Origin of the sequence: Neptuniibacter sp. 2_MG-2023 (assembly GCF_030547495.1) — a bacterium.
Lineage (GTDB): Bacteria > Pseudomonadota > Gammaproteobacteria > Pseudomonadales > Balneatricaceae > Neptuniibacter.
In genome coordinates this window covers 230,686-288,356 of the sequence record NZ_JAUOQC010000001.1, presented here as the reverse complement: position 1 = coordinate 288,356, position 57,671 = coordinate 230,686, and the positions used below count along the sequence as shown (strand labels likewise).

General features: G+C 42.6%; 51 protein-coding genes and 1 tRNA gene (2 of these 52 only partly in view). 40 read left to right on the top strand and 12 right to left on the bottom strand.

The window, feature by feature from the left end:
* From rsxC to Q4486_RS01290, 8 genes are all read left to right on the top strand, one after another.
* A protein-coding gene (gene rsxC / locus Q4486_RS01325) for an electron transport complex subunit RsxC (protein WP_303517780.1) crosses the window boundary here: on the top strand, positions 1 to 744 show its end. The gene continues 2,199 nt to the left of window position 1, outside the view; the window shows 744 of its 2,943 coding nt (coding positions 2,200-2,943); the start codon falls outside the window, past its left edge; it ends in the stop codon at positions 742 to 744.
* Between the two features lie 14 nt (positions 745 to 758).
* Entirely contained in the window at positions 759 to 1,820 is a 1,062-nt protein-coding gene (rsxD, locus tag Q4486_RS01320) for an electron transport complex subunit RsxD (RefSeq protein ID WP_303517779.1), read from the top strand.
* A complete protein-coding gene (gene rsxG, locus Q4486_RS01315; RefSeq protein WP_303517778.1) occupies positions 1,820 to 2,467 on the top strand; it encodes an electron transport complex subunit RsxG in 648 nt (215 codons plus the stop codon). The genes rsxD and rsxG overlap by 1 nt, the downstream gene beginning before the upstream one ends.
* Positions 2,467 to 3,168 carry an electron transport complex subunit E gene (locus tag Q4486_RS01310; protein ID WP_067862261.1) on the top strand — a complete coding sequence of 234 codons (702 nt, stop codon included), beginning with the start codon at positions 2,467 to 2,469 and terminating at the stop codon, positions 3,166 to 3,168. Before rsxG ends, Q4486_RS01310 begins: the two co-directional genes overlap by 1 nt.
* A gap of 129 nt (positions 3,169 to 3,297) precedes the next feature.
* Entirely contained in the window at positions 3,298 to 4,278 is a 981-nt protein-coding gene (locus tag Q4486_RS01305) for a response regulator (RefSeq protein ID WP_303517777.1), read from the top strand.
* A complete protein-coding gene (locus Q4486_RS01300) occupies positions 4,275 to 5,237 on the top strand; it encodes a diguanylate cyclase (RefSeq protein ID WP_303517776.1) in 963 nt (320 codons plus the stop codon). The genes Q4486_RS01305 and Q4486_RS01300 overlap by 4 nt, the downstream gene beginning before the upstream one ends.
* Before the next feature lie 25 nt (positions 5,238 to 5,262).
* Positions 5,263 to 5,898: an endonuclease III gene (nth, locus tag Q4486_RS01295; protein WP_067862255.1), complete on the top strand. Its 636-nt coding sequence runs from the start codon at positions 5,263 to 5,265 to the stop codon at positions 5,896 to 5,898.
* A 691-nt stretch (positions 5,899 to 6,589) separates the two neighbouring features.
* Positions 6,590 to 6,856: a GIY-YIG nuclease family protein gene (locus Q4486_RS01290; protein WP_067862253.1), complete on the top strand. Its 267-nt coding sequence runs from the start codon at positions 6,590 to 6,592 to the stop codon at positions 6,854 to 6,856.
* 98 nt (positions 6,857 to 6,954) lie between these two features.
* Here the strand turns inward: Q4486_RS01290 and ccoG are convergent, their stop codons facing one another.
* Positions 6,955 to 8,361 carry a cytochrome c oxidase accessory protein CcoG gene (gene ccoG / locus Q4486_RS01285; protein WP_303416031.1) on the bottom strand — a complete coding sequence of 469 codons (1,407 nt, stop codon included), beginning with the start codon at positions 8,359 to 8,361 and terminating at the stop codon, positions 6,955 to 6,957.
* A 107-nt stretch (positions 8,362 to 8,468) separates the two neighbouring features.
* On the opposite strand from ccoG, the gene Q4486_RS01280 reads away from it, so the two are divergent.
* The 6 genes from Q4486_RS01280 (at position 8,469) to Q4486_RS01255 (ending at position 14,364) form a co-directional block, all read left to right on the top strand.
* On the top strand, positions 8,469 to 9,914 hold the full coding sequence (locus Q4486_RS01280) for a PLP-dependent aminotransferase family protein (protein WP_303517774.1): 1,446 nt from the start codon (positions 8,469 to 8,471) through the stop codon (positions 9,912 to 9,914).
* Positions 9,915 to 10,057: 143 nt separating this feature from the next.
* Positions 10,058 to 10,786, top strand: coding sequence for a DUF2796 domain-containing protein (locus Q4486_RS01275; protein ID WP_303517772.1), 729 nt, complete (start codon positions 10,058 to 10,060; stop codon positions 10,784 to 10,786).
* 27 nt (positions 10,787 to 10,813) lie between these two features.
* Positions 10,814 to 11,518, top strand: a complete 705-nt coding sequence (locus Q4486_RS01270; RefSeq protein ID WP_303517771.1) for an ABC transporter ATP-binding protein — start codon at positions 10,814 to 10,816, stop codon at positions 11,516 to 11,518.
* On the top strand, positions 11,515 to 12,774 hold the full coding sequence (locus tag Q4486_RS01265; protein WP_303416037.1) for an ABC transporter permease: 1,260 nt from the start codon (positions 11,515 to 11,517) through the stop codon (positions 12,772 to 12,774). The genes Q4486_RS01270 and Q4486_RS01265 overlap by 4 nt, the downstream gene beginning before the upstream one ends.
* Before the next feature lie 13 nt (positions 12,775 to 12,787).
* Positions 12,788 to 13,324 carry a DUF3299 domain-containing protein gene (locus Q4486_RS01260; protein WP_303416038.1) on the top strand — a complete coding sequence of 179 codons (537 nt, stop codon included), beginning with the start codon at positions 12,788 to 12,790 and terminating at the stop codon, positions 13,322 to 13,324.
* Positions 13,325 to 13,425: 101 nt separating this feature from the next.
* Positions 13,426 to 14,364, top strand: a complete 939-nt coding sequence (locus Q4486_RS01255) for a nucleoside recognition domain-containing protein (RefSeq protein ID WP_303517770.1) — start codon at positions 13,426 to 13,428, stop codon at positions 14,362 to 14,364.
* Here Q4486_RS01255 and Q4486_RS01250 read toward each other — a convergent pair.
* Both Q4486_RS01250 and purT read right to left on the bottom strand, forming a co-directional pair.
* Positions 14,361 to 14,561 (bottom strand): transcriptional regulator, encoded by a 201-nt coding sequence (locus tag Q4486_RS01250; protein WP_067862236.1) that lies wholly within the window; start codon positions 14,559 to 14,561, stop codon positions 14,361 to 14,363. The genes Q4486_RS01255 and Q4486_RS01250 overlap by 4 nt on opposite strands.
* Before the next feature lie 119 nt (positions 14,562 to 14,680).
* Positions 14,681 to 15,862 carry a formate-dependent phosphoribosylglycinamide formyltransferase gene (gene purT, locus Q4486_RS01245; protein WP_067862234.1) on the bottom strand — a complete coding sequence of 394 codons (1,182 nt, stop codon included), beginning with the start codon at positions 15,860 to 15,862 and terminating at the stop codon, positions 14,681 to 14,683.
* 611 nt (positions 15,863 to 16,473) lie between these two features.
* Here purT and Q4486_RS01240 point away from each other — a divergent pair.
* Positions 16,474 to 16,878 (top strand): phnA protein, encoded by a 405-nt coding sequence (locus tag Q4486_RS01240; protein ID WP_303517768.1) that lies wholly within the window; start codon positions 16,474 to 16,476, stop codon positions 16,876 to 16,878.
* A 9-nt stretch (positions 16,879 to 16,887) separates the two neighbouring features.
* Here Q4486_RS01240 and Q4486_RS01235 read toward each other — a convergent pair whose 3' ends face one another.
* The 3 genes from Q4486_RS01235 to Q4486_RS01225 all read right to left on the bottom strand — a co-directional run bounded on the left by Q4486_RS01235 (position 16,888) and on the right by Q4486_RS01225 (position 22,092).
* On the bottom strand, positions 16,888 to 17,901 hold the full coding sequence (locus tag Q4486_RS01235; protein ID WP_303517766.1) for a type I asparaginase: 1,014 nt from the start codon (positions 17,899 to 17,901) through the stop codon (positions 16,888 to 16,890).
* Positions 17,902 to 17,978: 77 nt separating this feature from the next.
* The gene (locus tag Q4486_RS01230; protein ID WP_303517764.1) at positions 17,979 to 20,429 is read right to left on the bottom strand and encodes an EAL domain-containing protein; all 2,451 of its coding nucleotides are present in this window, start codon (positions 20,427 to 20,429) and stop codon (positions 17,979 to 17,981) included.
* Positions 20,430 to 20,442: 13 nt separating this feature from the next.
* Positions 20,443 to 22,092, bottom strand: coding sequence for a FecR domain-containing protein (locus Q4486_RS01225; protein ID WP_303517762.1), 1,650 nt, complete (start codon positions 22,090 to 22,092; stop codon positions 20,443 to 20,445).
* A 271-nt stretch (positions 22,093 to 22,363) separates the two neighbouring features.
* Here Q4486_RS01225 and Q4486_RS01220 point away from each other — a divergent pair, with 271 nt between their 5' ends.
* The 6 genes from Q4486_RS01220 to Q4486_RS01195 all read left to right on the top strand — a co-directional run bounded on the left by Q4486_RS01220 (position 22,364) and on the right by Q4486_RS01195 (position 32,349).
* Positions 22,364 to 23,197, top strand: coding sequence for a hypothetical protein (locus tag Q4486_RS01220; RefSeq protein WP_303416044.1), 834 nt, complete (start codon positions 22,364 to 22,366; stop codon positions 23,195 to 23,197).
* 225 nt (positions 23,198 to 23,422) lie between these two features.
* Positions 23,423 to 25,861: a bifunctional diguanylate cyclase/phosphodiesterase gene (locus tag Q4486_RS01215; protein WP_303517760.1), complete on the top strand. Its 2,439-nt coding sequence runs from the start codon at positions 23,423 to 23,425 to the stop codon at positions 25,859 to 25,861.
* An 84-nt stretch (positions 25,862 to 25,945) separates the two neighbouring features.
* Complete coding sequence (locus Q4486_RS01210) at positions 25,946 to 26,374, top strand: hypothetical protein (RefSeq protein WP_303416046.1); 429 nt, start codon at positions 25,946 to 25,948, stop codon at positions 26,372 to 26,374.
* 70 nt (positions 26,375 to 26,444) lie between these two features.
* Positions 26,445 to 27,752: a TolC family protein gene (locus Q4486_RS01205; protein WP_303517758.1), complete on the top strand. Its 1,308-nt coding sequence runs from the start codon at positions 26,445 to 26,447 to the stop codon at positions 27,750 to 27,752.
* The gene (locus tag Q4486_RS01200; protein WP_303517756.1) at positions 27,752 to 29,239 is read left to right on the top strand and encodes an efflux RND transporter periplasmic adaptor subunit; all 1,488 of its coding nucleotides are present in this window, start codon (positions 27,752 to 27,754) and stop codon (positions 29,237 to 29,239) included. Before Q4486_RS01205 ends, Q4486_RS01200 begins: the two co-directional genes overlap by 1 nt.
* A complete protein-coding gene (locus Q4486_RS01195) occupies positions 29,236 to 32,349 on the top strand; it encodes an efflux RND transporter permease subunit (protein ID WP_303517754.1) in 3,114 nt (1,037 codons plus the stop codon). Before Q4486_RS01200 ends, Q4486_RS01195 begins: the two co-directional genes overlap by 4 nt.
* Before the next feature lie 130 nt (positions 32,350 to 32,479).
* Here Q4486_RS01195 and Q4486_RS01190 read toward each other — a convergent pair whose 3' ends face one another.
* Positions 32,480 to 33,376 (bottom strand): LysR family transcriptional regulator, encoded by an 897-nt coding sequence (locus tag Q4486_RS01190; RefSeq protein WP_067862213.1) that lies wholly within the window; start codon positions 33,374 to 33,376, stop codon positions 32,480 to 32,482.
* A gap of 160 nt (positions 33,377 to 33,536) precedes the next feature.
* Between Q4486_RS01190 and Q4486_RS01185 the strand changes: the two genes are divergently transcribed.
* From Q4486_RS01185 to Q4486_RS01175, 3 genes are read left to right on the top strand one after another with little or no spacing between them, the layout of a single operon-like run.
* Positions 33,537 to 34,133, top strand: a complete 597-nt coding sequence (locus Q4486_RS01185; RefSeq protein ID WP_067862211.1) for an FMN-dependent NADH-azoreductase — start codon at positions 33,537 to 33,539, stop codon at positions 34,131 to 34,133.
* Positions 34,134 to 34,159: 26 nt separating this feature from the next.
* Positions 34,160 to 35,122 carry a glutathione S-transferase family protein gene (locus tag Q4486_RS01180; protein ID WP_303517749.1) on the top strand — a complete coding sequence of 321 codons (963 nt, stop codon included), beginning with the start codon at positions 34,160 to 34,162 and terminating at the stop codon, positions 35,120 to 35,122.
* A complete protein-coding gene (locus Q4486_RS01175) occupies positions 35,119 to 35,994 on the top strand; it encodes a pirin family protein (RefSeq protein WP_303517747.1) in 876 nt (291 codons plus the stop codon). Before Q4486_RS01180 ends, Q4486_RS01175 begins: the two co-directional genes overlap by 4 nt.
* On the opposite strand, the gene Q4486_RS01170 is transcribed toward Q4486_RS01175, so the two are convergent.
* The 3 genes from Q4486_RS01170 to Q4486_RS01160 are packed head-to-tail and all read right to left on the bottom strand — an operon-like array spanning position 35,936 to position 38,145.
* The gene (locus Q4486_RS01170; protein WP_303517744.1) at positions 35,936 to 36,712 is read right to left on the bottom strand and encodes a glycerophosphoryl diester phosphodiesterase; all 777 of its coding nucleotides are present in this window, start codon (positions 36,710 to 36,712) and stop codon (positions 35,936 to 35,938) included. The two genes, Q4486_RS01175 and Q4486_RS01170, sit on opposite strands and share 59 nt — an antisense overlap.
* The gene (locus tag Q4486_RS01165; protein ID WP_303517743.1) at positions 36,709 to 37,326 is read right to left on the bottom strand and encodes a glutathione S-transferase family protein; all 618 of its coding nucleotides are present in this window, start codon (positions 37,324 to 37,326) and stop codon (positions 36,709 to 36,711) included. Before Q4486_RS01165 ends, Q4486_RS01170 begins: the two co-directional genes overlap by 4 nt.
* Before the next feature lie 9 nt (positions 37,327 to 37,335).
* Positions 37,336 to 38,145 (bottom strand): hypothetical protein, encoded by an 810-nt coding sequence (locus Q4486_RS01160; RefSeq protein WP_303416056.1) that lies wholly within the window; start codon positions 38,143 to 38,145, stop codon positions 37,336 to 37,338.
* Between the two features lie 221 nt (positions 38,146 to 38,366).
* Here Q4486_RS01160 and Q4486_RS01155 point away from each other — a divergent pair, with 221 nt between their 5' ends.
* Positions 38,367 to 39,125, top strand: coding sequence for an EAL domain-containing protein (locus Q4486_RS01155; RefSeq protein WP_303416057.1), 759 nt, complete (start codon positions 38,367 to 38,369; stop codon positions 39,123 to 39,125).
* Between the two features lie 96 nt (positions 39,126 to 39,221).
* Complete coding sequence (locus Q4486_RS01150) at positions 39,222 to 39,827, top strand: DUF924 family protein (protein ID WP_303517741.1); 606 nt, start codon at positions 39,222 to 39,224, stop codon at positions 39,825 to 39,827.
* Positions 39,828 to 39,836: 9 nt separating this feature from the next.
* Here the strand turns inward: Q4486_RS01150 and Q4486_RS01145 are convergent, their stop codons facing one another.
* Positions 39,837 to 40,697, bottom strand: coding sequence for a DUF72 domain-containing protein (locus Q4486_RS01145; RefSeq protein WP_303416059.1), 861 nt, complete (start codon positions 40,695 to 40,697; stop codon positions 39,837 to 39,839).
* Between the two features lie 119 nt (positions 40,698 to 40,816).
* On the opposite strand from Q4486_RS01145, the gene Q4486_RS01140 reads away from it, so the two are divergent.
* The 13 genes from Q4486_RS01140 to rlmB all read left to right on the top strand — a co-directional run bounded on the left by Q4486_RS01140 (position 40,817) and on the right by rlmB (position 55,666).
* The gene (locus Q4486_RS01140; RefSeq protein ID WP_303517739.1) at positions 40,817 to 41,599 is read left to right on the top strand and encodes a motility protein A; all 783 of its coding nucleotides are present in this window, start codon (positions 40,817 to 40,819) and stop codon (positions 41,597 to 41,599) included.
* Positions 41,600 to 41,612: 13 nt separating this feature from the next.
* Positions 41,613 to 42,395, top strand: a complete 783-nt coding sequence (locus Q4486_RS01135) for an OmpA family protein (RefSeq protein WP_303416061.1) — start codon at positions 41,613 to 41,615, stop codon at positions 42,393 to 42,395.
* Positions 42,392 to 42,778, top strand: coding sequence for a PilZ domain-containing protein (locus Q4486_RS01130; RefSeq protein WP_303416062.1), 387 nt, complete (start codon positions 42,392 to 42,394; stop codon positions 42,776 to 42,778). The genes Q4486_RS01135 and Q4486_RS01130 overlap by 4 nt, the downstream gene beginning before the upstream one ends.
* Before the next feature lie 75 nt (positions 42,779 to 42,853).
* A tRNA-Met gene (locus Q4486_RS01125) sits at positions 42,854 to 42,930 on the top strand.
* A gap of 1,119 nt (positions 42,931 to 44,049) precedes the next feature.
* The gene (locus tag Q4486_RS01120) at positions 44,050 to 45,264 is read left to right on the top strand and encodes a bifunctional alpha/beta hydrolase/OsmC family protein (protein WP_303517737.1); all 1,215 of its coding nucleotides are present in this window, start codon (positions 44,050 to 44,052) and stop codon (positions 45,262 to 45,264) included.
* A 148-nt stretch (positions 45,265 to 45,412) separates the two neighbouring features.
* Positions 45,413 to 46,306: a cysteine synthase CysM gene (cysM, locus tag Q4486_RS01115; protein WP_303517735.1), complete on the top strand. Its 894-nt coding sequence runs from the start codon at positions 45,413 to 45,415 to the stop codon at positions 46,304 to 46,306.
* A gap of 270 nt (positions 46,307 to 46,576) precedes the next feature.
* Positions 46,577 to 48,841, top strand: a complete 2,265-nt coding sequence (gene relA / locus Q4486_RS01110) for a GTP diphosphokinase (protein ID WP_303416393.1) — start codon at positions 46,577 to 46,579, stop codon at positions 48,839 to 48,841.
* A 36-nt stretch (positions 48,842 to 48,877) separates the two neighbouring features.
* On the top strand, positions 48,878 to 49,699 hold the full coding sequence (gene mazG / locus Q4486_RS01105; RefSeq protein WP_303517732.1) for a nucleoside triphosphate pyrophosphohydrolase: 822 nt from the start codon (positions 48,878 to 48,880) through the stop codon (positions 49,697 to 49,699).
* 3 nt (positions 49,700 to 49,702) lie between these two features.
* Positions 49,703 to 50,083 (top strand): hypothetical protein, encoded by a 381-nt coding sequence (locus Q4486_RS01100; RefSeq protein ID WP_303416395.1) that lies wholly within the window; start codon positions 49,703 to 49,705, stop codon positions 50,081 to 50,083.
* A 144-nt stretch (positions 50,084 to 50,227) separates the two neighbouring features.
* Complete coding sequence (ppc, locus tag Q4486_RS01095) at positions 50,228 to 52,840, top strand: phosphoenolpyruvate carboxylase (protein ID WP_303517731.1); 2,613 nt, start codon at positions 50,228 to 50,230, stop codon at positions 52,838 to 52,840.
* 280 nt (positions 52,841 to 53,120) lie between these two features.
* Entirely contained in the window at positions 53,121 to 53,780 is a 660-nt protein-coding gene (adk, locus tag Q4486_RS01090; RefSeq protein WP_303416397.1) for an adenylate kinase, read from the top strand.
* 133 nt (positions 53,781 to 53,913) lie between these two features.
* Entirely contained in the window at positions 53,914 to 54,924 is a 1,011-nt protein-coding gene (hemH, locus tag Q4486_RS01085) for a ferrochelatase (protein ID WP_303416398.1), read from the top strand.
* 1 nt (position 54,925) lies between these two features.
* Positions 54,926 to 55,666, top strand: coding sequence for a 23S rRNA (guanosine(2251)-2'-O)-methyltransferase RlmB (rlmB, locus tag Q4486_RS01080; protein ID WP_303416399.1), 741 nt, complete (start codon positions 54,926 to 54,928; stop codon positions 55,664 to 55,666).
* 244 nt (positions 55,667 to 55,910) lie between these two features.
* On the opposite strand, the gene Q4486_RS01075 is transcribed toward rlmB, so the two are convergent.
* Positions 55,911 to 57,071, bottom strand: a complete 1,161-nt coding sequence (locus tag Q4486_RS01075; RefSeq protein WP_303517729.1) for an MFS transporter — start codon at positions 57,069 to 57,071, stop codon at positions 55,911 to 55,913.
* A 113-nt stretch (positions 57,072 to 57,184) separates the two neighbouring features.
* On the opposite strand from Q4486_RS01075, the gene Q4486_RS01070 reads away from it, so the two are divergent.
* Positions 57,185 to 57,671, top strand: partial view of a LysR family transcriptional regulator gene (locus Q4486_RS01070; RefSeq protein WP_303517727.1) — the 5' portion only. The gene runs 425 nt beyond the window's last position; the window shows 487 of its 912 coding nt (coding positions 1-487); its start codon is at positions 57,185 to 57,187; its stop codon lies off the right edge, out of view.

The window sequence follows — 57,671 nt, the reverse complement described above, 5'->3', positions numbered from 1 at the left end:
AAAGCTCAAACAGCCTTAGATCAAGCAGTAGCATCTTCTAGTCCAACGGCAGACAAAATGAAAGCTGGAGTGGAAAAACTACAAGCTAAGTATGAAGAAGCTCAAGCCTGTTATGAACAAGCGCTAGCTCCTTCTACTGGGAGTAATACTTCCCAGTTAGACGAGCTAAAGGCAGAGATAGAAACACTCTCCACTAAAGTCGAGAAGGCTAAAAGTGCATTAGTTAATGCACAGGCGTCAAATAGTCCTGCAGCAGAAAAAATGCAGGCAGGTGTTGAAAAGCTTCAGTCAAAGTTGGATCAGTTAACGCAGGCGTTTGTACAGGCTGGTGGTGTGCCTGTTGAGCCAGAACCTATTGATCCTAAAGTGTTAAAACAGCAAGTCTCTATTATGAGAACTAAACTGAAGAAAGCACAAACTGCTTTAGATGAAGCGGAAGATGATAATCAGTCTGAACTTAAAGCTGAAGTAGAGCGTCTTACTCTTGCGCATGAAGAGGCGAAAGTTAAGTTGGATGAATATGAGAAGATCCAGCTCGATAAAGCCGCTGCAGAAGGGGTTGATCTCAAACAGTTGAAAGTCGATGCCGCTATGGCGCGAGCAGCGGTGACTAAAGCTGAAAGAGCCGCAGAGAAAGCGCGAGAAGAACAAACGGATGATCTGACAGATATAGAGCAGCAGTTAATCGTTGCACAACAGAAATCTGAACAATTGAACCAGACACTAAGTCGTTTTACTGATTGAGGAAGATTTAACCAATGGCGCTGATACGTACCAGCTCACCTCATCTTCATAAAGCTGTTAACGCTACAGATGTGATGCGTTTAGTTGTGCTTGCTACTTTGCCAGGCTTGGCCGCAATGACCTTCTTTTTTGGCTGGGGCACCTTAATTAACGTCATTTGGGCTTGTTTGTTAGCGGTCGTATTTGAAGCTATTGTGGTTAAAATGCGTAAGCGCCCATTGGGTTTCTATCTTAAAGATTACAGTGCTGTAGTCACTGCGTTATTGCTAGGACTTGCTTTACCTCCTTTCCTGCCGTGGTGGGTGACGATGGTCGGGGTGTTTGTTGCTATTGTGATTGCTAAGCATTTGTATGGAGGGTTAGGGCAAAACCCTTTTAACCCCGCTATGGTTGCTTATGCGCTATTACTTATTTCCTTTCCTGTCTCTATGACAAGCTGGACTATGCCATTTTTGATGGTTGAGGATGGTCAAAGCTGGCATGTTATGGGATTTGTTGACACGTTTAAGCTTATCTTCTCAGGTATTGAACCCGCCATGATCGATAGTTATTCAGGGGCAACGCCTTTGGATGCCATGCGTCATCGAGGTGGACAAACTACAGAAGAGGTATGGGCGAATGCGCCTGTGTTAGCGCAAGGTATGGGCGCTTGGCATGCGGTTAGTGCGGCTTACTTTATGGGTGGGGTATTTTTGATATACCGTAAAGTATTAACGATTCATACACCTTTAGCTATTCTTGCGACCTTAGGGGTTATAGCGGCAGTATTTTATGCTATCGATCCCTATCAATTTGCTGATCCATTTTTTCACCTTACCGCAGGCGCAACAATGCTAGGGGCTTTCTTTATTGCCACTGATCCTGTGACATCCGCTACAAGTAACAAAGGTAAGGTTGTCTACGGTATAGGCATAGGTCTTTTGATTTTTGTTATTCGTGATTGGGGAGGCTATCCAGATGCGGTTGCTTTTGCCGTATTGTTGATGAATCTTTCAGCGCCATTTATTGATCAATACACTCAGCCTCGTTCTTATGGGCATGCAAAAGCTAAACGCGGCATGAAAGGAGGTGCCTAATGCAGATGTTAAGCGCTCTCCGTACTAGCACTATTGCGATTAGTTTGTTTGCTGTCGTTTGTGCTGCTGTTATAGCAACGACACAAGTAACAACCGTTGACCGTATTGCTCAAAATGAGAGAGAGCAGAAGGCAAAAGCACTATATGAAATAGTGCCTCGCTCATCTATAGATAATGATCTACTTGAAGATACTGTTGAAATAGTCGCACCAACTTTGCAGGGCCACTCAGATCCTGTAACTGTTTATCGAGCGCGTAAAAATGGTGTAGTTACCTCGGTTATTTTACCTTTAGTTGCCCCTGATGGTTATAGTGGAATCATTACGTTGATCGCAGGCATTAATGCAGATGGCTCTGTGGCGGGGGTTCGTGTATTAACCCATAAAGAAACACCCGGGTTAGGTGATAAAGTTGATACTAAAAAATCTGATTGGGTGTATAGCTTTAACGGATTGTCGAAACAAGGTAGCAGTGACTCGCGTTGGGCCGTTAAGAAAGATGGTGGCGAATTTGATCAGTTTACGGGTGCAACGATTACACCGAGAGCGATTGTTGGCGCGGTATCGCGCGCACTTGATTATTTTGCCGAACACCGCACAGAGTTATTAGATCTAACTGAAGACAGAATTACAGAGGTCGCTCGCTAATGGCTACTGATTATAGAAAAATCACTCATGATGGATTGTGGGGCAATAACCCTGCACTGGTTCAGTTACTTGGTCTATGTCCGCTTTTAGCTGTAACCGGCTCTGTTGTTAATGCTATAGGTCTAGGGGTAGCAAGTACCTTGGTTTTGATGGGATCTAATCTGACGGTTTCTGCTTTCCGTAAATTTGTTCCGGATTCTGTTCGCTTGCCTATTTTTGTGATGATAATTGCTTCGTTTGTAACGGCGATTGAATTACTAATGAAGGCCTTTACTTATGAGCTCTATCTTATCTTAGGGATTTTTATTCCCCTGATTGTGACTAACTGCGCAATCATGGGGCGTGCGGATGCTTTTGCTTGTAAAAATCCAGTTAAGGCCTCACTGCTTGATGGCTTAATGATGGGGTTGGGGTTTACCGCAGTATTAGTACTACTGGGTGCAATGAGGGAAGCATTAGGCTTAGGAATGATTTTTAGTGACATGCATCTTCTTTTTGGCCCTATAGCTGAAAATTGGAAAATAATTTTAGTTGAAGACTATCCCGGTTTTCTTTTTGCTATTTTACCGCCCGGTGCTTTTGTTGGTATGGGGCTGATTATAGCGCTAAAAAATATTATCGATGCGCGCATACAAGCACGTAAAGCTGAACGGGAAACTGGTCCAAGCCCGCGCCGTGAGCGGGTGCGTGTGACTGGATAATGTAATAAGTTATATATGCTATAATGATTGAGCGTTCAGTAATTATACGTAGAGTTAATTGTGTTCTTTTAGGCTATCCTTTAGGCTTACCTACTAAAGCATTTTCTTAAGTTGTATCTAAGGTGTAATGTGAGCCAGCCTGTTCCGGTTGTAATTTGTGATGATTCGAGCTTAGCACGTAAGCAAATGGCTTCTGTCCTGAGTGGATGGAATGTTGAGGTGACGTTTGCTGAACATGGTTTGGCAGGGCTTGAAGCCGTTCGGGCAGGAAAAGGCGATATTCTATTTCTTGATTTAACTATGCCGCTTATGGATGGTTATCAGGTTTTAGAGCGCATCCGTAAAGATGACTTACCCACCATGGTTATCGTTATTTCTGGTGATGTCCAATCAGAAGCCAGAGAGCGTGTGCTGGCATTAGGTGCCCTTGAATTCATCAGTAAGCCAACAACCCCAGAGAAGATTGCTGAAGTTTTAAATCGTTTTGGGCTTCTGACTGAGTTAGAGCAGACAGCTGAGAGCTCCTCTGAAGAACCGTCTGAGATCGGACTACCTGAATATTATAAAGAGATAGCCAATATAGCGATGGGGCAAGCCGGAGAGATGCTTGCTAGGCTACTGAATACATTCGTCCATCTTCCAATTCCCGTTGTAGCTATGGTTGACCCGCAAAGCTTACAGAGCAGGCTTGTCACTGCTCAAGATAATGAGTATGAGCTGATTAGCCAAGGTTTTATCGGTGGCGGGGTTGCAGGAGAGGCGTTTTTATTAATTGAAAAAAGTAATTTTGATAAAGTTGCTACACTTATGGATCTCCAAGATTCAGGGACGTTCCGAACGTCTGAGCTTCTTATGTCATTATCAAATGCCTTGATCGGTGCTTTCCTAACCAGTTTTGCAAAGCAGCTCGATATTGAATTTAGTAAAGCAACTCCTTATATCCTACGTGACTTTCTTGGGTTCGATGAGCAAGCAGAGAATTGGGATCAAAGCTTGATGATCACAATCGATTATCAGATGGATGAGCATGATACCCGCTGTGAGCTTATGTTAGTGTTTACACAGGACTCACTCGTTAAACTACAAACTATAGCGAGTTACTTCTCATGAATGGGACCGCCTTAAATGAGATTGACGATCTGCACTGGACTTTAGGTTTAATCCAGAATTTGGAGGTAGGTTTAGTTGTTATTGATCGTCAAGCCTGCATTAAATTGTGGAATGGCTTTATGGCAAACCATTCAGGTATCCCAGCTCAAAATGTTGCAGGTGAAAACCTTTTCAAAAGGTTTCCAGAATTGCCAGCGAATTGGTTAAATCAGAAACTCGAGTCAGTTTTTTTATTAAGAAATCCCGCTTATATTTCGTGGGAGCAGCGTCCTTATCTTTTTCATTTTAAGAATAACCGTCCTATTACAGGTTATTCTAAATTTATGTATCAAAATATTACCTTGATTCCGCTAACCTCTCCAACAGGCGATGTTGATCATATAGGTATTTTGATCTACGACGTAACAGATACCGCAACAGGGCAAATTGCATTAGAAGACGCTAACAAAAAGCTGAAAAAATTAAGCCGCGAAGACCGGCTAACCGGTTTATATAACCGTGGGTACTGGGAAGAGTGTTTAAACCAAGAGTATGCGCGTTATAGCCGAACAGAGTCTGTTAGCTCACTCGTTATGTTTGATATTGATCACTTTAAGAAAGTGAATGATACTTATGGCCATCAGGCGGGTGATGAGGTTATTCGCGTAATATCTCAGGCCTTACAGGCGCAGGCACGTAAGACTGATATTGCCGGACGTTATGGTGGTGAGGAATTTGGGGCTATCCTCACTGGTACTAACGGTATCAATGCGATGATCTTTGCTGAAAGGTTACGTGAAAATGTTGCGTCACTCAGCGTGCAATATGGTGAGCATCAGATTAACTGCTCTATTAGTTTAGGTGTGTCTGAAATTGATCTAGAAGTTCAGAGTGCTACTGCTTGGTTAGAGCAAGCAGATAAGGCCTTATATAAATCCAAACAAAATGGACGCAATAAGGTTACCCTTTTTGACTCATAAAATTTTTAATGCCTAATTACAAATAATGAACCAACAAAAGCGATACGAAATATTTTCTCGTTGGCGAGACGAGAACCCTCATCCCACCACTGAGCTAGAGTATAGCTCCCCTTTTGAATTGCTGATTGCTGTTATTTTGTCTGCCCAATCCACCGATGTTGGGGTCAATAAAGCGACTCGAAAGTTGTATCCCGTTGCCAATACTCCCGAAGCAATCTATGCCTTAGGTGTTGATGGCTTAAAGGAATATATAAAAACCATTGGCTTATTTAATACCAAAGCTGAAAATGTAATCAAAACCTGCAAAATGCTGGTGGAGCTACATGATTCAGTTGTACCTGATACGCGTGAAGCCTTAGAAGCCTTGCCAGGTGTGGGGCGTAAAACCGCCAATGTCGTTTTAAATACTGCTTTTGGGCAGCCTGCGATGGCTGTTGATACGCATATCTTCCGGGTATCTAACCGCACTAAAATTGCACCGGGAAAAAATGTTAATGAAGTTGAGCAGAAGCTTATGCGTTTTATTCCTAAGGAGTTCCTGATTGATGCCCACCACTGGCTAATTCTTCATGGACGTTATATTTGTGTGGCTAGAAAACCCAAATGCGGTGCCTGCCTTATTGAAGACCTCTGTGAGTATAAAGATAAAACCGATATCTAAGTCGGTATTTATTTTCAATAGATTTTCACCTTTAGCTCCGTACTCGTTTCTGTTTAGCTAACTCACTATTTAGTTGTTATAACCTCTTGATTTCATGGGAATGTAATAGTGCAGCTAAGTGGGTGTTAAAGTTACTCAGTTTATCTGTGTATAAGTTGTTGGATAAGTTTTGGGTAGATTGCTGGAAGCCTTGTTTTATAAGGCATTGAGCTTTTTGGTGTTTATCTGATCTTTTTAGAAAGTTTATTTTAATCAATAGGTTATAGTTTTTGCCGTTTAAATATAAAAGATGGCTTAGATTTTTATCCACACTATGTAGCTATTATATATAGGTGTGGACTTAATTTTTTATCTTGACTTTTTTAACCCTAGAAAACGCGGCCTTTTTAAGGAAAGTATGTCCTTACATTCCTTTTTAAAATATTTATATGCTTAGAAATGTAAATAAGATTTTTATCTAGATATCTAAGCTATTTCGGTAGCTCATCAGGTCATTTCAGGGAGCGTTGTCATAAAGCAGGGATCAGTATTGTCTAGTGTAGGTTGTGCGGCTTTTGACTCAAAGCCTTTACACAAATTGTGTCGATTTGTTTTCTGTTATCCTAAGGTTAGTTGCTGTTAGAGAGATGATCGATAGCATCAATTTTCATGTAAAATCCTACGAAACTTTAATGCGATGATTAGATAATAAATGGTTAAGGATACAGGCCTGAGTCGTTGGTATGTCTATATAGTGAAATGTGTTGATGGCACATTATATACAGGAGTAACAACTGATATAGAGCGCCGCTTACGTCAGCATAATGGTGATTTAGTGGGAGGGGCTAAATACACACGAGTGCGCCGACCGGTTCAAATGGTATGGCGTGAAGAGCAACCCGATCAATCATCAGCCTGTCAACGTGAAGCGGCGATCAAAAAGTTATCTAGGGCTGAAAAGCTGCGCCTTGTAGATTGATCGTTCGAGTTTTTCTCTTAGTTTATATGTGCTAAACCATAATTTTGATCAGTCTCTCTAGTATGTTTGTTAACTCTTCGCCTAGTGGTAAGGCCTAATTATCTAGGCGCTAAAAATGTACTATTTTTCGAAGCGCTGAAGGAATCTGATGTCAGCATAAAGGTAATATCTGTTTTTGCTGGTAGCATGTGATTTGGCGCACAAACTTTGTAAAGTGTTGTTGTACTTTGATCGATCAAATTCAGATGATTAGGGCCGATGAGTTGTAAAGGAATGGAAGAGCTTGGGGCGGTAATAGCAACGGAAATCTGCTTTATGCGAGAAGTGAAAGCTTCGAGTTCAAGATGGTAGTGATTACAGATTAGCCCTTCAGTGACTTGATAAAGTGAAGCTCTATCCCGAGCAATTTCTATGATCAATTCAGTCTTATTTTGTAGTGTATAAGTGACTCCCCAAGCTGTGGCAATACAGATGCTTAAGTAACCTAGTAGTCGTGGTCTTAGTAAAGAGCGGGTTTTATCTTTCTGAGACTCAATAAGGTTTGATGTTGAGAGTGCCTGTTCTGAATAAAAGTCAATCAGGCCCGTTTTTTTACCTAATTTAACCATTACAGAATCACAGGCATCAATACAAGCTGCACAATCGATACAAGCGGCTTGAAGGCCATTTCGTATATCAATTCCTGTAGGGCATACTTGGACGCAAATCCCACAATCTACGCAGTCCCCAGCGTTTTCTTCTTGGCCTCTTAAGTGCTGTCTAGGCTCCCCGCGAGCAGGGTTGTAGGCCACAGTGTAAGTTTTTTCATCAAACATAACCCCTTGAAAACGTGAATAGGGGCACATATGCAAACAAACCTTCTCTCTTACTAAGCCAGCATTAGCGTAGGTTAAGAGGGACATAATAATGATCCATGATAGGCCGAAAAGGGAGAGATCAAAATGAAGCAGATCTTGGATTAATTGATCTATAGGTGTGAAGTAGCCGCAGAAGGTAATAGCCGTAATAAAGGATAGTATTAACCAAAGACTATGTTTGATAACCCGCCTAAAGAGCCTTTGGCTATTGAGTGATTGCTGATCTGATCGAGAGCGTTTTGCAGCACGCCCCTCAATTAAATCTTCGATACGAATAAATAACCAAGTCCATATTGATTGTGGGCAAGCAAATCCGCACCAAACACGTCCCCAACCGACCGCCATAAAGAATAACAAACTGGCCCCGCAAATCATGATGCCTGCAAGGGCAGGCAGATCATACCAAGATAGTTCAGTGCCAAACAGAAAAATACGGTGGGCATCAAAGTCGAACATGATAAGTGGCTGCCCGTTTATACGTACCCAGGTCAGGGTGAAAAATAGGGCCAGTAAGGGCCAGCTCGTTAAGCGTCGTAAGTTTTGATAGAAGCCTTCTACAAGCTTTACATGAAACTTTCCATTCCCAGGCAGTGGAGCGGATTCACAAAGGGAGGTTAGGGGAATTTGATTACTACTAGATGGTTTCATCAGGACGCACTTTTCTAATTACTGATAGCTGCATAATGTACAGAGATAAAAAGATAGGAACAGGCATAGAAAAATAATTTATAATAGGTACAGATGAGAGAGGCTAAATGAAATACCTATATCAAGAACTGGAACAAGAGCTCGCTGAATACATATATTTAGGTCGGCTCCCATCAGGCACTAAACTGCCTTCTATCCGGACTCAATGTGAGGAGAGGGGGCTGTCTAAAGCCACCGTGATTCATGCTTATCAGCGTTTAGAAGCGGCAGGTCTTGTGGAGGTAAGAACAAAGTCAGGCTATTTTGTTTCAGTTCAGCTGAATACTAAGGCAAAAATACCTGCACAAAGCCCCTCTGTAATGCAGATCAGGTCTGAGCCCCATCTGATTGATATGAGCGACGTGATGAGAGATATCATGACGCACAATGCTGCTTTTGATATAGCGCCTCAAATTGATAAACGATCGCAACGCCCTGTAGGTATTACTGAGCTAAATCGTTGTTTATCAAGAGCCTTACGGCAACAGGGCGGTTCTGAACATCAATATTATGATGAGCCAGCAGGGTCACTCTATTTACGTCAGCAAATTGCTAGCCGATATCAGCGTCTAGGTTGTAGGTTTGATGAGCAAGATGTCTTGATTACAGCGGGTTGCCAGCATGCATTATCTTTAGCATTACAATCCTGTTGTCAGGCAGGGGATATAGTCGCAGTTGAATCCCCTGGATTTTATGGTGTGCTGCAGTTATTAGAAAGCCTTGGTTTACAAGTACTTGAAATCCCCGTTACGTCAACGGAGGGTATCTCTATAGATGCTTTAACTGAGACTTTATCTAAATGGAAAATAGCTGCTTGTGTAGTAACTCCTGCATTTGCAACGCCTTTAGGCTCAGTGATGCCTGATACTGAACGTAAGCGGTTGCTTCAATTAGCGGAACAATTTGGCTTTACTATTGTTGAAGATGATATTTATGGGGATCTATCATTTGGTGCGCGTCTTCCCCCATTAAAACAGCTGGGTCGGAATGATAATGTCATTTTATGTGGCTCTTACTCTAAATCACTTTCAAGAGAGTTGAGGCTAGGTTGGGTTGTTTCGAGTAGAGAGCAATCCTCTTTAATGTTTTTAAAAATGGTCAATATGCTTGCCTTAAGCCGTTTTACGCAGCAGGGATTAGTTGATTTTTTGGATGATGGTTCTTACGAAAAGCATCTGCGTAAATATAAGTACTTACTTAAAGAGCAGCGAGATCAGTTGATTGATCTACTGTTTTTATATTGGCGTGAACTTGGCGAGATAAGAGTGAGCCAGCCTCAGGGAGGGCTTGCGTTATGGGTTGAGCTTGAAGAGCACTATAAAGTAGATAACTGTTATTTGGATGCCCGTAGGGAAGGTATAGTGATCACTCCAGGTAACTTATTTACAGCACAAGATCAGTATCGAAATTGTTTACGTATTAGCTTTGCTCACCACTGGAATGCGTCGCGAAAGAATGCAATTAAACGGTTGGGTGAGATTCTATTGGATAAATGCAGCGCTGATAAACCATAAGAAGCTGGATTATCCCTCTTTAAAGCTATTTTTTGGCAGCGATCGATTATTCTTTGATCCTCAAGATAGCCTGAGCTTGTTGTCATAAGCCGGCGTAAAACTGTATAGTAATGTTATATTATATCATTTTATTGGAGAGCATCATGTTCCAGCGAGTCCATTACATTTCTATAGGTAGTGCTTTAATTTCATGCATGTTAAGTCCTATTGCTACAGCACTTGAAGCGCATGTGCATGGGGAAGCGGTGTTAAATATCGCAACAGATCAAGGTGATGTAGAAGCTGTGCTTCGCTCGCCAATGGCGAATATCGTAGGGTTTGAATACGAAGCAAAATCGGCTGAAGATAAAGCGACTCAAGAGAAAGCTTTAAAACTATTACAAAATGCCAATAACATTTTGAAACTTTCTGCCTCTGCTAACTGTCTGACGGAGCATGTTGAGGTTGTTTGGGGTGAAGAGCATGGGGATCATGCGGATCACGAAGAGCATGAAGGCCATGATGATCATGAGGAACATGAGGAACATGCGGATCACGAAGAGCATGAAGGTCATGATGATCATGAGGAACATGCGGATCACGAAGAGCATAAAGGCCATGATGATCATGAGGAACATGCAGATCACGAGGAACATGAAGGTCATGACCATCACGAAGAACATGCGGATCATGAAGAGCATGATCACGAAGTGCATGCTGATATTACGGCGACTTATCATTTTAAGTGTAGTAACCCTGAAGCGTTGACAGATATGACATTAAGTTTGTTTGATTCGTTTAAAGGAGTAGAGAAGCTCCATGTGAATCTAATTACAGATAAGGGAGCTCAGCAGCTTGAGTTAACTCCTTCCTCTAAAGGCTTTAAATTCTAATGGCATTACTCGAGTTTGGTTTTTAAAATGAAAAAATTAGCCGTAACTATCGATGATCTTTTATTTAAGTGGGGTGATGGCACACCCTGCTTAACCATTCCTAAGTTTCAACTTTATCACGGTGAAAAAGTTTTCATAAAAGGCCCCTCGGGTAGCGGAAAAAGCACATTGCTTAATATCTTGGGTGGTGTGCTTGCCCCTGAGCATGGTGATATCAAAGTTTTAGGCCATGACTATGGCCTCATGAAGATGTCCCAGTTAGATAAGTTTAGAGCTGACCATATAGGTTTTATTTTTCAGCAGTTTAACTTACTACCGTTTTTGAGTTTATTAGAAAATGTTTGTCTACCTTGCCGTTTTTCGTCTACGCGAAGAGCACGTGCTATCGATGAGTTTGGTTCTGTAGAACAGGGGGCTGAGGCGCTACTTAAGCGTTTAGGTTTGATGGATAAACATCTCTATCAACAAAATGCAGCGGCCCTTTCTGTAGGGCAGCAACAAAGGGTGAGTGCGGCAAGAGCGATTTTAGGTTCGCCGGAGATTATTATTGCAGATGAACCTACATCGGCACTTGATGTAGATGCGCGAGACCAGTTTTTAGCGTTGTTATTATCTCAATGTGAATTATCCGGCTCCACGTTAATTTTTGTTAGTCACGATAGCGCTTTAGAACATCACTTTTCGCAGAAATTGAGGCTAACCCCTTCATCTAATGGAGGATATAGCTTATGACTTTGTTTCATTTAACCTGGAAAAGCTTTTTAAATAGGAAGGCCACTCTATTAATGATGTTGCTATCTATTAGTATGAGTGTTGTGTTACTGCTAGGTGTAGACATTATAAGGCAGCAAGCTAAAGAGGGGTTTTCATCGACTGTATCTTCTACTGACCTGATCGTAGGTGCGCGAAGTGGGCAGATAAATTTATTACTGTACTCTGTTTTCCATATTGGGAATGCTACCAATAATATAACGTGGAAAAGCTATGAAAATATTAGCCAAGATGCCAATGTTAAATGGAGTATTCCTCTCTCATTAGGTGATTCTCATCGCGGGTTTAGGGTTTTAGGTACCTCCTCAGCGTATTTTGAGCATTACCGATATGGTGCCAAACAGCCACTCGCCTTTTCTCAAGGTAGAGGCTTTGAAGGGCTTTTCGATGTAGTAATTGGTGCTGAGGTTGCTAAAAAACTAGGCTATAACTTAGGCTCTCCCGTTGTGATCGCCCATGGTATGGGGAGTGCCAGTTTGATGAAGCATGATGATAAGCCGTTTAATGTTGTAGGCATTTTAAAACCTACAGGTACGCCTGTTGATAATACGCTTATTGTTTCTTTGGAGGCGATTGAGGCTATCCATGTTGATTGGCAGTCTGGGGTGCAATTACCCGGCTCTAAAGTAACGGCAGAGCAAGTGCTTAAAATGAAACTTAAGCCTAAACAAATTACGGCGTTTATGCTTGGGCTTAACTCTCGTCTTTCTACATTTCATCTACAGCGGAAGATAAATCAGTATAGGAATGAGCCGTTAATGGCTATTTTACCAGGACTTGCTTTGCAGGAGTTGTGGGGTATGTTTTCCTTCGTTGAAAAAACACTGTTCGCTATTTCTGGTTTAGTGGTTGTTTCAGGAGTTCTTGGGTTGCTAGCCTTGCTGTTAAGTAGTTTAAATGAACGCCGCCGAGAGATGGCTATCTTGCGCTCTGTAGGTGCGCGTCCTATACATATATTGACATTACTTATATTAGAATCATTATTGGTTACGTTATTGAGTGTTTTACTGGGTATTGGTGTACTTTATTTGGTAATGCTTTATGCCAGCCCGTTAATTCAGGATCAGTTTGGGGTACGATTAGCGGTACAAGGTTTAAGTTTATGGCAATGGCAGCTAGTAGGTATGGTGGTCGCGGCTGGATCTTTAGCTGGATTAGTACCCGGTTATCGTGCTTACCGGAACTCTTTGGCTGACGGTATGTCGATTAAGTTATAACAAGAGAAATTGAATGTTTAAACATATTATTATCGCTGTGTGGTTGATCGCTAGCTCAAGTTTTATTTGTGCCGAAGAGGTGATTAACGGTGAGTCAGTGAAGCCAGTAGAGTGGGAACAGTTGATGCCTGCTGATTTCTCTATGGATGCGATATTTAATAGTTCTGAGCAGTTGGCGGCTATTGATGATTTTGATCCTAAAGCACAACAGCTGCTGGATGAGATGATGGTAGCGATGCAATCTGCTCCGACTGTGCCTGATTTTGATGGTCAGATGATTAAAATTCCTGGTTATGTTGTACCGGTCGAATCGGATGGTACGCGTGTTACTGAGTTCTTTTTAGTTCCTTATTTTGGTGCATGTATCCATGTGCCTCCTCCACCCTCCAACCAGATTATTTATGTTCGATTTGAGCCTGGAACTCATGTGGAAAATTTATATGATGCGGTATGGATTAGTGGTCGTATAAATACAGAAACGGTTGTGAATGAGCTTGCGGCTTCCGGTTATACCATGGAAGCTTTTCAGATTGAGCCTTATGATTTGTGATAGACCGGTCATCACTAATATCTGTATAGACTATAAATAGCTGGTTTCACTTCTAGCCTCTAGGTAAAATTGCCTCTTATTTCTAGCCAAGGCTATTTATCGTGGAACAGATCATTGCAGTTATCCTAGATTCCGGGCGAACCGGTTTAGATATGGGTTTATATATTCTTTTACCCATTATGGTTGTAATGTCTGCGTTCATGAAACTCCTTGATGCTAAAGGTGTGCTGAGCTGGTTTTCAAATTTACTGGCACCGATTGCACGTATTTTTGGTATTCCAGGCCTTGGCATTTTTGCCATGATTAAACTGCTTTTTGTTAGTTTCGCAGGCCCTATTGCTACTTTAGCTTTGATGGATAGGAATGGCACATCACGCCGTTATATCGCGGCTACCTTAGCGATGGTCTTAGCTATGTCACAAGCCAATGCGACGTTCCCGTTAAGTGCAATGGGGCTTAATATAGGTGTAATTCTGATTACATCTATAATTGGTGGCTTAGCGGCAGCTTCTTTCACTTACTACGTGCTAACTCGTAACCTTGTTGATCCTGATACTGCTGAAACTGTCGTCAAATCGACCTCGCCAGAAGAGGAGAAAAAAACGGTTATTCAGATCTTAGGTGATGGTGGTCAAGAGGGGATGAAGATCGTGTTCGGTATGCTGCCTATGCTAATACTGGCGATCTTTTTAGTGAATGTATTTGAAGCGACAGGGGTTATTAGTTTATTAAGCTCATTACTCGCCCCGTTACTGGCTCTAATTGGTTTACCTGAAGCAACAGTGCTACCTATAGTGACTAAATTTATTGCAGGTGGAACTGCTTTTATGGGTATCACTATAGATCTGATGAACGAGGGGCTTATTAGTGTAAACGAGCTTAACCGTATGGCCGGTTTTGCCACTAATCCGCTGGATGTTGCTGGTATTGCGATCTTTGCCGCTGCGGGTAAGCGAATCAGCCAAGTGATTCGCTATGCTGTTTATGGTGGCTTGTTCGGTATGACAATAAGAGGCGTGTTACATCTATTTATTTTCTAACGATGTAAAACGAGTTGCGGCCCTTTTTTACCTGCTGGGATAGTGTGTTTGGCGAAAACACCATAGATATGTCCACAGCCATTGCAATAAGCGATTTGGAACCAAGCTTGGCTATCACGTGCTCTTTCTTCGCTGTCTTTTGAAACGATGTGTTCAACCCCTGAGATTGAGCATTCTGGGCATTTAGGTTCAGCCATAGGTGACTCCGATTATTGTGTTTACTTTATTCTATCCTTAGTTGTTGGTAATCACTAAAGGTTCCCTAATATTTAGAGTAAAGCACTATTCCGGTTGGAAATAGTGCTTTGATCCTACGTTATAGTTCTACATTGACTGAGGTTGAGCCACGAATAGCTTTCTCTTTAGCGGCTTGTACAGTTTCATCTCGGGCTAATACAACACCCATACGTCGTTGCCCAGAAACTTCCGGTTTGCCGAATAATCTGATTTGAGTATTCGGCTCCGCAAGGACTTGTTGTAGATTACCAAATCGTACTTTATCTGATTCACCTTCTACTAAGATGACGCTCGATGCAGAGGGACCGTGGAAATGAATATTTGGAATAGGTAGGCCTAAAATAGCTCTAGCATGCAGTGCGAATTCCGATAAATCTTGGGAGATCATCGTCACCATGCCGGTATCATGGGGGCGAGGTGATACTTCGCTAAAGTAAACCTTATCGCCTTTAATAAAGAGTTCAACGCCAAAGAGGCCTTGCCCACCTAGCGCTGATGTTACTTTGCTTGCGATCTCACGAGATTTTTCTAGTGCCACTGGGCTCATTGCTTGCGGTTGCCAGGATTGTCTGTAATCACCGCTTACTTGTATGTGCCCTATAGGTTCGCAAAAGCTAGTGTTGCTATCGTGACGAACGGTAAGCAGTGTTATTTCATAGTCAAAGTCTACAAACCCTTCTACGATGACTTTTCCTTTTCCTGCGCGACCGCCATCTTGAGCATATTGCCAAGCTTGTTCAATTTGGTCAGTGGATTGGATGGTGCTTTGACCTTTACCTGATGAGCTCATAATCGGCTTTACAACACAGGGGATACCCACGGTTTCCACTGCAGCCATATACTCTTCATGTGTTTCGGCAAAACGGTAGTTAGAGGTGGGAATATTAAGCTCTTCTGCGGCTAAACGCCTAATTCCTTCGCGGTTCATCGTGAGTTGAGTTGCACGAGCTGTTGGAATAACGTTGAAGCCTTCATTCTCAAGATCAACTAAGGTTTCGGTCGCTATAGCTTCTATTTCAGGAACAATCAGGTGTGGTTTTTCTAGCTCGATTATTTCACGCAGCGCATCACCATCCAGCATTGAGACGATATGGCTTCTGTGAGCAACCTGCATACCTGGGGCATTTTTGTAGCGATCGACAACAATGACCTCCGCGCCTAAGCGTTGTAATTCGATAACGACTTCTTTGCCCAGTTCTCCACCGCCGCACATCAATACACGTGTAGCTGACGGTGATAGAGGAGTCCCTATTTGTAGCATTGTCCAATCCTCAGCGTGAAAAAATTTCAAGCATTATACGGTGCGAATTATGACAATCGCCAGCAGAATGGAAATTGTCTTCTATAATAAAAGTGTAACTTCGTGTTGAAGTCACGGTTGTATTTTTTGAAATATTGAATTGTCTTTGGTTTTTTATGTGTTTTATCATGACTAGAGATAGTTCTTCCTTTGAAACATTTTTTGAAATGAAATAAGGAGGATAAATAAAAATACATCGACTGGGAGATTGATTGTTGCGGTTTTTGTTAATGCTTTAGGCAGCAGCAATTAGTAGCATTTTTAAGTTGGTATTTTCAGAGTGAACGTCAAAGACTACAGAGTGGTCATAACCACATTAGAAGCACTCTAGAACCTGTCCGCTTAAAAAAGTTCTGGTCGTTTACATTGCTTGTTTTTTGCCTGCAAAGGCTGATTAGTCGGAGTATCCATCCGGCAGGAGGGGATAGTATCTCTTATAGAGGCTATCCCCTCGTTAATTTTAGTCGCTCATGTTGCCCTCTAAGCGATATCACTTAGTCTTAGTTCCCCTTATATTTCTTCCATTCTAATGAGAATGTGCTATCCCTTAGGATAAACATGGGGACGTAACTATGTCTAAAGGTCATGATCGTTATCACGAGCGGAATTGTGGGCTGTCAATTTTTGGCAAGGATTTAGTGCGGCGTAGTGGGGCACATTGCGAACTATGCGGCGACCATGGTGTTAAGTTGCATATCTATGAGGTGGCAGCTGTTTCAAAACTACCTGATTTGAATCACTGTCTTATGGTCTGCGATGTGTGTTTTACGCAGATTGAAAAACCAAAATCACAAGATAACAACCATTGGCGCTGCTTAAATCATTCAATCTGGAGTGAAGTGCCTGTGGTCAAAGTTCTTGCTGTAGCTATATTGAAGCGTGTTGCAGAGCAAGATTTTTGGGCTGTTCAGCTTTTAGAGCAAGTTTATTTAGAACCTGAAGAGCGGGAATGGTTAGCTAAAGTGCAACTCCCTTAATTTGATGTTTTAGCGACTGATTTCCCCGGCCAAGCTTTTAACAAAGTTATTTTTGATCATTGCCGTAGATGTCAGTGTTGCTAATAGAAAGTGAAGTTTGCAGAAGCAGGCTTCTAATGTCATTTCAGCCCCTGATATAACACCAATCTCATTTAAAATTGAGCTGCATGCGTATTGCCCCTGAAAGATCTCAGCTTGTAAGCACTGGCTGTTATTGACGAAAATTACGCCTCGTTGTGCAGCAGCCTTCAGTGCATCAATTAGTTCCTGATTTTGATCAGGCAAATTACCTACGCCGTAACTCCGCAAAATAATGGCTTTACAGTCTGGGTCTGAACTGAGTAATTCAACGTGCTTGCCATTAATTCCTGGATATATGGGCAGTATAACAACGGCATTTTTTTTAAACTCGGGGTTTAAAAAGCGAGGTTGTTTTTGGGGCAAAAAGAGGTTGGAGTGTAGCTCGACATTAAGCCCAACTTGGCCGAGCCAAGGGAAGTTCGGGCTGTTAAAAGCATCTAACCCTGTTGCTTTCACTTTACTCGATCTATTTCCTCTTAAAAGTCGTCCGCTAAAGTAAATGCAGACTTCATTTATTGAGTTATCAGTGGCCAGAAGCAGTGTTGTAATTAGATTATCGAGTGCATCGTTTCGCAGTTGTGATAAGGGAATCTGAGAGCCGGTGAAGATAACGGGTTTTGATAAACCTTGTAAGATGAAGGACAGCATTGAAGCACTGTAAGCCATAGTATCGGTACCATGAAGCACAATAAAGCCATCATAGTCCTCATATTTCTGGATAATAATGTCTGCCATTTCAGTCCAATGGCTAGGGATTAAATTGGCGCTATCTATTAACGGATTTAGCTCCAGCATATCGAACTCTGGGAGCAGAGCGTGGTGTGAATGGGCTAAACGGCTTCTTATTAATGATTCAAACCCTGGGACAGGAGTGTAGCCGTTAGCGGATGATTCCATACCTATAGTTCCACCAGTATAGATCATCAGTATTTTAGTCGTCATAGGGCGCTCCCGCTTCAATTGAACATATATATACGTTGAACTAAGGGAGAAGTGAAGCGTTTATACATTTTTGCCTATTAAGCATTATTTATCGGAGAGCCTAGCTCTCTAGGGCTTTTTAATAGTTCGCTGATCTGTGCTTTAGGTAAAGGTTTGCTGAAGAGGAACCCTTGTAGCTCTTCGCAGGTTTGCGTTAACAGGAAATTACGTTGCTGGGGAGTCTCTACACCCTCTGCAATCACTTGAAGATTAAGGCTGTGAGCCATTGTTATAATTGCTTGAGTGATTTCAGCACTTTCTACACTTTGCCCTAAATCACGCACAAAACTTTGGTCGATTTTTATACGATCTAAAGGGAATTGCTTTAGGTAACTTAAAGAGGAATAGCCGGTACCAAAATCGTCTACGGCAATATTAATCCCAATATCTTTTAGCTCGTGTAAAGTTTGAATGGTCGTCTCAAAGTTACTCATAAGAGCAGATTCTGTTAGCTCGAGCTCCAATAGGTGTGCAGGGAGCGCAGTGATATCCAATATTTGTTTTACACGCTCAACTATAAAATTATCATAAAATTGAATAGCTGAAATATTGATGGCTATACGTATCTCTTTTTTCAGGCCTTTGTTCCAAGTGACGGCTTGTTTACAGGCCGTTTCCAGTACCCAATCCCCTATAGGCATAATTAGTCCAGTTTTCTCTGCAATAGGAATAAAAGATGCTGGGGATATGTTACCTCTTTCAGGATGTTTCCAGCGTAATAGTGCTTCTAGGCCGATTATTTCTCCGGTAGCGCTGATGACTTGAGGTTGATAATAGACTTCCAGTTGGTTTTGATTGAGAGCTAAGTGAAGGTCCCGCGTTAATGAGGATTCGTCGATAATTTCCTGTTTTAAATGCAACGAATAATAGTACAGCCCGCGCTTGTTGTTGGATTTTGCTTTATGCATGGCCGCATAGGCATTACTGATTAATATATCGGTACTGTCTCCATCTTGTGGGTAGGTACTGACACCAATGGAGGGTTTAAAGAAAAAATGATCGCCCTGTAACTCGCAAGGTAATTGTAGTAGTTGGATCAGGCGGTGGCCGATTCTTGCAGTATCCGAAGGTGAGGACTGATTGGTAATAATTGTCGCAAACTCTATTCCACTAAGGCGCGCGACTGGGTAGGAGAATCCGACCGCTTTTTGTATTTGTTGTGCTGCCATGGCTAGAATTTCATCACCTGCATTGAGGCCTAAACGGTTATTAACTTCTTTGATGCCACTAAGTTGGATGATCAGCAGTGAAACATTTTGCGTGCTAGGTGTTTCTGTCAGTGTGCTCGCCAGTTGGTCTTTGAACATTGTTTTATTAGGTAGGTGCGTTATTGGATCAAAGTTAAGTTGCTGGTACACCTCGTTGTTAAGCTGCGTTAGTTTGTATTGGGTTTCTAAGGAGCGGCGCCAACTAAAGAGCGAGAAAACTAAAATCAGTACGAGCATAGTATTTGTTGGAGGAAGCCAAAGTTGAGCTTCACGTAAGAGAGTAAAGGATAAAACTAATGCTGCTAGCAATGTAAAAGGTAAGCTTATTGGAAAGTACCGTTTGGGGAGCACGATGGCAGCTAATACTAATAATGTAGTTAAAATGAGAGTGGATAAGTATTGTTGCCACGGTGTTATCTCAGTGATAAATCGGGATTCCAGTAATGCCGCCGCTATATTTGCATTGAGTTCTACGCCGGGCATCCGTTGATGGTGTCCAGAAACAGGGGTGCTTACGGCATCTCCCATTCCGGTCGCGGTAGCACCTATGATGACTATTTTATCTTTTAAATGTTCTCGGCCTATCTTGCCATTCAATACATCAATATATGAATAATGAGTGAAATGCCCTGGAGGGCCGTAAAAAGGGATTAGTAATGGGGTTTTACGTACCCAGCCGGTATCACTGCTTTGTGTTTTTTCTAGAGCCGGCGTTAAAGGGTAATCGCGGATAGCTTGTTGGAGGGCAAGGCCTAATATAGGCCAATGAGCGTCACCTAAGCCGGCGTAGAGGTAAACTCGACGGCAGATACCATCAATATCTAACTCAGTATCAACATGAGCAAATCCGGCACTATGCTCAGCAATAGTAGGGGTTGGTAGTAGCTCGGTAATTTGTGAATTTAATGATTTTTCAGGTGCTACCGCCAGAAAAACGTGACCATTTTTTTCTATAGCTTCAGCAAATAGGCGGTCATTCTCAAGGGATTCTTTTTCGGAAAATAAAATATCAAAGCCCACAGCGGTGGTTTGGGCTTGGGTCAGTTGATTAAGTAATTCTGCATGGGTCGTTCGAGGCCATGGCCAGCGCCCCAGACGTATGATGCTTTCTTCATCAATCGCAATAATAACGATCTCTTCAGGGGCTGGGTGGCTCGATAAATTTAACAACGTGTCGTAAATAATCAGGTCTATACGTTTAAGCACAGAACTGTTGAAGCTAACAACCAGCAATAACAGCATAAAGCCTATAACAAAAAGCTGGATACGACGTTTATTCATAGTCTGTATGTGTTCACAGCAACAATATAGTGGCTACAAAAGAACCAAATACATAGATCCAGTTTTCGTTCGGGGGCGGTGTTAATTCTTGAGTAACACCCCAAGCACCGGCAAAGCCATCTTCTGCTAGGGATCTAACGCGAACATATCTATATCCTTCAGGACGCTCCAGTGTAATCTCCGGCTTTGTTAACCTTGTATCTGTAATAATGGATTTAAATGATGGATCTTTAGATATTTGTATTTGGTAGGATTCATCCGGTAAGCCTAAAGTCCATGAGAGTTTTATTTCACGTTCATTTTGGACGAGTGCGGGCTCGGGAGTCGCAGGAATTGGTTTTACGGTTAAGCTACGTTGAGTACCATAAGGTCCTAATTCTCCATCGCCAGCAAGACTGGCTACACGCCAGTAATAGGTGTTGGTGGGCAGTAGTTCGGATGCCGTAAATTGGTTGCTCGTTAATGAAGGGCGATCAAGTAATATGTTAGAAAACTGTTGATCGGACGCTATCTGTAATCGGTAGCTGACCGCTTCGCTGGATTGGGTCCATTCCAATACAGGGGCTTTCCCACGTATTGTAGCCTTATTATTTGGTGCCATAGGGAAAGGCGGTTGAGGGTGTGCATTGAGTGTGAATGTTTGTACGCGTTCTATACCCTCAATTCCATATTTGTCGACAGCACGCAGTTGTAGGAAGTATGTATCATCACTTAGGTCAGGAAGGCTGATGGCATTTCGTTCACTGTCACTATCCCATAACACTGTACTAAACTCATTTGACTCTGCAATGATGAAACGATAGCGCTGCGCACCCTCTATAGCTTCCCAGCGGATTTGAGAACCGATGGTTTCGATCGGTTGTGGGTAAGCCAATAGCTGAGGAGCGGGTAGGAGCTTTTTAGGTTTTAATGGCGCTTTATTTTTAACAACATGAGTCCCGTAGCCAGCACGAACTAAACGTGTAGTTTTCGCACCTTTTACCGCGACGCCACCTTCTAATACCTCAATAGTTGAACTCGTGTCTGCCGCTGTATAAGAGGTTCGGAAGCGGGTTCCCCTAACGGCAGAGATCGCAGCGGGTGTATGGATTTCGAAACGTGAAGCACTGCCTTTTTGTGTTGCAGCATGACTCTCTATATCACCTGATATGAGGCGAACTCTTGAATCCACCATCCCGGTCTCACCATATTTCGTCATATGGTTAAAATCGATTTTAGAGTTTTGTAATACCAGTATCTCACTACCATCTGCAAAGCGAATTAATGCACTGCTTTGTGAATAGGTTTCTAAATGATCGCCAAGATTAAGTTGCTGACCTACACTCACTTGTTGTGAATCAGTGCCTTCTTTGCTTTGCGTGACTACATCCCCTTCAAATTTGATGACTTGTGCTGATGCTGGCTGAGATTTTATCCAATCAATAGGGATACGTAATTTTGTGTTTTCAGGGATGCGTTTCGGGTCGGCGATATTATTAATCTTCTGAAGTTGTTTCCAGTAAGATGTTTTGTAAAGGTGTTTTTCACTGAATTCAGACAGTGTGTCTCCTTGAACGACACTGTAAATCCACTCTTGCGCTATAGCTGAAGGCGTGTTGAAGAGTAGGGTCAACAATACCACTGAAGCAGATTTTTTGTAAAAGTTGAGTATTGTTGTGTCCATGCGAGTACTCCAGAGATTACGTCCATTATTAATCCTAGTCGAGGAATCCTTTTAATGCCGCTCAAGTTATAGAATTAATCCCTCTATTTGCTATTTATATCAGCTTTTAGAGTTAGATGCTTTATCCTGTTAAGTATTTATTAAGGTGGGGGTTTAAATAGGCTTTTCGTTTTTATTTTGCGCTCTATCTCCCTGAAAAAAGTGAATCGCTTTTACTCCTTAACAAGTTTGATTATTCTGAGGTAAATAATATCGTTAGGAATGACCTTAGATGTCTGATAAATCACATCCACTTTCAACCTCAGCCTTAGCTAAGGCTCTCGATAAAACCACTAAGCAGATGTTTACTGAGCTGGAATCACTCGGTTGGATCAAGCGTGTAAGTGATAACTGGTTATTAACATCTAAAGGTGAGTTTGAAGGGGGGACCTATCGTGAAAGCACTAAGTTTGGTCGTTATATTATTTGGCCAAGTGAGACCGTCAAGCACCGAGCTTTAGTGAGTGTTGATTCCCATCTCTTATCTTTTGATTCTTTGGCTACTCAGCTGTCGTTATCTGATCGTATTATTGGATTACTTTTGCAAGAATTAGGTTGGATAAAGGCGGGTCGAAAAGGCTGGCTGTTAACTACTTTAGGTGAAGCTGCGGGAGGTTTTCAGCGGGAAAATCGGTCTACAGGCATTCCTTATATCATGTGGCGAGAGTCTATTTTAGACAATGGGATATTAACTGCACGAGTGAGCGGATTCCAACAGGGCTATGAAGGAAAAAACGATTATCTTTGTTGTGATGGCCATAATGTTACTTGTGAAGCGGAGAGGAAGATTGATAATTGGCTCTATCTGTCCGGCTTGTTGCATGCCTATCGGACAGGTTTGCCGTGCGAAGGAGATTTAGATGCCGATTTTTATCTACCTCAACATCAGCTTTATATTGAGTATTGGGGTAAAGAAAACCCTAAAAGTATGTTGTCAGCAAAGATCGAGAAAAAGGAAAAGTTCATTAAAATGGGCGTTGACCTGATTGAATTAAATGATGACGACGTTGCAAACCTTGATGAGGCGCTTCCTCGAATGTTATTGAAATACAATATAGAAGCATAATATTCATTCAGGCTTAAGAGATAACTTTATATTATAGTGCTGAGGATGAGGAAAAAAGCTGATTATTAGCTAGAATGTAAGTACTCACAATAGGACATTAAGTGACAGGTAAGTAGTTAATAGAAAATTACTTTTATTACTTAAAGAGCTAAATGATTTATGAGATTATCAATTATTAATATCTGATTTAGGCAAGCGCCTAACATAATAGGAAGTGTTATCTATTTGAAGCACCAGAGCCCTAAAGTAAGAAATAGGTTGGCGGTAAAGCTTGCCCAGTATACTGTGTTGATGGCGTTTACTATTGGCTTCTTCTTGAGTTCGATACATGTATTAGAAGACTATAAAACGCAAGGGAGCCGGTTAGATCAAACCGTCATCGATATACTGGATGCGAGTAAACCCCCGGCTACGCGCGCGGTCCATACTTTAGATCAGGCGCTTGCCCAAGAAGTTGTTAATGGGCTTATGCAATATCCCTTCATCTCCAAAGTACAGATTAGAGATGAGTTAGGTGAGGTTTTAGCAGAGCAAGAATCCACGCTGCAAAAGACTAAAACGCAATGGTTGACGGAAGCCATCTCAACTAAATATAAAGATTATGCTTTAGCACTTAGGGCGCCTGGGTTTGCCAATCTTGAGCCTGGTAGTCTTCAGGTGGTTGTGGATCAAGACCTTGCGTTACAGCCCTTTTTTGAACGCGCTTTAACTACGTTTGTCTCGGGCGTCGTTCGTAATATTCTCCTTGCGGTATTTTTAATAGCGCTTTTCCACGCATTTTTAACTAAGCCCTTGGCCTTGTTAGCTAAACAATTTGCTGAGCTCAGGCTGGAAGATAGCGAAGGTAAATATCTTGAAGTACCCGAGCAACATAAAAATACCGAGTTAGGTCAACTCAGTGATGTTGGTAATGAATTTATTCATACAGCGCAAAAACTACTTCATGAAAAAAAGAGTAACCATTTAGCCCTAGTGCAAAGTGAGCACTTGTTAAAGCAGGTTATCAATCAAGCTCCCCAGTTGATTGTGGCGCTTAATAGTAAAGACCAAGTGTTATTTTGTAATCAGCAGGTTGCGGAGTTTTATGACGTATCGGTAGAGTCTTTGGTGGGTGTCACCATATCAGATTTCCATTCGTTTCAAGATGAAGTTGAGCGGATGCATGTTATCCGCCGTAGCGTCGAAGCCAATAATGCGCCGGTTGATATAACTGAGTTTTCTTGGTCTCGCGAAAATGGCGAACAATTACATTTCTCAATTCAGGCTTCGCCATTCGAGTATTTTTCTGAACCTGCAACACTGGTTGTGGCGACTGATATTACGAGTCAAAAAGTTGTCCAAGATCATATTAGCCATATAGCTAACCACGATAATTTAACCGGTTTGCCCAATCGGGTATTACTGAATGACCGATTATCTAGATCAATTTTAAGCTGTGAGCGAAATGGCGTTTATAACGCACTGTTGTTTATTGATTTGGACCATTTTAAAACGATTAACGATTCACTTGGGCATGGTATTGGTGATTTGCTCCTTAAAGAGGTGGCGGAGATACTTATAGGCCAAGTACGTGCAAATGATACAGTGGCTCGTTTGGGGGGAGATGAGTTCGTTGTTTTGTTGGAGTTTCTTCATGACAACCAAGAAAGAATCAAAGCTGATGTACAAATAATCTGCGATAAATTGTTAGAAATACTCTCTCAGCCTATAGATATTAAGCAGCACAAGTTAAGAATAGGGGCGAGTATAGGTGTAGTTATCTTTCCAATTGAAGGGAAAGATATTGATGACTTAATGAGATTTGCTGATACAGCTATGTATCATGCGAAAGAGAACGGTCGTAACGGTTATGCCTTTTATCATCGTTCCATGTCGTTAGCCGTTGAAAAACAACAGCATATGGAAAATGAGCTTCATCGAGCATTGGAGCAAGAGGAGTTCCGTATTCATTACCAGCCTCTAGTTAATGTTACAGGGGCCATTGTAGGGTTTGAGGCTTTAATTCGTTGGCAGCATCCAGAAAAAGGCTTAATGCCTCCAATCGAGTTTATTCCTAGTCTTGAAATAAGCGGCATGATTGTTCCCGTTAGTAATTGGTTGTTAGCAAAATGCAGTCGTCAGATAGAAAAGTGGAAGGCTGAAGGGTTTTGGCAGGATGGTTGGTACACCTCAATTAATATTAGCCCCTTACAGTTTTATCAAGCGGATATGGTGATTACTTTACAGCAGGCAATTGTGGGTGGAGGGGCTAACCTCTCTGACATCTGTTTAGAAATTACAGAAACGGTTGCGGTTGAAAATATTGAATTTGCTAAGTCGCGGTTACAGAAAATTAGGAAACTTGGTATTACTATCGCGCTGGATGATTTTGGTACAGGCTATTCCTCATTAAGTTACCTTAAAGATTTACCGATCGATATAGTGAAGATAGATCGCTCTTTTATTCAGGAGCTCGGAGCCCATAATAATAGCCGATCTATAGTTGAAGCCGTTGCATCAATTGCTAAAGCCTATAATTTGGTGGTACTTGCTGAAGGTATAGAAACTAAAGAGCAATTAGAGATAGCACATAATATTGGATGTCATGTGTTTCAGGGGTTCTATATTGAGCGGCCACAGGCTGCGGAGCAGCTGCAGAATGAATATTTATCTAAAGGGTTGTAGGGAACTTTTGTCTTGTTTGCTTGATCTATAGATTGAACATCTTGATTCAGGTAAAGTTTATACACCTTTCTAGGATATAGCTTAATGGGTTATTCAAACATACTGACAAAGCGTGGACGTGTTATAGCAGCTTTTAGCCTGCTATTTTTTATCGTCTATTGTTCGGCAGGTGTATGTACCAATCTACTAAGTGTTCCTGTTTCAGATGGCGTTGTTGTATCAGGTGTTGATCACAGCCAGCATATGTCCACAGACAGTAAGTTTAATGAGCATTGTGGCAATGGTGGTATTAGCTGCGAATGGAGTGTTAATCCTGTTGCTGATCCTATAGATGATGCTACACCTTTATCTAGTTTTTTCTTTCTTTTCGCTTTAGGGGTAACGACCCTTCTATTTAATTTGCGGCCGGATTTTAGGCAGCGCATTGTCTTCCAGTTTGCGTTTGCTCGACAGCAATTCTTTCAACGAAGTTTCCCACGTCTACATATACAACAGGCTGTTTTCCTTAATTAAATCGCGTCTCGTTTTGATAAACAGTGCTCTTTATTTAGAGCGTTATTTTCATATCGTTTGAGACCGGTTTATGTATATATCTCCTTTTTTATTAATGGCGTTTTTAGCCGTTTTTTCGATCTCCGCTCATGCTGATTTAAGCCTAGAAAAGGCGCTCACTGAAGCTTTAGCCCATGATCATTGGCTTGTGAGTAACCAGTATCAGGAGCAAGCAATTCGTTCTGGTGCTATTGCTAGTGGACAATTACCTGATCCTAAGCTTCGTATAGCATTGGCTAACTTACCGACGGATAGCTTTGATTTTAATCAAGAAAATATGACCCAATTACAATTTGGTGTTTCTCAGCAATTTCCGCGAGGAGATAGCTTAGAGATTAAGCAACGTCAGTTAAATTTAATGGCAGATCAAAAACAGTTGGAGCGTGATGAGCGAAAGGCTCTGATCAAGAAAAAGGTCGGCCAGTTATGGGTACAACTTCATCAGTATCAAGAACAGATAAAGTTGTTGTTGGATAACCAACATATATTCAATGAGTTGTTGACTATTAGCCAAGCTAATTATCGTAGCGGGAAAATACAAGGTTACGAGTTGCTAGATGCTGAATTGAAACTTACTCAGTTGCAGGATCGTATTGCTAAATTAGAGCAACTTAAAAACCAAACGCACGGTCGCTTATCTGAATGGCTAACGGTTCACGGAAGGGTGGGGCCGCTTTCTTCTGAGTTACCTGAAATAAAAATGATACTGACTGACGAACAGTTAAACAGTGAAGATAAAGTCTATCAGGCATTATTGCGACATCCTGTATTACAACGCCTTGAGCAAGGTGTAGATATACAGCAGAAAGCGGTTGATTTAGCGGATGAAGCTTATGAACCAAGTTTTAAAATCGATGCTAATTATGGGTATAGAGATGATATGTCGACGGGCATAGAGAGATCTGACTTTTTTAGTATGGCGGTTACATTTGATCTACCTATCTTTCCTGAAAAACGGCAAGACGCACATAGAAATGCAGCTATTAACCTGCGTGAAGCAGCAAAAGAGCAACGTTTACTTAATGCGCGTCAAATGAAGTCTACATTTGATTTTGAGCGGGCTAATTTAGCTGGGTTAGAGCAACGTATCATAATTTATAACCGTGGTTTTTTACGCCAATTAAAAGAAAAACGCATAGCTGCATTAAAGGCCTATGGGGCTTCGACGGCTCGGTTTGCTGATATTTCTGCCGCCGCGATCAGCGAACTGGAAGTTAAACTTCAGAAAGTCGCCTTACTTCATGAGCGAGCATCAACCCTATTTCGCCTCAATTACTTATTGGCGGGGGTCGATCCTGAATTGCGATTATTGTCGCCACGTTACTTGGAGTCAAAGTAATGAAAAAACTTATTTTTATTCTAGCTTCTTTATGTGTGGGATTAGTGATCGGTTATTTAGTAGCGGGTGCTGAATCTGATAAGGGGGCGGCCTCGCTTACTGAAAGTAAAGAGGATGAACCGCTGTATTGGGTCGCACCAATGGATGCGAACTTTAAACGAGATAAGCCCGGCTTATCTCCTATGGGTATGGAGCTAGTGCCCGTTTATGCGGATAACCTTGCGGAAAAAGAGATGCCTGGAACCGTGAGAATTCGGTCGGAGGTGGTTCATAATTTAGGCGTTAAAACGCAAGCCGTTTTATTTAGCCCGTTACAAGAACAGATTAAAGCGGTGGGTTATATAGGGTTCAATCAAGATAAAATGATAGATGTTCATTCACGTATATCCGGTTGGGTTAAGTTTGTAGCTGTAGGCGCTCCGGGTGAGTATGTAGAAGAGGGAACTCTGTTATATAGAGTGTATTCTCCAGAGTTAGTGAATGCCCAAGAGGAATTTATAGCGGCCCTTAAAAGTAATAATCGTTTTTTACTACAGGCGAGTCAAAGTAAGCTTCAGTCACTTGGTGTAGCGCAACGCTTTATTAATGAGTTAAAACAGGCAAAAAAAATCTATCAAGATGTGCCTGTGTATACGCCGCAGTCAGGGTATGTTGGCGAGTTAAATCTGCGTAAAGGGATGTTTATTAATCCCTCTATTAAGCTGATGAATATTGGCTCTTTAGATCAGGTTTGGGTGATAGCCGAAGTATTTGAGAGGCAGGCTCATTTGATAAATCAAGGTGACTTGGTTGAGATGAGTTTAGACTACCTTCCTGCTAAAGCATGGTCAGGGCAGGTTGATTATATTTACCCGGTGCTCGATAAAAATACGCGTACGCTCCAGGTGCGTATACGGTTTGATAACCCTGACTTGCTTTTAAAACCCGATATGTTTGCGAGTGTGACGATTCTATCTCGTCCTACCGAGCCGGTATTAAGCGTTCCATCTTCATCGGTGATTGTAACGGGCACGCAAGAGCGAGTCGTCGTTTCTTTAGGTGAAGGGCGCTATAAATCAGTGGAAGTTAAGGCGGGAGGGCGATTTGTTGATCGAACGGCTATTTTTGAAGGGCTTTACCCTGATGATCGAGTTGTGACTTCAGCGCAGTTCCTTTTGGATTCTGAATCTAGTCTTAGTTCAGATTTTTCACGTATGACTCCGTCATCTATGGGGTCGATTGAATCTGTATGGGTGATGGCAGAGATTCAAAATATAGACCCACAGAAGCGTACGCTTACACTTGCACATAAGGCGATACGTGAATGGGAACAGCCGGCTATGACTATGGAAGTCCCTTTAGCAGAAGAGCTTGATATGAGCCCTTTTAGGGAAGGAGATTCTATTCAGGTACTTCTTAAAGGGGGCAATATGGGCAACCTTAAGCTCATTGATTTTGTTGTGCCTCGCCCGAAAGCACCTAATAGCTCTGTTGGGGGTGCTTTATGATTAAGGCGTTGATCTATTGGTCGATTAAAAATAGGTTTTTTGTTTTATTGGCAACATTTATTTTAGTTGGTTGGGGAGCCTTTGCGGTTAAAAATACCCCTATAGATGCAATTCCGGATCTATCTGATGTGCAAGTCATTATTAAAACCAATTATCCAGGACAGGCACCTCAAGTTGTTGAGGATCAAGTTACCTACCCTCTGACAACGGCCATGTTGTCGGTTCCTGGTGCTAAAACTGTACGGGGTTTCTCATTTTTTGGTGATTCCTATGTGTATGTGATCTTTGATGAAGATACTGATCTTTATTGGGCTCGTAGTCGAGTTTTGGAATATCTAAGCCAAGTTGCCTCTAAACTGCCTGATAGTGCTAAACCCCAATTGGGGCCTGATGCGACCGGTGTCGGCTGGGTATATCTGTATGCGTTGGTAGACCGTACAGGCCAACATGATTTAGCGGAGCTAAGAAGTCTCCAAGACTGGTTTTTGAAATATGAATTGCAAACAGTCCCCGGAGTGTCTGAAGTCGCACCAATTGGAGGAATGGTTAAACAATATCAAGTTAAAGTAGACCCCAATAAACTACGCGCTTTTGATATTCCTCTCTCTCATATTAGTCAAGCGATTAAGCGTGCGAACCAAGAAACTGGCGCATCAGTTATCGAAATGGCTGAAGCTGAATATATGGTACGTGCAACTGGTTACTTAGATGGTATAGATGCGATTAAAACTATACCACTGGGAGCAACCGTTAATGGCACACCAATCTTGCTTAAAGATTTAGCTGATGTAGAGATAGGTCCGCAGATGAGGCGAGGCATAGCTGAGTTAGATGGTGAAGGTGAAGCTGTTGGCGGTGTGGTTGTTATGCGTTTTGGCGAAAATGCACAAACAACCATAACAAGCGTAAAAGAGAAACTTGAAGAACTTAAACGTAGTCTCCCTGCAGGCGTAGAGGTTGTGACAGTTTATGACCGATCAGGTTTGATCGAGAGAGCTGTAGATAACCTTTTCGAGAAGCTAATTGAAGAGTTTATTGTTGTGATTGTGGTTTGTGCAATCTTCCTTTTCCATTTTCGTTCCTCTTTAGTAGTGATTATTAGTCTACCTGTAGGCATTTTAGTAGCGTTTATTGTGACGTTTTACCAAGGAATCAACGCCAATATTATGTCGTTGGGCGGGATAGCTATAGCGATTGGAGCCATGGTTGATGGTGCGATTGTGATGATAGAAAATGTCCATAAACATATCGAACGCACCCCCTTGACGGAAGAGAACCGTTGGCGAGTGATTGCTGATGCCTCAGCAGAAGTGGGGCCTGCCCTTTTCTTTAGTCTGTTAATTATCACCATGAGCTTTTTACCCGTGTTTACCTTAGAGGCTCAAGAGGGACGTATGTTCTCGCCTCTTGCATACACTAAAACTTATGCGATGGCCGCTGCCGCTGGTTTAGCTGTTACATTAATACCTGTGTTAATGGGCTACTGTATTCGCGGCAATGTGTTACCTGAGCATAAGAACCCCATAAACCGCTTATTGTTAGCTACATATCTTCCAGTCATTCGCGCTGTACTTACATGGCCGAAAGTGACCGTTGCTTGTTCTATATTGGTAACGGCTTTAGGGTTTTGGCCGTTAGATAAAATTGGTAGTGAGTTTATTCCTCCTTTGGATGAGGGAGACTTAATGTATATGCCAACAACCTATCCCGGAATCTCTATTGGTAAGGCTCGGGAGTTGCTCCAGCAGACTGATAAATTAATTTCAACTGTGCCAGAAGTTGAGAGAGTATTTGGGAAAATGGGCAGGGCAGAAACCGCAACAGATCCTGCACCTTTAACGATGATAGAAACCTTTATTACGCTTAAGCCAAAGGAGCAGTGGCGAGAGGGAATGACAACTAAAAAACTTACTAAAGAGTTGGATGATTTAGTTAAGTTGCCGGGCCTGACTAATGCGTGGGTCATGCCCATTAAAACTCGTATAGACATGTTAGCCACAGGTATTAAAACCCCAGTGGGTTTGAAGGTTTCAGGGCCAGATCTGAAAGTTATCCAATCGATAGGGGTGCAGTTAGAAAAGGTACTTGTCGAGCTTGAAGGTACAGCATCTGTTTATTCTGAACGAGTCGCTGGTGGTCGTTATATAAAAGTAGATATTCAACGAGATAAAGCTGCTCGCTATGGGCTTAATATTGCAGATGTACAAACTGTAATTACGAGTGCTATAGGAGGAACTAATGTCTCCCAATCTGTTGAAGGTTTAGAACGATATCCTATTAATGTACGTTATTCGCAGGATTACCGTAACTCAATTGAAGGACTAAAGTTGCTACCACTCATTACCAGTAAAGGGGCGCGTATTGCTTTAGCTGATGTGGCAAATATCTTTATTGAAGATGGGCCGCCTGGGATTAAAAGTGAGAACGCGCGTCCCAATGGATGGACTTATGTCGATATAGAGGGCAGAGACTTAGGTAGTTACGTTGATGAGGCTCAAAGAGTGGTTGCCGATAAAGTAACGCTTCCTCCGGGGTACGCTATTAATTGGTCTGGTCAGTACGAGTACTTAATTCGAGCTAAAGAGCGGCTGAGCTATGTGGTACCACTGACATTAGCAATTATTGTCATTCTGCTTTACCTGAGCTTCCGTCGGTTTTCTGAAGTGGTCATGATTATGGGTACGCTGCCATTGGCGTTAATTGGTGGTATTTGGATGTTATATCTGAATCAATTTAATTTCTCTGTTGCCGTGGGAGTTGGGTTTATTGCATTGGCAGGCGTGTCGGTTGAAATCGGTGTCATTATGTTGGTTTATCTAAACCAAGCCTATGAAGAGAGCCTTAAAAGTGGTCGTGATAGGTTTACCTTGGAAAAGCTTCGTAGCGCTGTTGTAAATGGTGCGGGCATGCGTGTACGTCCTGTAATGATGACTGTTGCAGCTGTTATAGCAGGTCTATTACCTATTATGTATGGGGAAGGTGCGGGTTCTGAAATTATGCAACGCATCGCGGCCCCAATGATAGGTGGGATGGTGAGTGCAGTGATACTGACCTTAGTGCTGTTACCTGCGGTTTATTACTTATGGCGAAAACGGCAGCATAAGCTCTAACTTTTATAGTTAACCATATGATTTAAAAAAGCCTGAATAAAGCGGTAAAAGTTAGGTCAATGTGTTTTAAGCTTTTACCGCTTTTTAGCTATAGAGCCTCTTATCAGTCTTTCTAGATAAAGGTCTTTAGTTAAAAATCTGAGTCCATTATTTTAGCCATACGCGTGCTCAAAAGGTTGCCAAATAATTTGGCGGCAGGTCCTGCATAATCGCCTGCGGAGTAGATTAGGTTCAATTGCACATCTCTTTTATTTCCTATTTCTAAATTTAGCGGTTTTAGTCGCCCTTCTTTGATTTCTTGTTGTATTTTTAGCGTTGGGAACCAAGCATAGCCTAAGCCTTTGCAGGCAGCGTCGATCGATGTGCGTATATGGCCTACTGTTAATCGGTGTTGTGCACCTAACCATCCTGCATCTAAATCTCTACTGCCCGAATCTTTTATTACCAGCTGCCTATGTAGACGAAGATCTTGATAGTTTAAGGGTCTGTTGAGTTGATGCAAAGGGTGAGATGGGCTGGCTACTGCATGGAAGCTAACCAGTAAAAGGGGATCTCCTAGAAAACCCGGAGGAATGCGGCCACCGATTACCAGATCGGCCTCTTTTTTTAAAAGCGCTTCATCTGTACCACTGAGAACGGTTTCCATTAGCTCAATACGGGTTAAGGGGTGCTCTTTAGTGAATTGTTCAATAACGTCTAGCATGATCCATTCAGGAAATAAGACGTCCATAGCAATACGTAATTCGGGCTCCCAACCTTCGGCAAACTGCTGGGCTTGAGCTTCCATCTGATTGGCTTCTTCAAGTAGAACGGTGGCCCGTTGATATAAGGTTTTTCCTGCGGGAGTAAGGATCGCTTTGCGTCCTGCTATTGCAAAAGCTCTGACATTTAGGCTGTTTTCTAATTTTTGAATCGCATAGCTTACCGTTGATTGGCTTTTATTCATTGCTTCTGCCGCTGCTGCATAGCCGCCCTTATCTACAACCGAGATCAGTGTTTGCCATTGTTCTAAGGTTACGGTTGGCATAGTTGCTCCTTTATCGAATGAATCTACATTTAGCTATGATGTATCTAAAAATTAGATCATATTAAGCTATTTTTCGCTATTTATAATCGTCTTTATAAATATAAGAATATGCATATCAACTTAACTACGCATTAAATGCGATGAATAGAGAGAGCCGGTTATGGCCACATTACTTCATATTAAAACCAGTATTTTTGGCGACGAAGGAAAATCAAGCCAGCTTGCTGCTAAGTTTATTGAGCAGTGGAAGCAAACGAATAAGGATGGCGCTGTAGTTGTTAGGGATCTGATCGTAGAAGATTTACCCCATTTAGATAGTTTTGTTGTTGGTGCGTTAATGACGCCAGAAGAAGAGCGTTCAGCTGCTCAGCAAGTCTTAGTTGATCGTTCAGATGAGTTTATTCGTGAAATTAGAGCGGCAGATAAAATAATTATCGGCGTACCTATGTATAACTTTTCTATACCGACACAGATGAAAGCTTATTTTGACCTCCTAGCTAGAGCTGGCGTTACTTTTAAGTATACGGAGAATGGCCCTGTAGGTTTGATTGAAGATAAGCCTGTTTATCTGTTTGCTACACGTGGTGGCCTTTACAAAGATAACGGCATTGATTTTCAAATACCTTTTGTTAAGCAGTTTTTAGGTTTTATTGGCCTAGAGAGTGTAGAGGTTATCTTTGCTGAGGGACTAAATATGGGAGAGGTTGCTGCTAAGTCTTTAGCTCAGGCTGAAAAACAGATTGCAGAGATTAGCTAACATAGGTTGAGTGCGGAGGAGATCTAATGGGATTATTGGTTGAAGGTCAATGGCGTGATCAATGGTATGACACGACGCGTAGTAAAGGTGAATTTGTCCGTTCAGCTTCTCAATACAGACATGTGATTACAGCTGATGAGGATGCTGATTTTAAGGCTGAGGCGGGTCGCTACCACCTTTATGTTTCTTTGGCTTGTCCTTGGGCACACCGCACGTTGATTATGCGTCAATTGAAAGGGTTACAGCATCTTATTAGTGTGGATGTTGTGGATCCGCTTATGCATGAAAGTGGTTGGACTTTTGATAAGCATTTTCCCAATAGTACAGGAGATAGCCAGTTTGCTTATGAGTATCTCTATCAGCTTTATACCCATACAGACCCAAATTATAGCGGTAGGGTGACAGTGCCCATTTTGTGGGACAAAAAGAAGGAGGTGATCGTTAATAATGAGTCAGCAGATATTATTCGTATTTTTAACTCTGCCTTTGATCATTTAGGTGCAATTACAGGAGATTACTTTCCTGTAGTTCTACAGGAATCTATTGATACTATTAACGATTTTATCTATGAATTCGTTAATAACGGTGTTTATCGGGCGGGGTTTGCAACTTCACAATCTGCCTATGACAGTGCGGTGAAGCAATTATTTAATGCGTTAGATCAGCTCGAAGAGCAGCTGAGTAGTCGGCGTTATTTGGTGGGTAACCAATTAACTGAAGCGGATATACGGCTATTTACCACTTTGATTAGATTTGATCCCGTTTATGTAACGCATTTTAAGTGTGATTTAAAACGGATTGCCGATTACCCCGCGCTTTCAGGTTATCTACGGGATATCTATCAGCTTGAAGGGATCGCAGAGACAGTTAATCTGGAGCATATTCGTCATCACTACTATCGTAGTCATAAGACGATTAATCCGACTGGGGTTATTTCTATAGGACCAGAGTTCAATCTTGATTTACCCCACGGGAGGGCGTCTTTATGATCAGTCGTGATCCTAAGCGGGAAATAAATCGAGTTATTCCTGCGGTGGATAGTCGAGATGGAGCAGGAGTCCTGTTAAAACGTAGTATCGGGCGTAATCCGTCGGCCCGTTTAGATCCGTTTTTGATGCTGGATGCGTTTTCATCAGACAATCCTGATGACTATATGGCCGGTTTTCCTCCCCATCCTCATCGAGGTTTTGAAACAGTGACCTATATGCTCAATGGGCATATGATTCATAAAGATCATTTAGGTAATGAAGGAGAGCTTCGATCCGGTGGTGTCCAATGGATGACGGCAGGCAAAGGGGTTGTTCATGAGGAGCGTCCTGTAGCGATTGAGGGGCTGATGCGAGGCTTTCAGTTATGGATAAACCTGCCAGCTAAGGACAAAATGAAACCGGCTGCCTACCAACATATTGAACCTGAGGATATTCCTCACATAGAGCTAATGGGTGGTGCTGCACTCAAGTTAATCGCGGGTAGTTTGACCTTGGATGACATCACCTATCAAGGCCCCATTTGCGTAGAGGAGACTCAGCCCTTATATGTGGATCTGCAATTGCAGCCGGGCACGACCGTTGAGCTGCCCATACCGTCTAGCCATAATGCGTTTATTTATCTGTTTGAAGGTAAAGCAACAGTGGAAGGGCAGCCTTTGTTAATTGATGCCGCGAATCGGCTATCGACTGGGTCTAGGGTATCAATTACCACAGCCGAGAGTGATGCTGATAAGCCCATTACGCGGTTGCTGCTACTAGCAGGTAAGCCCATAGGTGAGCCCGTTGCACAGTATGGTCCGTTTGTAATGAATACTATGGCAGAGGTTGAGCAGGCGATAGCTGATTATCGTGCAGATCGTTTGGTTGATTAAAGGGCGCCATAATGAAGGGGTTATCGGTAAAGATACCATCAACCCCTAATGCGAATAGTCGATCAGCTTGTTCAGGATCATTACAGGTATAGCAGTATAAATCATAGCCTGAGGCCTTCACGTCTTGAATGTCTGCTTGGGTCATAGCGTTGCAATCGCAGTGTATGCTACAAGCTTGAATTGCAGCTGCTTGTAGATGCCATCGTTCAGGAAGGTAATCGTATAGTAACCCAATATTCGCCTGAGCGTCTAAGGCGCGATAAGCACTAAGTGCTTGATGGTCAAAGCTGCTGATAATTAACTTATCTGGATCGTGCCAATAGACAGATATCATTTGAAAGGCAGCGGCGGCGGTTAGTTCAGATTCACCATCACGGGGTTTTAGTTCTAAATTTAGCCCTAAGTTTAACGTTTGGCAGAGTAAGAGGGCATCGGATAGCAGTGGTAGTTTTTCGTTGTGCCATTCCTGACTAAACCAACTTCCGGCATCTATTTGAAGTAGATCAGTGAGCGTCGAGCGCGATAATGAACCGCTGTAGTTTGTACAGCGATCAAATTCATGGTCATGGGAAAGTACGGGGGTGCTGTCACCGAGAAGGGATAGATCAAGTTCTACCCATCTAAGGCCACAAGCTGAGGCTTTTCGAATACCCGCTAAAGTGTTTTCTGGTGCGAGAGCCGCGGCACCTCGATGGCCGATAATGCGGTCTGCTATCACGGAACTTGCATTCCGCGTTTCACAAATTCGATATCGTTCATGCGTTCCATCCATGCATTAACAAAGGGGAATTGTTCAGGATCGACAGCTTGCCATTCATAGCGCATAGCCCAAGGGTAGATAGCAAAGTCGGCTATAGATAAGTCATCGCCGATAATGAACGATTTATTTTCGAGCTGCGTATTTAAAACGCGCCATAATCGTTGAGCTTCTGTGTTGAAGCGCTGTTTTGCGTAGGGCACATCTTCTTTAGCAAATTTATTGAAATGGTGTGCTTGCCCGAGGAATGGACCGAAGCCGCCCATCTGCCACATCAACCACTGCAGACATTCCAGCCGAGCTATAGGATCCGTAGGTATAAACTCATCGTTTTTTTCTGCTAAGTAGATAAGTATGGCGCCACTTTCGAAAAGTTCGACTGTTTCGCCATTAGGCCCTTCAGGATCGACAATAGCGGGTATTTTATTATTGGGGCTTATTTTTAAAAAAGAGGCTTCAAACTGGTCGTTTTCTAAAATATTAACAGGATGAACTCTATAAGGTAGCCGCAATGCTTCAAGCATAATTGAAATTTTGCGGCCGTTAGGGGTTCCCCACGTATACAGGTCAATCATTCGAACTCCTTAAAGCGATATAAAATGATTATAGATCGCAATCAGTTCTTCTTCAGTGAATGTAACTATAACTAACTGTTGTCCTGGTGTGATGAGGTTGGGGTTATCCCCTAGAATTCCTTTTTCGTAATTATAGATATAAGTTTGGTCTACTTTATTTTTAAGTATTTGGCCCAAAAAAGAACTACGCTTATTGTCTAATTTCTCATCGGCGTCTTTTGGAATATCAACGGTGACTGTTTTGTCGAGTCCCGGCAACACAAGCCCACGTGTAAATGTGCTCATCAATCCATGTTGAATAATTCCCCAAAGCCCTTCGATATCGGCTTCATTCACCGCATGAATAAAGTAGATATTGTTCGCTGCTTGATCAGGATTGTCGAGTAACTCTTGTAATTTTATCTGGTTCTCTAAAGAGAGCGCCGCGAGTGGGTCATCGCTATTGGGTTGAGCGGTTGAACCGGCAGTTTTAATGATATTTATATGGCTAGAAACGGCAAAGGTTGCGGTCCCATCTTCAGCAATGGCATCGGGGTTTGCTGGCGTATTTTCTTCTGGAATTGTATCGAGTCGATCGACGCTCTTTTTTGGTAGCCTGAGAAGCTGGTCGGATGTAACAAAGTTATCCGCTGCGCCAATATCTATGGGCTGTTCAGCGCCTTGAGTTAAGGTATTAATATGCTTTTTGGCATTTGGATTAGATTCTTCATGTTGCTCGGCAGATAGTGGTGAGGAAGTTTTTGATTCTTTTTCTTCTAAGAATAGATAAGCTGCCGCGCACAATGCAGCAATAACAATGACTATAAAAAAGCGTTGCATTCTATCTTCCTCTAACAAATTTATTAATACGATGTTCCATAATGTAGCCCTATGTTGGCAATATTAAAATAGTTAAAAATATAGTTAGTGGTATGTTTTGTTTCTCCTAGCAGTTATTTTTTGTAATAAATTCAATACTTTTTCTATTATAAGACTACTCAAAATACTATTTTTTAAATACAATTGATAATTATTATCATTATTGTTTAAGGTTGTGTCTTGTGAGTTTGTATAGTCCTTCGGTCGATAGGTTAGAGTTACTTGAGTTAGTAGATAGACAGCGATTTGGTGTTGAGTATCAACCGATTATAGATACCTGTAGTGGTGCGGTTATAGGTTACGAGGCTTTAGCACGCTTCTTTAATCACCAAGGAGATCTGGTTGCTCCTCTTCATATATTTCAGTTATTACATGATAGTCCGCTGATGCTGGCCCAAGTTGAGTTACAGCTAAAACGGTTGCAGATTAGATTTAGGCCTAAAAATAGCACGCTTTTTCTTAATCTTGATCCCCATGCTTTTTCTGTATTCGGGCCGGTTGAGAACGAGAATGTTATGGCTAAAATGTTGACGGATAATCAAGATTTAGTAATAGAGCTAATTGAAAATACAGATTTAAATGATGCGCATATTAGTAATGAAGTAGCCACGTTTATGCATCACAAGGGTGTTGCTATCGCACTGGATGATGTGGGTGCCCCAGGCACAATGGTCTCTTTGAATATTTTGAGTAATGTAGATTTTATTAAATTTGACCGACATTGGATCAGTGGTGATAGTTGTCAAAGCAAGAGTATGAAGCAGTTGTTTAAAAGTCTAATTGGATATGCCCAGTTAAGTGGTAAAAAAACTATATTGGAAGGTGTTGAATCTGCAGAAGATCTAGCCTACGCGGCTAAAATTGGTGTTGATTATGTGCAAGGTTTTTTTTACAAAGAGTTGTTTGTAAATGAGCATTGTGGAAATAAAGGTACGTTATAGTTTAAACAGGGCATGAGACCTAGCCGAACGCCTAAGTACGCAAACTGCCTAAATTCCACTATCTTTAATGTTTAATAATCTCGCGTGTTGATGGATATGATTGAGAAAATTGAAGATATTTTAAGATTCTGGTTTGGCACAGTGGAAAACGGTTTTCCAGTGAATGATCGCAGTAAATTATGGTGGTCAGGCGATGCTGAAAATGACCGCCTAGTCTCTGAACTTTTTGGTCATCGTGTTCATCAAGCATTACGTGGTGAGCTGGATGAATGGGCAAGTTCGCCGCGAGGGCGACTTGCCTTAATTATTTTATTGGATCAGTTTACGCGTACTATATTCAGGGGTTCTGAAGATGCATTTTCTGGTGATACTCAGGCGTTAGCCCTATGTATAGAGGGACGTAAGCTGGGGCATGATCAGGCATTAGAGGTTGTTGAAAGAGCGTTTTTCTATATGCCATTTGAGCATGCCGAGCAGTTGGATCTACAGCAGCTAAGTATTGAATGCTTTGAACAGATGCTATTTGAAGTCTCAGGAGTCAATAAGATCTACATGGAAAACTGGTTGGATTTTGCCCATCAGCATTATGACCAAATTAATCGTTTTGGTCGTTTTCCGCATCGTAATGAAGTATTGGGTCGCAGCTCTACACCTGAAGAATTGGCCTTTTTGCTACAGACTAAGAATCGCTGGGGGCAATGATTGTTGCGCTTAGAATAAATTGTCTTGTTTTTTTGCTGGGAGCCAAGGATTAAACAAGCAACTTCCTGGACGTTGTTTTTCTAATTGATTAACAAAGTATGCTGCGAGTTCAGGGGCCTCAGCATTATCCGGTGTGTGAAAAAAGAAAAAGGGAGTTTTGCCCTCATCCATCCAGTGGATGGCTTTATTGATCCAAGGCGTTAAATAGTCCGTACCTAGCTCCCAGTCTAAGGGGGTAATAAAGCGAACCATGGGATACTTTGAAGTCGCTATGGCGTGAACGGGGAGCTTCGGTTTATGCATTTTTGCTTTTAAACTGATGGGATCTTCTGATGGGTCATGGAATAGTCCGCGGGTATCGAAGCTAATACGATTAATATCGTAGGTGGCAAGTAATTGATTAAAATACTTCTCAGTCTCGCCCTTATCAAAGAAACAAGTATTTCTGACTTCTACAGCATAGTTAAACTCTTTAGGTATTTTGATTAAAAAGTCTGATAAGGCTTGCAGGTTATGTTCATCAAAAGAGGCGGGTAACTGTATGCACAAAAGCCCAAGCTGCTCATGCAGTGGGGCGAGCCTATTTAAAAATGCTAAGGTTTCTTGTTCGGATGATTTGAGGTGGTTTAAATGGGTAATCTGCTGAGGGAATTTAAAGCAAAAGCGAAATTCCTTATCGGCTTCATCTACCCAGCGCTTTACTGTATCTATTTTAGGTAAACCATAAAATGTGCTATTTCCCTCCACACTACTGAAGTGGCGAGAATAGGTTTTTAATATATGTTCACTTGGCGAGCGTTTCGGCATGTTCTGTTGCCAAGCAGCATGCTGCCATTGAGTTAGACCAATATAAGAGTGTTGTTTCTTCACGTGATTAGGCACAAATGTATAGAGATGAAGTTATATAGTATGTACTTATAATTGCTGTACGTTAACATGCTAACATGTGGATTATATTTAATTTTAAGTGGATTTTAGAGAGATATTAAATGGATTTCGCCTCACTAGTCGGAATTGTTTCCGGTTTAGCTTTAATTATTTCAGCCATTATTATGGGCGGCAGTTCTGATGTTTTTGTCAATGTCCCAGGGATGATGATTGTCGCTGGTGGCACCATCGCTGCGACACTATTAACTGTACAGTTCAAAGACGTAACTAACGCATTTAAGGGTGCATTTATTGTTTTCACCCAAGATAAAACCAATCAGCAAGAGATGATAGATACGATGCTGGAGTTGAGCCGTATCAGTCATCGTCACGGATTGATGAAAGTAGGCGATGTAGAAAGTTCATCTCCTGTTTTAAAGCGTGCTTGTATGCTCCTTGCTGAGGCAGCGTCCGAGCAGGTTATTCGGAACACTATTCAAAATGAGATCGATTCTCTTATTGCTAGGCACTACGCAACACAAGATGTGTTCCGAAAAATGGCGGCTTATGCACCAGCGTTTGGCATGTTAGGAACATTGATTGGGCTTATTCAGATGCTAAGTGAGTTAGATAACCCTGACACTATTGGCCCAGCGATGGCGGTTGCGCTGTTAACCACCTTTTATGGGTCGTTATTAGCAACAATGGTTTTTTTACCTATCGCTGGTAAGTTGAAATCAAGAACCTTACTTGAGGTGACAAACCTTGAAATTATTCGTGAGGGTTGTATCAGCATTTTAACAAATGACCACTATATGCATGTTTATGAACAACTGTCGTCATATATTCCAGCCGCCAAGCGGAAAAAGTTAAGGCAAGGTAAAAGTAAGACTGCAGAAAAATAAGGGAGTATAAATTATGGATTCTAAAACGACCCTTATAGAGGAAAATGAAACAGCTGATTGGCTTTATACTTTTGCTGATTTAATGACCTTGCTGTTGGTTTTCTTTGTGCTGCTTTTTTCTCTTTCAAACATTGAGGTTGAACGTTTTCAAATTGCTTCTCGTTCATTAAATGAAGCATTTCAGGGTGAGTCTGGTGCAAATAGTATTATCGAGTTTCCCCATGAAGCTCCAGTAAAGCCAGAAATTCCTGATGAGATTGAAGAGCGCTTGCCCACGTCCCGTTTGTCTGAGGAGAAAGAGGACAAACCTATGGAGAATGAAGCAGAAAACCTTAATTCTGCACTACAGAGTTTAAATGATGATCTTGCCGAGCAGTTAAAGATAGATGTTTTAAATGAAGCGGTTGAAATCGGCTCTCCTAAAGATGGCAAGGTGATTATTAAGGTTAGTGGGGACCTGTTGTTTCCCTCAGGTTCTGCAGAGTTTAATCCAGAAATGATGCCCGTGCTTGATTCCATGGTGTTGACGCTTAAGAAAAATGCAGAGATTAAATTAAGTGTTCATGGGCATACAGACAATGTACCTATAGAGACTGCCAGGTTTCCTTCGAATTGGGATCTTTCAGCTATTAGGGCAACTAACGTATTGAGGTATCTGGTTAGGGGTGGGCTTGAAGTCGAGCGTGTCTCGGCTACAGGTTATGGCGATTCTAGACCACTTGTACCAAACGATAGTGTTGAAAATAGAGCGCAAAATAGACGTTTGGAATTTGTATTAGAGAGACAGGCAGAATGAAGATCCCTATAGAACTGGAATTAAGTGATGACGAAAATAGGCGTAATGCCTATAGAGCGCCCGTTGATGATAAAGTATCAATGACGATTGATGACAAGCCTGTCACGCTGTTAGATATTTCAGAAACCGGTGTGGCTTTTGAAACAACTGATCATCTATCAGGGAAGATTGAAAATGCAGTTATTCTATTTACTTTAGATAAAAGCTATCGTCTTAAACCGGCTTTAAATGTTTCTTTCTGTGGCGCGGGGCGCTGTGGTGCTGAGTTTGATGGTCTCTCTGAAAAGGCAAGTTTGGTTTTATCTGAGTTAATAATAGACATTCAAAAAACACGTATCCGGCAGGCAGCAGAAGATAAATTTCAAGTAATTGATAAAGAGTAATTTAGTTAATCGTTGAAAATATTAAAAAAAGCTTGAGGTTTGCGGAGTGGGTCTGTAGTATTCGCACCACGTTGATGCGGGGTGGAGCAGCTTGGTAGCTCGTCGGGCTCATAACCCGAAGGTCGTTGGTTCAAATCCAGCCCCCGCTACCAGATTAGAGAAAGCCGATTTAGTGAATGCTAAGTCGGCTTTTTTGCGTCTGGAGTTTATAGTTTTTAAAAGATGTAGCTCGGTAGCTTGTCGGGCTCAGCTCTTGTAACCCCAGGCGAAGGTCGTTGGTTCAAATCCAGCCCCCGCTACCAGATTAGAGAAAGCCGATTTAGTGAATGCTAAGTCGGCTTTTTTGCGTCTGGAGTTTATAGTTTTTAAAAGATGTAGCTCGGTAGCTTGTCGGGCTCAGCTCTTGTAACCCCAGGCGAAGGTCGTTGGTTCAAATCCAGCCCCCGCTACCAGATTAGAGAAAGCCGATTTAGTGAATGCTAAGTCGGCTTTTTTGCGTCTGGAGTTTATGGTTTTTAAAAGATGGAGTTCGGTAGCTCGTCGGGCTCAGCTCTTGTAACCCCAGGCGAAGGTCGTTGGTTCAAATCCAGCCCCCGCTACCAGATTAGAGAAAGCCGATTTAGTGAATGCTAAGTCGGCTTTTTTGCGTCTGGAGTTTATGGTTTTTAAAAGATGTAGCTCGGTAGCTCGTCGGGCTCAGCTCTTGTAACCCCAGGCGAAGGTCGTTGGTTCAAATCCAGCCCCCGCTACCAGATTAGAGAAAGCCGATTTAGTGAATACTAAGTCGGCTTTTTTGCGTCTGGAGTTTATGGTTTTTAAAAGATGTAGCTTGGTAGCTCGTCGGGCTCAGCGCTTGTAATCCCAGGCGAAGGTCGTTGGTTCAAACCGGCCCCCGCTACCAGATTAGAGACAGCCGATTTAGTGAATGCTAAGTCGGCTTTTTTGCGTCTAGCCTTTGCTTATTTAATGCTTACTTAATCCTGTTACTCATCATTTGTTACCCCTCTTAACAAATGGCTGAATAAAGTAATATCTTTGCTAATGTTATGACAGTGCATTTTTTTGCATCATTACCTAACTATATTTTTCGTTTGTTAATTGTGTATTGAGAAAATAATAGAAAGTTGGTTGGGATAAGTGCTTTTTCTCATAAAGCCAGCCTATCCTGTCTATAGCCATTTCTAAATGGCGTGTAGTGACTAGGTAGTTAATACTAAGTCGCCACTGAGGTATGCAATTAGCCAATCGTTTTTTACGCGGAGAGATTAAAGATGAAAACTGAGCGCTTAGAGTTTGTTGGGCATGATGGTTCTACGTTAGCGGCGAGGTTGGATCTACCTGTTGGAAAGCCCGCAGCGTACGCTCTTTTTGCCCATTGTTTTACCTGCTCTAAGGATATACCCGCCGCACGTAGAATTGCTCAGCGTTTAGCATCTCTAGGTATTGCGGTTTTACGTTTTGATTTTACTGGATTAGGGCATTCAGAGGGTGAATTTGCTAATACAGGGTTTAGCTCAAATGTAGAGGATTTATTGGCAGCGGTTAATTTTTTACGTGAAAAGTATGAAGCACCGCAGTTACTGATTGGTCACTCATTAGGAGGGGCTGCAATACTAACTGCAGCAAAAGGTATACCTGAGGCGAAAGCTGTCGTGACTATAGGTGCTCCTGCTGAGCCTGATCATGTGTTGCATAATTTCAGTCATCATGTGAGTGATATTTGTTCTGAAGGTCAGGCCGAGGTCAGTCTTGGGGGGCGTGCTTTTACTATTAAGCGTTCTTTTGTAGATGATATTTCGGGTACTTCGTTAGAGGAGAGTGTAGGTCATCTTAAAAAGGCCCTGTTGGTTATGCATGCTCCTTTAGACGAAACGGTCGATTTAGAAAATGCGGCTAGGTTATTTAAAATGGCCAAGCACCCTAAAAGCTTCGTTACTTTAGATAATGCCGACCATCTGCTTTCACGTCCTGAAGATGCAGAATATGCTGCTGAATTAATATCTGCATGGGTACAACGTTATATAGATGTGGCTTTATTGCCAAAACTTATGAATGCCCCAGAGGGGGTTACGCGTGTCAGCGAAGCGGATCCTAGTAGTTTCACCCAAGATATTAGTGTTGAGGGGCATCATCTAATAGCTGATGAACCTGAAAGTTATGGTGGTAATTATCTAGGTCCAAGCCCTTACCAATTGGTAGCAGCCGGTTTGGGAGCTTGTACATCTATGACGATTCGAATGTACGCACGACAAAAGAAGATCCCTTTAGATCATGTTCAAGTGGATGTGAGTCACAGTAAAATTCATGCACAAGATTGTTCTAGCTGTGAACAAGAGAAGGGGAAGGTCGATCAATTTGTGCGTCAAATTACGCTGACAGGTGATCTGTTGGATGAACAGCGTCAACGATTACTTGAAATTGCTGATCGTTGTCCTGTTCATCGGACATTGGAAGGTAAAATTCACATTATGACGGTACTTGTCTGAGGTTAAGGTGGCAGCCGGTTGAAGTTCTGAATTATAAAAGTGATTTCTTGAGCTTTAATGGAACCATCGGTAGAATTTCGGGTCTTCTTATAAGGCATAAGAAAATAGTTTCTTATGCCTTTTTTTATGTTTGATGGGTGATTAATTTATGCAAGCTCAGTTCCCTACCATTGAAGATTATATTGGTCAGACCCCGTTAGTGCGCTTACAGCGTATTGGTCAAGGTCGGGGTAATGTGATTTTGTGCAAGTTAGAGGGAAATAATCCAGCAGGCTCAGTAAAAGATCGCCCCGCTTTAAGCATGATTCAGCACGCAGAAACACGCGGACAAATTAAGCCTGGTGATACTTTAATCGAAGCAACATCAGGTAATACAGGTATCGCTTTAGCCATGGCTGCTGCGATTAAAGGCTATAAGATGAAGCTCATTATGCCGGACAACTCAAGTGCCGAGCGTAAAGCATCAATGACAGCCTATGGAGCAGAGTTAATCCCAGTCTCGAAAGAGGCGGGGATGGAAGGCGCCAGAGATCTTGCTTTAGCTATGCAAGTAAAAGGTGAAGGGATTGTACTCGATCAGTTTTCCAATATGGATAATCCTGAAGCGCATTATCAAGGTACAGGCCCTGAAATTTGGCAGCAAACCCAGGGAAAAATAACTCATTTTGTCAGTGCTATGGGTACTACAGGCACGATTATGGGCACATCACGCTTCTTAAAAGAGCAAAATGAAGCGGTTCAAGTAGTTGGTCTTCAGCCTAGTGACGGCGCTCAGATACCCGGTATTCGACGTTGGCCTCAAGAGTATTTACCTAAAATTTTTGATGAAAGCCGTGTCGACCTTGTGTTGGATATTGATCAAAACGAAGCGGAAGAAACTATGCGTGCACTAGCGCAGAAGGAAGGAATTTTCTGTGGTGTCTCCTCTGGTGGGTCGGTAGCTGGGGCTTTACGTTTGGCTCAAGAGGTCGAGAACGCGGTGATCGTCTGTATTATTTGCGATAGAGGTGACCGTTATCTATCCACTGGGGTCTTTAATTAGTTTCCTTAGATAACGTATGTAACTTTAAAAGCCCTTAGGGGCTTTTTTTATAAGGCTGATTTATCTGGGTATAAATCGTGCTTGCTGTTTGTTTTTGATAGAGCGAGGGGAAACAGATTCGCGATTTTATCTTATAAAGAATAGAATGGCCGACCACAGGATAAGGGTTGAATAACAGGGAAGAGCCCATATTTTCTTGTCTAATAAGAATAATAATAAAAGATGCGGCTTAATTTTTGGGAGTAGCAGTTTTTATGGCGCAGGTTCATCATGGTTAAAGTTCGCCAAGATCAACCCATTAGAGATGATGGGTCCGTTGATATAGAGTTATGGTTAGAACACCTTCAAGATTTAACAGATATTGATGACATCGATGCCGTTCGTCGTGCCTGTGAAATGGCCAAAAAGGCACAGAAAAGTACCGATGAAGTAGAAGATGTTTGGGCTGAAAACACGGAAGGTTGCTTTCGAACCGGTCTGGAGATGGCACAAATTCTTGCTGATCTTCATCAGGATCAAGAATCCCTGATTGCTGCAATTCTCTATCGTGCCGTTCGTGAACGTAAGCTTCCTATGGAACGTGTACGTAAACAGTTTGGTAAGCCTATAGCCCAGTTGATTATGGGCGTCCTGCAGATGGCGGCGATTGGCAGCCGTAAGAATCCTCGTATTGATGACAATGTTTTGGGTAGTGACACAACCCAAATGGATAACCTGCGTAAAATGCTTGTGGCAATGATTGATGATGTGCGTGTTGCACTCATTAAAATTGCAGAGCGTACTTGTGCTATTCGAGGAGTTAAAAATGGCTCTCGTCGGAAGCGTTATTTAGTTGCGCGCGAAGTTTTTGATATCTATGCCCCTCTCGCTCATCGTTTAGGCATAGGTCATATTAAATGGGAGCTGGAAGACCTTTCTTTTCGCTACCTAAAGCCCAATGACTATAAACATATTGCGAATTTGTTAGATGAGAAGCGTCTTGATCGTCAAGATTATATCGACCAAATTGTTGTTCGTTTAGAAAGTGAGCTTGAAAACGCCAATATTGACGGTGAAGTTAACGGTCGAGCTAAGCATATTTATAGTATTTGGCGGAAGATGCAGCGTAAGAATATTGAATTCAGCCAAGTCTATGATGTTCGGGCTGTTCGTATTTTGGTGCCAGAAAGTCGTGATTGCTATGCAGCGCTTGGGATTGTGCATAGTTTATGGCGCAATATACCCCATGAGTTTGACGATTATATCGCATCCCCTAAACCGAACGGTTATCGCTCATTACATACAGCGGTGTTTGGTTTAGATGGAAAAGTCTTAGAAATTCAGATCCGTACCTTTGATATGCACGAAGAAGCCGAGCTTGGCGTATGTGCGCACCACCTTTATAAAGGGACGGACACTAAATCCAACAGCGATGCCTACGAAGACAAGATCGCGTGGTTGCGTCAAGTACTTGAATGGCATGATGATCTTGGCGAAAGTGAAGGCTTTGGCGAGATGCTACGCGGCGATGTTGTGCAAGACCGCTTATATATATTTACACCGGATGGCCATGTAATCGACATGCCTAAAGGGGCGACACCAATCGATTTTGCTTACCGTGTACATACTGAGATTGGCCACCGTTGTCGTGGCGCTAAAATTAATGGCCGTATAGTGCCATTGAATAGGCGTTTACATACGGGCGATCAAGTTGAAATCATGACCGGTAGTGAAGAGCGCCCGCGCCGTGATTGGTTAAATATGAATTTAGGCTTTGTTACGACGCCTCGTGCACGGGCTAAAGTTGCGCATTGGTTTAAGTTTCAAGCAAAAGAGCAGAATGCCGATGCTGGCCGCGCAATGGTGGTTAAAGAGTTTAAGCGTCTGGCGATTGATCTGGAAGAATTAAACTTTTCTAAGATTTGTGAACAGGTCAACTACAAAAATATCGAAGATATGTATGCGGCCTTAGGCGCCGGTGATCTTAGACTTTCTCAAATTATCAATTCCGCACAAAGTCAGATTCTGTCTGATGAAGCAGATGAGCAGTTAGATCTTGCATTACCTGTTCTCCATGAAGCCGAAATAAGACCCGAAGGGTTGAAGGTTCGTGGTGTCGGTAACTTATTATCGACTATGGCGAGCTGTTGTAAGCCGGTTCTCGGTGATCAAATTGCCGGCTATATTACACAAGGGCGTGGAATATCTGTCCACAGAGAAGATTGTAGTAATTTTATCCAGCTACAAGAGAAAGAGCCGGAAAGAATTATTGAAGTTGATTGGGGTGAGTCGGGCGAAACAACATACCCTGTTGATATTTTCATTGAAGCCTTTGACCGCCCAGGTCTATTGCGTGATGTTATGCTGATTATGGCGGCTGAAAATGTAAATATCGTTGCTGCTAATACGCTCTCTGATAAGCATGAAAACATTGCTCGATTGACGTTAACTGTGGAGATCTCCAGCTTAGATCTGTTGGGGCGTGTGATGGATAAAGTGAATCAAGTTTCCAATGTTATGGAAGTTCATCGTCAGCGTAGTGGTGTTATTCGTTAATTACATTTCACATAGTGTGATATGAGGCCGTTGGTAATGCAGCAAACTTATACAATTGATGATCTGACTTACCTTATGTCCCGCTTGCGGGATCCTGAGCATGGCTGTCCTTGGGATCTTAAACAGGATTTCGCCTCTATTGTTCCCCATACGCTTGAAGAAGCTTATGAAGTGGCTGATGCGATTGAGCGTAAAGATTGGACTCATCTAAACGATGAACTAGGCGACCTACTGTTTCAGGTGATCTTTTATGCTCAGTTAGGGGATGAAACTGAACGCTTTGATTTCTCCACCATTGTTTCTAATCTTGTGACTAAGCTGGTTCGTCGTCATCCGCATGTTTTTCCTGATGGTACATTGCATTCTCCCCCTGCTGAGCGAGCGTTGACTGACGACGAGATTAAGCAAAACTGGGAGAGAATCAAGCAACAGGAAAGGGATGGTAAAGAAGATCTTGGTGTGAGCCGTGTGCTGGATGATATTCCCAAAGCATTACCGGGATTAAGTCGTGCTGTTAAATTACAAAAACGTGCCTCTCAAGTAGGTTTTGATTGGAATGATGCAGAGTTAGTACTAGATAAGATCGAAGAGGAGTTGGCGGAGTTACGCGAAGCTATCCAATCGGGTAATCAGGCTGCAGTAGCGGATGAAATGGGTGATGTTATTTTTGCCCAAGTTAATTTAGCGCGACATTTAGGTGTTAATCCCGAAGATGCTGTCCGTGGTACTAATCAGAAGTTTGAGCGTCGCTTTGGTTTTGTAGAAGGTCGGGTACGTGAATCAGGCAAAGGGTGGTCAGACTTCTCGTTAAATGAACTCGATCAATTTTGGGATCAAGCTAAAGCAAAAGGATTGTAAAAGGTGACGCCGTTTCAGTGGTTTCTTATCGCTTTCGTTATCATTCTAAGTTTAGGCTATTGGAACTGGCAGAAAACGGATCAGCAGCTTAAACAGCTCCAAGCTACGGGTTTTACTATTAGTGAAGATCTCAAGGGCTCGCCACGACTTCTATTAGATCTTAAGCGCCGTGAAATTGCGGTGGTTGGGCCAACAAATTATGAAATTATTTCCCTATCTGCGCTAGAAAAATTAGAGGTTATCTACGATAGTGGAACGGAAGTTGACCAAAACTACCGACTCGCACTTTATCGTACTGGGGATAAGCAACCTTATAAAGAGATCGCTTATTCTGATGAGTGGATGGCAGAGAAGCAGCTTAAAAAAATCCATTCGTTTTTATGATCGATTAGCATTACCTCTCCCTATTTATCTATGGCATTTCTTCTGTTGTATGAGACTAATCACCTGAAAAGCCAGTGTTTTTATTCTTTTTAATGGGGTAGCATCGAGTTAATCAGATGCTAATTTCTGCGTCAGGAGGGGTATATGACCGATCTGCACGAAGCTTTACGTGATGATGTTCGAATGTTAGGTGCTAGCTTAGGTGACACAATCAAGGCTCACTTAGGTGACGAGTTATTTGAAAAAATAGAAACAGTACGCCAATTGGCAAAGGCCGGACGAAATACCGCTGAGCCTGAACATGAGAAGCTACTGCACGCGTTAAAAGGTTTGAGCGAAGATGATGTGCTTCCCTTATCACGTGCATTTACTCAGTTTTTGAATTTAGCCAATATTGCAGAAGAACACCATCGAGTACGTCGCCATCTAGAAGAAACCGATGTGTGTACACCCGATTCCCTATGTACTTTATTTGCTCAACTGCGTCAGAAAGGCTTTTCGCCGCAGAACATTACTGATGCCTTCAGTAAAATGCAGATTGATTTAGTACTCACGGCTCATCCAACAGAAGTAAACCGTCGAACCTTGATCCAGAAATATGATGATATTACTGAATGCCTACGGCGTTTGGATCGTGGTGATGAAGGTGCGCAACATCGTCTTGATGAGCTTATACGCCAGATCTGGCATACCGATGAGATCCGAAAACAGCGGCCTACACCGGTTGATGAAGCTAAATGGGGTTTTGCTGTTATAGAAAACTCCCTTTGGACTGCTGTACCTAAATTTTTGCGCCGTTTAGATTCTCAGCTGAATGAAACATTAGGTGAAAACCTACCGCTAGATTGCTCACCTATTCGTTTTGCATCATGGATGGGGGGAGATCGTGATGGAAACCCAAATGTTACGGCGAAAGTAACGGAAGAGGTTCTGCTCTTATCCCGCTGGATGGCCGCGGATCTTTATCTTAATGATATAGATATGTTACGTGCCGAACTTTCTATGTATCAAGCGAATAAAGAACTACGTAATCGAGTTGGTGATTGCGCAGAACCTTACCGTAAGTTATTGGGTGATGTGCGGGAAAAACTCTCTGCTACTAAAAACTGGGTGGCTAGGCAGCTTAACGGTAATAGGGAAGAGGCCTGTGATATTTTTGTCCGTGAAGAGGAGTTATTGGAGCCTCTCATGTTGTGCTATCGCTCGCTACAAGAATGTGGAATGGGGGTAATAGCCGAAAGTGCTCTAGAAGATATTATCCGCCGCATCGCCTGTTTTGGTTTAACTCTGGTGAAACTCGATATTCGTCAGAGCTCAGATCGCCATGCCCAAGTGTTTGAAGAACTCTCGCAGTTTTATGGTTTAGGTTCATACAATGGTTGGAGTGAAGAGGGGCGTCAGAACTTCCTGTTAAAAGAGTTACAGAGCCGTCGTCCACTATTTCCTAAAGACTGGGCGCCTTCTGCAGAGGTGCAAGAGGTTATTGATACTTGCCAAGTCGTTGCTCAAGCCGAGCCAAATGCACTCGGGTCTTATGTCATCTCTATGGCCAGTACACCTTCTGATGTACTGGCGGTTATCCTATTGCTACGGGAAATGGGGATAGGTCATAACATGCGGGTTGTACCGCTCTTTGAAACCTTAGATGACTTAGAGAGTGCACGAGACTGCATTGATGCTCTGTTGAAGGTGGATTGGTATAAGGCCTATACGGAAGGCCATCAAGAGGTGATGATCGGTTATTCTGATTCATCAAAAGACGCTGGGCAGCTGGCCGCCGCATGGGGGCAGTTTCAGGCGCAAGAGGCTTTAACTCAATTATGTAAAGATCATGGTGTTCATTTAACGCTGTTTCATGGTCGAGGTGGTACGGTTGGTCGCGGTGGTGGTCCAAGTCATACGGCAATATTGGCACAGCCGCCGGGTTCTGTTGATCATAGCCTACGTTTAACTGAGCAGGGAGAGATGATCCGCTTTAAATACGGTATGCCTGATCTAGCTGTGCGTAACTTAGAGTTATGCACAGGGGCTGTACTTGAAGCAACCTTAGATCCAGCTCCAGGCCCAGAAGAATCTTGGCGCGTACAGATGGAGAGTATGGCGAAAAAAGGGCTAACGGATTATCGTGCTATTGTTCGTGAAGATCCTAGTTTTGTGCCTTATTTCCGTGCTGCAACGCCGGAACAGGAGTTAGCTAAGCTCCCCTTAGGGTCAAGACCGGCTAAGCGTCGCCAAGATGGCGGGGTGGAAAGTTTACGAGCGATCCCTTGGATCTTTGCTTGGACGCAAATTCGTCTTATGCTGCCTGCGTGGTTGGGCAGTGATACCGCTTTAGCTGAAGCGCTTAACGACGGGAGTAGTGGCAGTTTGGTCAAACAGATGTATCAGCAGTGGCCATTCTTTCGGTCCACTATAGATATGCTTGAAATGGTATTAGCCAAGAGCGATACCAATATTACGGCTTACTACGATAAACGCTTAGTCTCCCAAGAGCTGTGTACATTAGGTTCTAGCTTACGTAGTCGTTTATTGAATATAGTTGCCTTGATTAACACAATCAAAGAACAGGATAGCCTGCTCCAAGGTAATCCGGTTATTCGGCAATCTATCGATGTTAGGAACCCTTATATAGATCCATTACACTTTTTGCAGGCTGAGTTGCTGAATCGAGATCGTAATCAGCCGGATCAGCGTCTAGAGCAAGCATTAATGGTGACAATGGCAGGTATTTCAGCGGGGATGCGAAATACCGGCTAATAAGGTAGAGTAGTCGGCCCTACTTATTTAGGTTGGGTTGACTATCTGTTTGTTTTTTAAAATGATTGTCATTGTTTTTTGTACTGATTGATTAATTTTTCCGGACTTTAGTTTAGGGTTGGTAGTGCTAATGTCGAATTGTTCGACATTTGTGGCGTGGTATTGTCCGCAGTCAGCGTTTATTTGTAGCAAAGAATTTCTTGTTTTCGATAGCTTATATAGGTCGGGAACATAACCATTTTTCTATTTTTTTAAACTTATTAAGTTAGGAGTTTCCTGTATGCGTATTATTCTTCTGGGCGCACCAGGCGCAGGTAAAGGTACTCAGGCACAATACATCACTGAAAAGTATGATATTCCTCAGATCTCTACTGGTGATATGTTGCGCGCTGCAGTAAAAGCGGGTACCCCTCTGGGCGTGAAAGCCAAAGAAGTAATGGACGCTGGCCAGCTAGTTTCTGATGACATTATCATCGGTCTAGTTAAAGAGCGCATTACCGAAGCTGACTGTGCAAAAGGTTTTTTGTTTGACGGTTTCCCACGTACGCTTCCTCAGGCTGATGCGTTGAAAGATGCGGGCGTTAATATTGATGCGGTTGTCGAGATCGACGTTGCTGACGAAGAGATCGTTAAACGTATGGCGGGTCGCCGTGTACATCCGGGTTCCGGTCGTACTTACCATGTCATCTTCAACCCACCAAAAGTGGAAGGTAAAGATGATGTAACAGGTGAAGACCTTGTGCAACGTGCTGATGATGCGGAAGATACCGTTCGTGATCGTCTAAACGTTTACCATGATCAAACAGCACCACTGATTAATTACTACAAAGGTTGGGGCGAAACAGATGCCGCAACAGCACCTGCATATATCTATGTAGCGGGCGTTGGCTCTGTAGATGACATTCGTGACAAAGTATTTGAAGGCTTAGCTAGCGTCTAACCCTCAAATCTTTAGTCATTTAAAAGCCGTACCTGAAAGGGTGCGGTTTTTTTATGCCCAAATGATCGTTTTAATAGGCTTTTACGTATAGTTTGGGGATAATAATCGGCCAAAGTAGAAGGAATATCGTTGAATGAGTCAATCTGAAAAAACTGCAGTCGTTTTAGTTAATCTAGGCACACCAGATAAGGCCGAACCTAGTGCGGTACGACGTTATTTAAAAGAGTTTTTGTCTGACTCGCGGGTTGTTGAAGGTAAAGGGCTGCGCCGTCTGCTTTGGCTAAGTGTGTTAAATGGCATTATTCTTAATCTACGGCCGAAAAAGGTCGCTAAAGCCTACGCTAGCATTTGGGAAGATGACTCGCCCATGCGCAAAATTCTAGATAAGCAGGTGGCTGAGCTACACCTCCTGCTGCAAAAAAACTATGGTGACACGGCCCCCGATGTATTTGCAGCCATGACCTATGGTTTGCCTAACCTAACAGCGCGATTAGAAAAACTGTCCGAAAGCGGTTATAAAAAAATCCTCATCGTGCCTATGTACCCACAATACTCAGCGACAACGACAGCACCTATCTATGATCAAGTGGCTAAGTACCAGTTAAAACAGCGTTGCGTGCTTGATATTCGTATTGTTAATTCCTATTACAGTCATCCTGCTTATATCAGCGCGTTGGCGAACCACATACAGCAGTTTAAAGAGCAGAACGGCACGGCAGATAAGTTACTCCTTTCCTACCACGGTATTCCTAAGGAATATGCGGATAAAGGTGATCCGTACCCTGCACAGTGTCATGAAACCTCTAAACTACTCGCCGCTAAGATGGGACTGACTGATAATGAGTGGGTAACCACCTTTCAATCGCGCTTTGGCCCCGCTGAGTGGATGCAGCCCTATACCGATAAAACCCTTGAGGCGCTGCCCGAAAAAGGGGTTAAAACACTGCATATTACCTGTCCGGCGTTTTCCGCAGACTGTCTAGAAACCCTAGAAGAGATCGCTATAGAAAACCGTGATGTGTTCCTGGAAGCGGGCGGCGAACAGTATGATTACATTCCTGCATTGAATGCGCAGGCCAGTTTTATAGACCTCTTGGCTGTCTTGGTAAAAGAACAAGCAGGCGATTGGGTAGGAGAGCGTTAATATGCAGTATGAACACCTATTTGGTATCCACGCGATCAATACTGTTTTAAAGCGCGATCCTAAACGAGTGCAGCGAATCCTTATTTTAAAGGGTCGCAATGATGAACGTATGCATAGCCTATTTGAAACGGCCATGAGCCATAAAATTCAAGTGGAGCAAGTAAGCAAACGTGAACTGGAAGAACTGGTTGAGGGTGGCGTACATCAAGGTGTTGTTGCCCTCTGTAAGCCGATTCCAACCCGGACTGAAAAGTACCTTGAGCAACTACTCGATAATTTAGATGAGCCCGCGTTTCTGTTAGTACTCGACGGCGTAACGGACCCGCATAACTTAGGCGCTTGCTTACGAACCGCTGATGCGGCGGGTGTTCATGCGGTGATCGCACCCAAAGATAAATCTGCTCCCCTCAATGCAACTGCATCAAAGGTCGCCTGTGGCGCTGCAGAAGTGGTTCCCTATGTATTGGTGACTAACTTGGCAAGAACCCTCAAAAGTTTGCAGCAGCGTGGTATCTGGACAACCGGTACCGCAGGCGAAACAGATCTGGATGTTTACAAAGCCAACCTAACTGGGCCAATGGCGCTGGTTATGGGGGCAGAAGGGCAAGGCATGCGCCGTTTAACCCGCGAACATTGCGATCAACTGGTTAAAATTCCTATGGCGGGGGAGGTGAGCAGCTTAAACGTATCTGTAGCGACGGGCATCTGCTTGTTTGAGGCGGTTAGGCAGAGGCAAAATTAAGCAATTCATAATCTAACACTTCACTATGGCCGACTAGCATTCGGCCAAAGGTTGGCCGCCTATAGGGACGATCTTAGTGTAGGAGCTCAGCCCCTGAGCGAATGTTTAAGCAAACTTCTGGCGAGGTTTTCCCTTTGTCTAAATAGGATATGATTAGATCAAAGCTAAGCGTGAATTAAAGGGGTTAAGTAAAGGGCTTTGAGCCCTTTATAAGGCACGGGAAAACCTAGGGCCAATGGACGTTTTATGTCAAAGAGTCTAACTCAACCGTCTCGTTGGGCTGTCTTTTAAAGCATGTCTGAATATAGATTAGATACAGGACCGCAACGATAGCGACGACAGCAAAGACTGATCGAATATTGCCAGGTAGTAGCTCTATAAAAGAGGTCAGAAATTGGCCTAGGAATACCGCCATCGCAAAGTAGGATAAGTTTTTTCCTCTATTGCTCGGAGCACTTTTTTCTACCGTCATATGGTTTAAAAGCGGGATCGATAAGCCAAAGCCGACACCAGAAAAAATACCACCAAGGATTAAAATGGAGGCTGTTTCTCCAAAGTAATAGGCGCAATGGGACAGGGCATAAAAACCGAAAGCGATGGATAATGTCCCCTTGTCCTGACAGCGAGTATATATTTTAGGTAGAAAATGGGCTGTGATAACGGCCATTAGTGAAACAAAGGCTAAGAAAAAGCCGATTTTATCTTCTGTGTATCCTGAGTGTTTCATCGTGATAGGGAGCACAACAAAGCCAGAAAAGAACAGCGTCATGGCAATACAAGAGGTGATGAAAATTGGCCTCAAAGAGACTTGCGTAGCCGTTGTAGATTGACGGTTTGCCGCGTCAGGGTCTGAGGGGTATTTATTCGGTACAAGTAATAACATCATCCCTAAGAAAACCCAAGCCAGGGCATAGAGTAAAAAAGGCTGATTCCAGCTGTTAATGGCCAATAAGCCAGCGGCAAATAAAAACACTACCCCACCTAATTCAACCGCCATCCCTTGCTTTGCCATCATAACGAGTCGCTTATGACCAAAATAGAACTGTGAGATCAACGTTGTGCTACCCGCCATGGTTAATGCGGTGACTGCGCCCAATAATATCCGGTTGATAAAAACCATCTCTGGGCCATACAACCATTGCCCTGAAATACCTAGAGCGCCATACAAAAATAGGGCAAGAGACGTACAGTGATAAGCGCCATATTTGTCAATAAGTCGTCCAGCGAAAGGCGCAAAAATTACCACGCCTAAAGAGGGAAGCGTTATTAATAAACTAGCGTAGTCTGTCATACCCAGGTGCAACGCAATGCTAGGTAGGGCGGGGGCAACGATGGATCCAACCATAATGGTTAGGCTGGAAATGCACAGCAGGGTGAGGCTCCCTAACGCGGAAAGGCGGGCCATAATAATTCCTAGTGAATGTCTGTTTTGAATAAGTTGAGGTTATTTTAAGTTGCTGGCTTTTATATTAGAAATGATTTAATTTTATAAAACCTATACATATTTGGTATGAATGAGTGGACGTTAAACCCTTAAAAAGCTTTGTGGCGGTTGCTTCATTAAAAAGCTTCTCGGCGGCAGCTAGAGAGTTACATACGGTGCAGCCTGCCATAAGTCGCCATATCGCGGCGCTCGAGGGTGAATTGGGTACACGCTTGTTCATCCGCAATACCCGTGATGTGAAAATAACAGCAGCGGGCCTTCAACTCTTGAGCGATGCAAAAAGCTTGTTGAAGCAATTTGAAGACGCTAAGAGTCGAGCGAAAAAAGCGGCAAAGGGGGAATTAGGGCAGTTAAGGGTGGGTTATTTACCGTCGGCTTGCCTGACGTTTATTCCCTACTTAGTTAAGCAATTTTATTCGCGCTTTCCCCATGTCGATATCAGTTTGTGTGAAATGACAGTGTCTGAGCAACTGACTGCTTTTAAGCATGATGAGATCGACATTGGTGTATCGCGTCCTTTGCCGGTAGATGGTGGTGATGGATTAGCCAGTCACCTTTTAT

What these genes read in the sequence shown, in the direction of transcription:
- Q4486_RS01230 (WP_303517764.1), bottom strand. Translation starts at nt 20,429, where the DNA reads ATGAATAAACGTCGTATCCAGCTTTTTGTTATAGGCTTTATGCTGTTA.
- Q4486_RS01260 (WP_303416038.1), top strand. Translation starts at nt 12,788, where the DNA reads ATGTTTAAACATATTATTATCGCTGTGTGGTTGATCGCTAGCTCAAGT.
- Q4486_RS01165 (WP_303517743.1), bottom strand. Translation starts at nt 37,326, where the DNA reads ATGATTGACCTGTATACGTGGGGAACCCCTAACGGCCGCAAAATTTCA.
- Q4486_RS01175 (WP_303517747.1), top strand. Translation starts at nt 35,119, where the DNA reads ATGATCAGTCGTGATCCTAAGCGGGAAATAAATCGAGTTATTCCTGCG.
- Q4486_RS01130 (WP_303416062.1), top strand. Translation starts at nt 42,392, where the DNA reads ATGAAGATCCCTATAGAACTGGAATTAAGTGATGACGAAAATAGGCGT.
- rsxD (WP_303517779.1), top strand. Translation starts at nt 759, where the DNA reads ATGGCGCTGATACGTACCAGCTCACCTCATCTTCATAAAGCTGTTAAC.
- Q4486_RS01300 (WP_303517776.1), top strand. Translation starts at nt 4,275, where the DNA reads ATGAATGGGACCGCCTTAAATGAGATTGACGATCTGCACTGGACTTTA.
- Q4486_RS01180 (WP_303517749.1), top strand. Translation starts at nt 34,160, where the DNA reads ATGGGATTATTGGTTGAAGGTCAATGGCGTGATCAATGGTATGACACG.
- hemH (WP_303416398.1), top strand. Translation starts at nt 53,914, where the DNA reads ATGAGTCAATCTGAAAAAACTGCAGTCGTTTTAGTTAATCTAGGCACA.
- Q4486_RS01275 (WP_303517772.1), top strand. Translation starts at nt 10,058, where the DNA reads ATGTTCCAGCGAGTCCATTACATTTCTATAGGTAGTGCTTTAATTTCA.
- Q4486_RS01240 (WP_303517768.1), top strand. Translation starts at nt 16,474, where the DNA reads ATGTCTAAAGGTCATGATCGTTATCACGAGCGGAATTGTGGGCTGTCA.
- mazG (WP_303517732.1), top strand. Translation starts at nt 48,878, where the DNA reads ATGCAGCAAACTTATACAATTGATGATCTGACTTACCTTATGTCCCGC.
- Q4486_RS01270 (WP_303517771.1), top strand. Translation starts at nt 10,814, where the DNA reads ATGAAAAAATTAGCCGTAACTATCGATGATCTTTTATTTAAGTGGGGT.
- purT (WP_067862234.1), bottom strand. Translation starts at nt 15,862, where the DNA reads ATGCTACAAATAGGGACTCCTCTATCACCGTCAGCTACACGTGTATTG.
- relA (WP_303416393.1), top strand. Translation starts at nt 46,577, where the DNA reads ATGGTTAAAGTTCGCCAAGATCAACCCATTAGAGATGATGGGTCCGTT.
- Q4486_RS01310 (WP_067862261.1), top strand. Translation starts at nt 2,467, where the DNA reads ATGGCTACTGATTATAGAAAAATCACTCATGATGGATTGTGGGGCAAT.
- Q4486_RS01160 (WP_303416056.1), bottom strand. Translation starts at nt 38,145, where the DNA reads ATGCAACGCTTTTTTATAGTCATTGTTATTGCTGCATTGTGCGCGGCA.
- Q4486_RS01185 (WP_067862211.1), top strand. Translation starts at nt 33,537, where the DNA reads ATGGCCACATTACTTCATATTAAAACCAGTATTTTTGGCGACGAAGGA.
- Q4486_RS01205 (WP_303517758.1), top strand. Translation starts at nt 26,445, where the DNA reads ATGTATATATCTCCTTTTTTATTAATGGCGTTTTTAGCCGTTTTTTCG.
- Q4486_RS01190 (WP_067862213.1), bottom strand. Translation starts at nt 33,376, where the DNA reads ATGCCAACCGTAACCTTAGAACAATGGCAAACACTGATCTCGGTTGTA.
- Q4486_RS01265 (WP_303416037.1), top strand. Translation starts at nt 11,515, where the DNA reads ATGACTTTGTTTCATTTAACCTGGAAAAGCTTTTTAAATAGGAAGGCC.
- Q4486_RS01250 (WP_067862236.1), bottom strand. Translation starts at nt 14,561, where the DNA reads ATGGCTGAACCTAAATGCCCAGAATGCTCAATCTCAGGGGTTGAACAC.
- Q4486_RS01220 (WP_303416044.1), top strand. Translation starts at nt 22,364, where the DNA reads ATGTCTGATAAATCACATCCACTTTCAACCTCAGCCTTAGCTAAGGCT.
- Q4486_RS01225 (WP_303517762.1), bottom strand. Translation starts at nt 22,092, where the DNA reads ATGGACACAACAATACTCAACTTTTACAAAAAATCTGCTTCAGTGGTA.
- ccoG (WP_303416031.1), bottom strand. Translation starts at nt 8,361, where the DNA reads ATGAAACCATCTAGTAGTAATCAAATTCCCCTAACCTCCCTTTGTGAA.
- rsxG (WP_303517778.1), top strand. Translation starts at nt 1,820, where the DNA reads ATGCAGATGTTAAGCGCTCTCCGTACTAGCACTATTGCGATTAGTTTG.
- adk (WP_303416397.1), top strand. Translation starts at nt 53,121, where the DNA reads ATGCGTATTATTCTTCTGGGCGCACCAGGCGCAGGTAAAGGTACTCAG.
- Q4486_RS01280 (WP_303517774.1), top strand. Translation starts at nt 8,469, where the DNA reads ATGAAATACCTATATCAAGAACTGGAACAAGAGCTCGCTGAATACATA.
- Q4486_RS01195 (WP_303517754.1), top strand. Translation starts at nt 29,236, where the DNA reads ATGATTAAGGCGTTGATCTATTGGTCGATTAAAAATAGGTTTTTTGTT.
- Q4486_RS01200 (WP_303517756.1), top strand. Translation starts at nt 27,752, where the DNA reads ATGAAAAAACTTATTTTTATTCTAGCTTCTTTATGTGTGGGATTAGTG.
- Q4486_RS01120 (WP_303517737.1), top strand. Translation starts at nt 44,050, where the DNA reads ATGAAAACTGAGCGCTTAGAGTTTGTTGGGCATGATGGTTCTACGTTA.
- rlmB (WP_303416399.1), top strand. Translation starts at nt 54,926, where the DNA reads ATGCAGTATGAACACCTATTTGGTATCCACGCGATCAATACTGTTTTA.
- Q4486_RS01075 (WP_303517729.1), bottom strand. Translation starts at nt 57,071, where the DNA reads ATGGCCCGCCTTTCCGCGTTAGGGAGCCTCACCCTGCTGTGCATTTCC.
- Q4486_RS01150 (WP_303517741.1), top strand. Translation starts at nt 39,222, where the DNA reads ATGATTGAGAAAATTGAAGATATTTTAAGATTCTGGTTTGGCACAGTG.
- Q4486_RS01210 (WP_303416046.1), top strand. Translation starts at nt 25,946, where the DNA reads ATGGGTTATTCAAACATACTGACAAAGCGTGGACGTGTTATAGCAGCT.
- Q4486_RS01235 (WP_303517766.1), bottom strand. Translation starts at nt 17,901, where the DNA reads ATGACGACTAAAATACTGATGATCTATACTGGTGGAACTATAGGTATG.
- Q4486_RS01290 (WP_067862253.1), top strand. Translation starts at nt 6,590, where the DNA reads ATGGTTAAGGATACAGGCCTGAGTCGTTGGTATGTCTATATAGTGAAA.
- nth (WP_067862255.1), top strand. Translation starts at nt 5,263, where the DNA reads ATGAACCAACAAAAGCGATACGAAATATTTTCTCGTTGGCGAGACGAG.
- Q4486_RS01140 (WP_303517739.1), top strand. Translation starts at nt 40,817, where the DNA reads ATGGATTTCGCCTCACTAGTCGGAATTGTTTCCGGTTTAGCTTTAATT.
- ppc (WP_303517731.1), top strand. Translation starts at nt 50,228, where the DNA reads ATGACCGATCTGCACGAAGCTTTACGTGATGATGTTCGAATGTTAGGT.
- cysM (WP_303517735.1), top strand. Translation starts at nt 45,413, where the DNA reads ATGCAAGCTCAGTTCCCTACCATTGAAGATTATATTGGTCAGACCCCG.
- Q4486_RS01135 (WP_303416061.1), top strand. Translation starts at nt 41,613, where the DNA reads ATGGATTCTAAAACGACCCTTATAGAGGAAAATGAAACAGCTGATTGG.